This window comes from uncultured Streptococcus sp., assembly GCF_902463925.1.
In the GTDB taxonomy this organism is placed as follows: Bacteria; Bacillota; Bacilli; order Lactobacillales; family Streptococcaceae; genus Streptococcus.
The window spans coordinates 115,343-173,013 of record NZ_CABQHE010000001.1 but is presented as its reverse complement, the minus strand read 5'-3'; the positions used below and the strand labels follow the sequence as shown (position 1 = coordinate 173,013).

Below are 57,671 nucleotides of genomic sequence, written 5' to 3'. Positions count from 1 at the left end.
AGCATCCGCTTCCGCCTTATCCAATTGCTTACTGGTCTCACTCGCAGAAGTTGTATTTCCCAAGTCCATAGGTTGGTCTTGAACAGTAGTAACTCCTTCAGCAGTTGCTTGATTGACAGCCTGTGTCACAACATCATGAGGAACCGTAACCGTGATAGCCCCATCTGATTGACCAGTTGAGGCAAGGCTATCCGTCTGTTCAACAACTGGAGTGGTCTGAGCTTCTGGTAAGTTGGTCGCAAGATTTTCTGTCAACTGAACGGTTTTACCTTGCGAGGATGTTACCACTTCGTCAGCTTGTGCTACTTGGCCACCCCAAGCGACAACAGCCGTCACCATAGTTCCAAGAGCTACCGAACAGAGCGTACGGTACTTCTTACTTTTACGGAAGACGTGTTTTTCTGCTTTTTCCTGATTGACTAAAAAGTGATGATGACATTGTTTGGTCATAAAAAGTCCTTCTTTTCTTTTGATAAGTAGTAACATTCCGTCACTCTCTCCTCATCATAAAAAAGACGACTTGATTTTGGTATCACATCAAAGAAGGGCAAATCATAACCACCCGTCTAACGGGTGGTTTGATCAAGGGCTATAAGCTCATAATACCAGCCAGCGCCTAAAGACGCTGGCTTTCACTTTGTTCAAGCATTATTGCTTTTGGCTCGTCACAAGCCCCTCAAAGAGGCATTCACATTACTTACCGTTATCCCTAAAAGCATTTTCATATTCTTTTACGTTTAATTTGTCCAAAGCGATATCATGCTTCTCTTGTTCCTGAATATATTTCTTAATTGTGGCTTCATTAAGTCCTACCGTACTTACATAATAACCTTCTGCCCAAAAATGTCTGTTTCCAAATTTATATTTTAAATTGGCGTGTTTATCAAACATCATTAAGGCACTTTTACCTTTTAAATATCCCATAAAACTAGCTACACTCATTCGTGGTGGAATACTTACTAACATATGGACATGATCTGGCATTAAGTGGCCTTCTATTATTTCAACGCCTTTATATTGGCATAGTCTATGAAAAATCTCTCCCAGACTACTCCTATATTGATTATAGATTATTTTTCGTCTATACTTAGGTGTAAATACAATGTGGTAGAACACATCCATTTTGTATGTGATAAACTGTGAGCTTTTTGCGCCATAGTCTTAACTCCTTCCGCTTTACAATTGGCTTGAACGCCTATATTGTAACTCGTTTGGAGTTTTTTTGTTATGACGGTATAACCTTCGATGCGCACCCGCATAGCGGGTGGTTTATCTGTTTCGCACCTTCGGAGCGAAACGGATTTAAAGTCACATAATAAAAAAGCCACCCACAAAAAGTGGATGACTAAGTAAGATAGAATAAATTATCTAAAGTCCATGAATTTCCGTTTCTAAACTAGCAATGGTTTCAACTACTTCCTCGAAAGTTGGTACATTACCAAAAAACATTTCTTTCATCTGATTATAATCAACTTCTATTTCATTCAGTCTATAAGGGTCTGGAAGCAATCTAATTTTTTCAATAGTTGCTTCTTCATATTTCGCCCATTTTCGAGGATAAAATTTTTCCTTAAATGAAACAACTTTATCAAGAAGTGCTCTATTCTCAAATGCTCGTGACTTATAGATAGAGTGAGCCAAACAATAAATATCATAGTAATGTCTTGCATAGCGAATAGGCATGTTACTGTCAACAGGTCTATTTGCCTCATGGTGCAAAATAGTCGCCTTTTCCCAAAAAGTTCTCTCAGGTAAAACAGTTCTAACAGGAATACTTTCTCCAACAAATAGCATGGGATAAATTTTATATAGTTCAGGAGTAATCTCTACAATTTCTGATGGTGTCCAAGCTGCTAAGGCTCCTATCTCCAAGCGAATAACTTGCTTCACATAATCCGAGTGGAAATTTGTAGGATATGCAAACAGTACAGTTTGAGGATCATTTGGATCAATATCAATTTGAAACTCTTCTTCAATCAGACTAACAAAATCTGACCTCATCTGAGGTACTAAAATATTTCTAAGAAATTCTTCTGATTTTTGATTCGACTCCTTATTAAATTTGTCCTGTTTTGTATTAGAACGCTCCTGCCAAGGCTCATTTTTCCCATACCCAATAACCTGCCAGTCTAAAATTAAATCAATATCTTCTGAAAATCGTTTAATTAAGCCATAACACTTAGAAAGACTAGTTCCTCCTTTAAATGTGAAAGCATTCTGCCATTCGCTCATGGTAAATAAATAATTTAAAACAAAGCAAACCCAATAATCTTTTTCAACAATAACTTCATTGACACCTAACTGTGCAGAGGCATTTCGAATAATCGTTTGAAGTTCTACCTTGGAAACTTTTTTAAATTCTAGCATCTTTAGGATTCTCCTATTTTCTTCAATATTTGATAAATCCAAGCAGCAGTTGTCTTTCCTTCTTCTAGTATTTTTTCTTTTTCTTCATGGGATAATTTCCCTTTTAGATAACGAATCTGCTCTTCACTAATATTATTTTTACCCATTGCTTTAATTGCTTGGATGATCATTGCTGTCAATTGTGACATTCTTGAAATTGAACTATTGGTTGTTCTCTTGAAAACCAATGTTGTATTTCCAATTGTAAAGTTAACATACCTTCCATCAGAAATATAAGTCCATTGTGACGGCACTTGTGTTGACAGACCTAGCAGATTAAGAGCAGTATTCCCAGACGGCGCAATCGTCCAATTATACTTTCTAGCAATTGCAGTCGCAACCTCATTGATTGAAGGTGCCTCATATTCACCAATGAGTTCAATATATCTTGGTCTATAATAAACACCGTTTACTATTCGGTGAATCACTCCTTCATTAACCAACCGATTTAAACTCTTCCTAACAGTTTCATAATCAGCAATATCCAAAAAATCACTAGAAATAAAGACACTACCATCAGCCAAGTTTTCGATACTTGTTTGAATCTTATCTTTATAATTACTCATTCACTCACCTCTTGTCCCAAATATTATATAATATTTGGGACAAAAAGACAAGTATTCTCATATTGTCACCTCGTCGTATAGGCAAAGCTAATCGTACCATCGACTCCTGATAACTTACGGAAGGTATAGTTAGGATTGCCATTATAGTTGGTTTCTGAGATAAGGAAAGATCCATCTGGGTAAACTTTCTCGACAAAGGCGACATGACCGTATTCTGTTGGCGATCCATGACCTCCTCCCGCAAAGGAAATAATCGCTCCTGCTTTTGGTAGCTTACCTGTTTCTCCACCAAGACGTGCTGCTGTTGCCACCCAATCTTGACCATTCCCCATGGTACTGATAATTGGGATTTTTTCGCCGTCTCGTCCTTTGAGTTTCAAGCCCAATTGGTTGATACGAGCGGCCACTCCCCACGTGCATTGCCCATAGGCATAGCCCATACCATCACCTCCACATGGAATAGAGTTGTCATAAAGGTCTCCTCGAACCGCTTCCAGCGCTTTTGGATCACTCTGGGCGGTTCCACCATTTGGTTGGCTAAAGCCTTTCTCAATTTGGTAATACCACTCTGTAGCTCTGGTTTGACGTTCTAGGAGTTTATCACCACTATTTCCCTCCCAATAAATGAGAAAGACTTGGGCAAGGCTAGCTGGGCTTCCTGAATTTTTTAAAAAGTCTTTTAACCAGTTGGTATAGTAAGGATTGTCCCCATGGAGCATAAAATCCAATTGTAAGCCTAAGTCATACCACTTCTGGTTTTTTCGGTTGGCATACTCTAATAATAAAGTATGTCTGCGTGATCCATCTGCTGTATCTGTCCATTGCCCTAAGCCTAAGCCACGTCTTAAAATATTCGGGTACCTGCCATTATAGATAGCTGGACCATTAAGGGACAACCAGCCCTCATCGTCCCAAGAACTATCCGTTGCCCCAACAGGAGGCGATAAGTAATCGCCTTCTGCCCGTTTAGGATTGATTGAGGATTCTACTGACCAGTTTCCTAAAATAGCCGCAATGGCTTGATTAGTCGCCCCTTGACTCTTCAAATACTCATAGGTAGCTTTGGCTCTCGCAAATTCATCGCCTCCAAATTGACCAATGGTAGGTAGAATGGTCGTTTGGAGTTGAATGACTTTAGGAAAGTAAAAGGCCGGATTGACGTAAACTAGTTTCTCTGAATCATCGTCAACCTTTTGATAGGTCACTTTTAGACCAGCACCATCCTTGGTTTGACCAATCACTTCTCCTGCTTGGACTTTTTGGCCATCGCTCACTCGACCAGTATGGATATTAAACAAGGTCAATTGAGACTTGTTTAGTCCCTTACCTGACGTGATGATAATGTTCTCGCCATCTAGAGAAACCTTACCATCCATAGGAGCCACAATTACTTGATTCTCTTTGGCTTCTAGAATGATATGGTGATGAAGGGTTGGCTTGTCATCAATCACCTCATAACCATAACGAACTGTCATGATAAGAGCGTCATCTTCCGTCTGATTTTGGAAAGGATTGTCCAATTCTTGGAGGACAAGGTAGGTGCCTTCCTCACTTAATTCCTTTAAGTCTTCTCTATCGTCATCAGAGAGTTTGTAGGCAGGCTCCTTGGTCAACTCAAGCATGGATTTTAAAGAATCTCCACCGTTTAAGTCCTGCCAAAGTTGACTGAGATAGGCGTGATAGGTCTTATCACCATTTTCCATGAATTTTTCTAAAGCATAATCTTGATACTTGAGATTCATAAAGCCCATGACGTCATCAATCTTGGTGTAGTAGGTAATGCCAGTGGGGTTGGTTCGAGTGTTTTCCGCATCTTCCCACGTCATGTGCGTATAGGCTTTTGTCAGTTCACTCTCATCCTGTTGAATGAGAGTGGTTCCTGAAATTCCTATGACAAAACTCATCATCAAAAGCAAGAAAAACAAGAGGCCTGACACGACCCAAGTCATAGGATTAAGGGCAATCGATGAAAAGAAGGTCAGGCTATTCTTAATCGCTTGAATAACCCTTGTTATTCCTGACACACTGTGCCTTCTGGCTTGCTTGAGAAAGGTGCGATATCGCCTTTGGGGCTTTAAGTGCTTCTGACGGGTGAACCCTTTCCCCTTTTTAAAGTTCTGATACCGCTCCTTACTATGAGCGGCTTTCGTCTTAGTAAACCGAAGACCTGTCTGCCCACTTTTGACAAGGAGTTTTCCTGACTGATAAGTAAATCTCCCATAGCGTCTTCCTTTAATCACAGACTCTTTTAGGGTTCTAATTCCCTCCAAGTCATCATCTTGAGCGACTACATCAAGTGATTCTGAGGCGACATAGCGTAACCCTCGTTTGACCTTGGTCGAGGGTTTCTTAAACTGATGTGCTTTTTTTAGTTGTTTCACGTCACGCTTAGCTGATTTCACCTCTTTTTCTGCCTGAAGGCGTTCAAGAGATTTTTCTTTTTGAAACTGAAACCGTGACGTTTTTGATTCTGTTGGCTTTTTCTGATAGGTAAACTTAGAGGTAACAGCCTCCTCTTTTTCGGCCTTCTTGACTTCTGCCAAGTGTTTTCGAGCTACTACTAGGCGCTGTCTGGCTTGAGGAAGCCGATACTTCTTAATTTCCTTACTTTTTAGCCATCTGGGAGACACATAGGCAATCGCTTCCTTAAAGGTATCTGTCACTAGGTCTTTTTCTTCCTGATAGGTTTGCTTCAGAGTCTGACGTTGTTCCCTTGTTTCAGCTTTCTCAGCTCGGCGCATGATAAAGCGTCGCTTAGGAAGTGAGCGTTTTAACCCCTTCTTCTCCCTGCGGTAATGGATACGGCTAGCCTTTAAACTACTCTGAAAGTTTTTTCGAGCAGCTTTAACGGTTTTCTTCTCAGTTTTCATTCTTTTGCCTCATCTTTTCTGGATCGGTACTCATGATGTCAAAGAGTTTGGTGTGATGTGGGATTTTGTTCCTAAACGGAACAACGGTTGATCCTGCCTTAATCAGCCCAGCACCCTTTTCAGGATTGACCAAGTATTTCTCAAGCTCTTTAGATAAGCCCAAAAGATGAACCAATTCTTCTCGGTCACTCTTAGCCTGTTTTAACAAAATCATGAACTCGCTATTAGCGATAATACGTCTTCCATTGGCATCTAATAAAAGAGTTTCCACGTTCTGGGTAATGCCTGTTGGAATGGCCCCATACTTACGGACACGGCTCCATAATTTGAAGAAGAAATCAGAAGCGTACTTATCCAACAACAGAAGCTGCATTTCATCAAAGTAAACCCAGGTCTTCTTGCCACGTTTTTGGTTTTTAACCACACGATTCCAAATCTGGTCAAAGATGACCATGAGGGCAATTTGCTTTAATTCATCTCCTAATTTTTTGACATTGTAAATGAGGAAATGGCTGTCAGTTTTGATGTTGGTTCGGTGTGAGAAAATATCGAGTGACCCTTCCACATAAAGCTCCATATCAAGGGCTAAGTCTTTAGCTTCTTGTTCAGGTTGTTTAGAGAGAACAAAGACCCATTCCACGAGAGATGGCGTGGCAAAATGCTTATAGGTTAACCGTGTCACACGGTCAATTAGGGACTTTTCTCGACCGTCCATTTTCCGGTCTAAGAGTTTCCCAATCCAAGAAAGTAGAAATTCCGATTTGACCTTAATAGGGTCTTCATCCATATTGTCATCGGATAAGTCTAAAACGTTTAAGAAAGTGGTAGAGTCAGGCGCAATGTCAATACTTTCCCCACCAAAGGCTTGACCAATGATACTGTACTCATTTTCGGGATCAACGATGATGATTTCGGTATCAGTCTCTGCTTCTTTTAACTTGGTTGAGATGATTTCATGCTTTGTTGCCATCCCCTTACCGGCACCTGATGTCCCTAGAATCAATCCTGATGGAGTATTGAGTTTTCCTCGGTCAATGGTGATGATATTACTTGAAATCTGGTTTATCCCATAGAATTTTCCTCCCTTATCTTGTAGGTCAACAGAGGTCCATGGGGAGTTCACGGCAATGTTTGAGGTCAAAAGAGACCGTGACACACCATCAAGGTAGTTCTTGCCAAATGGCAATAAGCTATTAAAGGCAGCTTCTTGCATGTAGGAAAGATTGTCAATAACGAGGTCATTAGAACCTGCCACCTGTTTGATGATGTCAAGCGAGTGCTTCAACTGGTCTTCGTTATCCGCAAAGACCCCAATCAAAAAGAGGGTATCAAAGAGCTTGTCCCCTGTTTGGGTCATGGTTTTAATCAGCTCATCGGCTTCATCAATGTTGCTTTCTATAACCTGACTAACCTTTTCAAGATAAACACCAGATCGTGCCATCTTTTGTTGCTCCCCAATTTTTTGCGATTCCATTAAGGTCTTCTTGGTACGGAGCTTGGTCATGGCTTCCGACTTGACTGATCCTTTGGCATGAAGGCTAATCATCACTTCCAAATCCGACTGCATGAGTTCACGTAGGAACTTATCCCCCAATTCCATTCCATAATCACGGACATAAACAATCTGTAATAAGTGATCATCGATTTCGATATGATTTTTGTGTTTGAAGGATAGACTGCTTGGGGCAATAAAGTGCTTGGTCGTTTGTCCTGAACGCACCAGGTCTTGATAAGTAAAGTGCAAATGATTTTCCCCACGCAACATATCCGCAAAATGATTCACACGGTGTTCACCACTTAGTAAGCTAAAGCCGGCGTCTATTTCTGAAAACCCACTCTTGAAGTATTCGCCAATTTGAGAAAGAGAACGATAAGCCAATTTAGGATTCTGCTCTGACTTCCCAAAAGAAATGAGCTTAACCGCTGAAAAGTTATTTTCACCAGCTTCTAAGTTATTCTCCATGATACGATTGAGTTCTTCACGATAGGTATCGTAGCCATCCTCATGTAAGGGGTACAAGACACCCTTTCTAAATTTATCCAAGTTGACCCTCTGGTTAAAAATAGTGAGTTGGAAATTGGTTTTGTCATCCAAACTGTTAATCAAGTCTGAATAGGTTTCCATAATCGCTCCCTTATCTTCAAGTCCCACTGTTTGGTAATTGACATCTCCTAGAAGATAGGACTGGGAAAAATAACCTGGGGTGACTTGCATGAGACCATTAGGAAAAAGGCCTTGGTAAAGAAGCGTATTAACAGTTGTTGGAAGCACTTCTTCTTTTGGTTTACGTGTCTTCTTGTGTTTAGAAGAGGTCTTTGGTTTCATTGAGCGATTTGTTTTTTTCACGTTGTATTCCTTTCTGTCCAGTTAGTGTACGGTCTGGTATGGTCATTTCATAATGCCATCTATAATTAAGATACGTTTCAAAAGGTAAGTCATTAGGGCGATAGACCCCAAAAAGCATAAGAGGAATAGTAAAGGTAAAGATAAGTCCGTAGACAAACCAATCCCCAAATTGCCAATAAAAGAGGTTTAACCCTAAAATCAGGATGGTAATAGCAATGGCTGGCAAGACAAAGATAACTTGTCGTGTGGTAAAACCTAGCCAAGCCCTATGTTGAACTTTTGTGATGTCCTTAAAAACACGTGTATTCATAAGACTCCAATCTAAGATGAAGATGAAAAAAGATTGGGAGGAACGTCCTTCCCAATCCTCCTTACATGCCTAGGATACTTCTGGCAGTCCGTTGACTGCCCACCAAGGCAATGATCAATAAAATAGCCTGGACTAAACCACCAAAGGCAGTCGCTAGCGTCTCCATCACTCCCGCCCCATTTGAGAGAGCCAATTTCCCAGCTGATTCAAAGAGGGGAACAAGGGAGATGATTAAGAAAATCAAGACCCCTTGAAGGGCATAGACCATGATGTTTTTCAGGTAGCCAATCCCAATACTTCGCCAGTCATCACTGAGGAAGGTCGGAATCGTTAGGGGTGCAAATGGAATCATGAGGTAAAGTTGGATAAAACGAATGGTAATGAGGAGATTTACCACCATGACACTCACCAATCGCACCAACCATATCAAAATGGCAAAGAAGCCGACAATGAGTTTTCCAATAATTCCTGAGCCTTTTATCCCTGAAATGGTCTCATAAGACGTTCCCCCTTTGGAAACGACTCCTGCCACCCCTTCAATGATATGAGAAGCAACAGCTAAGATGGCTTCCACAATCACGGTGGTGTTGGTAATTACCACAGCCACCATAATATAAGAGACGATCATAGGGGCAATGGCTTCAAAAGTCATGGCTCCACCTGAGTTGGCGATTTTCTTAGCCATCTTAGAAAACTCAAGAATGAGAACGACTGCTAAAACAGCCACTCCCAAGGGCTGCATGATACCCTTTGTGATGGCTGACATATAAGACCACACCGTAGGGTTATAATCCGCAAGGGATTTAACCAAGTTAGCGGTCGATTCCAAGTCCACGTTAAAGCCTTCAAAAAGACTATCGCTTGAAATTTTCTCCGAGGCTAGAAAGACAAGAGCTGAAGGTAATGTGTTGATCATGTCATACCTAGCCCTCCTAAATGGTAATTTGGGTGATGAAGGCACCCGCGGCACCTACCATGACACCACCCACAATTTCTAAGATGGCATTGCGGACACCTGGTCCACCATCTTTGATATTGGTCGACAAGTTAATAATTCCCATCACAACAAGAAATGCTCCTGTCGCGATCATTCCTTTTTGTAAAAGTGCCATGGCTTGGGCAAACATGGAACTAGCGTCCACGCCATAAACAAAGCCTGTTAGTTTTTGATTCATATGATTCCTCATTTCTATTAGTATAGTGTGTTTTCTGTGTTTAAATCCCTAACCTTATGTTCTGATGGTTCAAACGGAGGCTCTTGTGTTTCTAGTGGGTCAATCTGATAATTCCACCAACGCTCATCTGTTTCCTTGTCCGCAAGGTATTTCCAGTTCTTATGTTTCAATGGGTAATACTTCTTCTCCTTAAAGACTGGAACACCTGCAATTCTCACCAAGCACTCATCTCGTTTCATGTTTCCCACTTCGTCAGGGGTCATGAGATCCCTTGCGATTTTTTGATGGGAGGTTGAGCCAGACCCTGTCTGGCCATACGACCGACTCATGTTTCTCACATCAATGGTTTGTTTGCCTAGGAGACCACTCATGAACTTGAAGGTCTCTTCATCGTTGCCACCAAGATAAAGCAAACTGTCACAGTTCCCAAGAATAGTTTTCCATGCGTCCTTCTCCTTATAGAGCCCTTGAAGTTGGGCGATATTTTGAAGAATAGGAACGAGGCTCATGTTCCGTGAACGAACTGTTGAGGTTTGTTCCGCAAAGTCTGGGATTTCGCCGACATTCGCAAACTCATCTAGGTAACTTCTGACATGGATAGGCAGTTGTCCCTTAAAGTCCACGTCAGCTTGTCTGGTTAAGGTTGAAAAGACCGTAGAGAAAAAGAGGGCTGAGAGAAACCTAAAGGTAGTGTCATTATCTGGAATAACGAGATAGACCATGGTTTTCTGCGTCCCCCATGTTTTCAAGTCCAAAGTGTCACGTTTGGTTAAATCAATGACGGATTGGATATTAAAGAGGGAAAACTTAGCTGTTGTGACGGCAATCACCGAATCTAAGGTCTTATCCTTGTAGTTTTGGAAGTCTGCCCAGTTACGCATGGTGAAGTTTTCTGTCCCATATGTCTTGGCATAGGTCTCAAACATCACTTCTAAGACACTCTTATCTTGATTTTCTTCTTTGGATAAGAGCTTGATGAGTTTTCCGATTTCTGAAAAGGATGGGTATCGGCCACGCTTACGGCGACTGTCTGCTTCTTCCTTTGTACTACCTGGAGGATTGTAAAAATCCACCAAGTAAGAGGAAATAGCACGGACTAAGGTCATGGAAGCTTCATCCCAAAAGGGATCACTGCGACTACCATTGCCTTTGGTATTATTGAAATACACCGTTAACATTCTATTCAAGTCGTTTTCCGTCTCCACATAGCGAAAAGGGTTAAAACCATCTGAGTTGATCATGTTTACAAGATCTAAGACCTTGACCTGATAGCCATTTTCTAAAAAGAGCTTCCCTGTCTTTTCAGCTAAGTGATCCTTAGGGTCAACGACAATATTGGAACAGTTAAGCTGAATCAGATTGGGTTTGACAAACCGAAAGGTCTTCCCTGCCCCTGACCCACCGATGACAACTAAGTTCTTGTTTCGGTCAAACTGTGGGACTTTCTTTTCTAACAGGGTTAGCCTAACATTTCGTGACAAAATGGTGTCATTAAAGGGATTTTTACTGACAAAGGCTTTACGCTCACGATTGTTTCCAAAGCGAGCAGAACCATACTCCGCCCCTTCTCGGTAAACCTTTTGACCAGTTGAAACATAAAGATAGACTAGGCCCATCGTCACAATCCCAAAGCAAAATCCTAAAACTGATCTACCAGTAAAATGACCATTCCACAAGGGTTTTAAGACCTGGTTCTGTCCTTCGCCTAAGAGATAGGCAAGGCGTTCCAAGGGCGGTTGATTAGGTAGACTATCGTAAAGCAAGACTAGCCGATGGCAGAAATAGCCAAAGGCAATCCCTAAAACACCAAAGATAAAAACTTTTTTCCCTGAGACCATTAGAGAATTACCTCCTTTGTTTTCACAGCAGAGGGTTCTGACATCACAATATGTTCCTTGGCTTGAGCGATTTCCTCATCAAGGGTTTTATCCATAGTTAGCCCTTGTAGTTTTTCTGGATTAGAAACGAGCTTTTGAAGTAACTCATCTAAGTGCTTGTCTAAGAGCGACTTATCCTTAGCATAGAAATGAAGGTAATCTCCTTGCCAACTAATGGCAATAGGAAGGTTCTCTGACTGCACCAATTCCTTAAATTTTTCGACATCAACGGGTTTATCCAAAATGTTTTTTGAGATATTCAGCGACTCAATGGCATAAGGACTTTGAAGGAGTTCTTCTAACTTTTGAACCCCAATCCTATAAGCCGAGTCTTGTGCTAGGGCGTGTCTAGCTGACCACTCTAAGAGTTTGAGAAGAACCTTTACCGTAAACATGGTACTCCGTTCTGCATATTGAATAGCTTGGCGTTCCTGTTGTTCAGATGACATCATTCCCTCCTTCATGTGATTCCCTATCAAAAAAATAGGGTGCTTTCATGATACGAAAGCACCCTTGATTTTGGTATCACAATAAAGATAGGAGAAAGGCGATACCGTTCCAAGACAGGTGAATAAGTGTGGACGTCAAGCAGTCTGTTTGCCATCGAACTATACCAAGTATGAGACCTAAACTCCCATAAATCACCCAAGTGAATAAACTAGAGGGGTGATGAGCTAAGGCAAAGAGAAAACTCGTTAACAACACTTGAACAACTGGTTGAGGCAAGACTCCCCACAACACCTCTCTATAAAAGACTTCTTCCACAACACTGGCATTAAGAAGAAAGAAAATAAAGGAGAGAACAGGAATCTGGTCTTGAACAGTTACTAACGTTTCTTGATTTGCCTCACTACCTGAAAACATGGCACTCATGATAAGAGCCAGACTTACCATGACAACAAGACTACCAAGTAACCAAATTCCTCTCTCCTTCAAGGATAGGTTTCTTTTCGGTATCTTAAACCTTTTCCAGCTCCACAATATCAGGGTTAGAAACGTCACTTGTAAAACTGTTAACCATGCCCCATTTAGCCAACCAACTAGGTACAAACTCACTAGGAGTATATTGACATGAATGGCTCCGTACATGACTACTAAACGTTTCATCTCTACCTCCTAAACAAATCTTCATAGTCAATCTCTAAAACACTCACTATTTTCTCTACCCATTTCACTTGTGGCATCAGGCGATGAGATTTGTAGTGACGAAAGGTTTGGTAGAGACGGTTAAACTCACTAGGGTAGACGTATTGTCCCTTAAACATCTGTCGAGCAAGGTCAGCCCATGTCATACCCTTTTCCAAAACAAGACTTTCTAAATTTTCCCAAAAGCGTTCGTTCATAGCTCCTCCTTATGTCGTCATGTCCTTAAAAAGATGTTCACGAAAGGAAATCACTTTTTGACTTCTCGGAAGAAAGGTTCTCGTTTCTTCTAAACTCATATCGGGATACACGTTATCCTCACAAACCACAATTGGGAGACGAAGATTCTGGTCAGGTTTCCGTAGAACTAACGTCACTAACTCACTAAATTTCATCTCTCTATGACCTTTAAATCGTTGTAGCGAGGGGGATAAGAGCGTAAAACAATCACTGCTTTTGGTAAACAAGCCCAATAAGTCTTCACGTGACAGGTTACTTACTTCTTTACTGGAGTAGGAAATACCATGTGAGTCACAAAAAGATAGGAGTTTCTGATTCCGACTGTTATTTCGACTTAAATAGATTTCTAACATCGCTTCCTCCTACACAGATAGCTCCTTCTCTAATGCTTGAGTTGGTGGAGTAAACACCTTACTCATGTCAATAGGTGACATGCCTTCACCGTAGCACTTCACTGTTATTAATGTGGTGACGACATCATTCTTATCATTCCAAGAATAGCCTTGCCCATACGCCCTAAAGGCGAGATTGTTCTCATCCGTTAGATAAGTATCAATACCATTTTTGATGTCTTGGGTTTCAATAAATTCAAAAATACGATGTAAGTTGGACTCATAAGCTAACGGATAATTCATTTCTTTGTGGTAGTCATCTTCAAAAGTGACATCAATGTCACAATCATAATTGGGTAAAGAAGCAATCATTTCCGAAAATCTCTCTACTTCTGCTTGATGTATGGCTTCTTCTAGCTCCGTGCAGTTCCTAATACTTTTACTATGTAATAATTTCATGTTTTTCTTCCTCTTCAATCTTTCTAAATTCTCTAGCAATGGCTTCAATAACAGTGACGGTCACGCTATTGCCTGCTTGTTTATACAGCTGACTTTTACTGGATACGTTCTCAGCTCTGTCATAAGCCCAATCAGGAAACCCCTGAAGTCTAAAACACTCTCTAGGTGTTAGGCGTCTGATTCTCAAACGATACAGTTTTCCCTCTAGGATTATTCCAGTCACTTCATACCACTTGTCCTTACGGTATTCCAAAGCCGCAACTACCACTCCCATATTGTCAGAGGTGGTCAAAGTATTTGAAATCCCCTTTCCCACTCGACCTCTACGTTTGGTAGACTCTGGATAAGCAAGGTTGACAGAATCTCCCACTATTGCCTTGGCATAGCCTAGTTTGGTCGCTTCCCTAATTTTCAAATGTGGCGCTTCTTCACGACAGAGAATCTTAGGAACTTTATCCCCTCCCTGCATGGTTGTCAACGTTGGAGAAAGCCCTGAAAGGTCATAGACTCGTCCAGTTTGGATGAAAGACGTTGGCAGAGTTCCTGCGACAACTACCCCATGTCGATCTTGACCAGTTAGGGTGAACATTGGGTCTTGATTGCCCTTAAATCGTCTCCCATGTTGGCGTTTTTCTAGCCTATCAGGGGTTAAAACTGGAATGGCAATTTTAGTTCCTTCACCTTTTCCTCTGGTTAAGGTTGGTGATAAGCCACTTGATAAATAGACCTCCCTATTCATCCCTTTTCCAGACGGATTCACATTACCTAGTCGCTCAAGATTAACTGGGCTGTTTTCTCCTCGGATAGGAAATAGGAATCGGGGACGGTATCTTCTAGAATGTCCGATAATAAAGACCCTTTCTCGGTTTTGCGGCACTTGGAAATCTTTACTGTTAAGCACCTGCCATTCAACATCATACCCCAACTCATCCAATGTGGTGAGGATTGTTTGAAATGTCTCTCCCTTGTCGTGACTGAGTAAGCCCTTGACATTTTCGAGGAATAAAAAACGTGGTTGGATCTGTTTGGCCACTCGAGCAATCTCGAAGAACAAAGTTCCCCTAGTATCCTCAAATCCCAATCGTCTGCCTGCGAGTGAAAATGCCTGGCAAGGGAATCCCCCACAGATGATGTCCACTTGCCCTCTAAGTTGTCTAAAGTCTTGGTCTGTAACTTGTCTAATATCATGAAATTCTATTTCTCCTTCGGTCTTATAGATGGCCTTGTAAGATTTCCTCGCAAACTTATCAATCTCACAAAAGCCAATACACTCATGGCCCTGACGGGTTAACCCCAGTCGAAAGCCTCCAATTCCTGCAAACAAATCTAAAAACTTCATGTCTCTCATTCCTTTCTGACAAAACTAAAAAGGACCTTACTTCTTGCGTAACGTCCTTGCTTAAACAATGATCTTCCATTTCTGGGGCAGTGATAAGTTCAAAAATGAACCAAATCATTCCTAATCCCCAAATACCTAATAATATTCACCAAAACATCTTACTCACCCCCTTTTAGTTCTTTTAAGCGTTGGACCTTGGTCCATTCGGATAGGACGCCATTAAAGACGTATTCCGCTATCGTTTCTGCCCTGTCCGCAAATCTCATATTCTCTAAAGCGTACTGATAACGATGGTCAAAATGGATCATGGCATAATCACTAGCAGCCTGTGAAAGACCAACTTGTCTCAACTGGTCATGAACCAAGCCCCAAATGTAATCTTTGTCGTACCTTGTGACTCGGTCTACTTTACGTTGAAAATTGTCATTGTCATTTTTCTTACTTGTTAGACTTTCTTTCTCCTCCTCGTCCTCAATGACTGACTCACTCCCTTTAGTTTCACTCATATCAGTCTCACTAACTTCAGTCTCACTAGTGGCTGAATTTAAGACTGGCCCCGGCTGATTTTGATACCCCCCTGGTATTTTTTGAACACTACCCCCGTCTGAATTTAAGACGGGGGTAGGTTCATGTTCTAGCTCCCCTAAGTAAATCTTATTGGCCAAGCGTCCTTTTTCACTGGAAGATTGTTGGACTTCATCAATCAAGCCATACTCTCGTAACGTTTTCTTGATAGCAAGTAACTTAGACTTGGAACAGCCAAGGATAGCCATTAGCTTGGAGTTGGAATAGACCAAATAGATAGCCCCATCTTCATCAATCCAACCTTTACTCAAAGACAATTCCAGACGGTCTTTTAGAACAGCATAAGCTACTTTAACTTCAAGTTTCATGTCCTTATATCGCTCACTCTCAAACAAAAGTTTTGGGAGCTTATAGTAACGCTCTGATGTTTGGTAGTGATTTGCGGTAATACGTTTCATGATTGACCCTCCATGACTAAAAGTCCAACATTTCCAAAGTCATCAAATTGAATTAAACCTACTTGTTCCATTTCATCAATTAGCTGAGTTGCTTTCTCAATATTTATTCCCATGATAGCCATGAGATGGCACATCACGATTTGCCGTGATGACTGTTCTTCCTTTTGCATGCTTTCCTCCTGAAAATAAAAAAGCGAGAACACTTATTAAAATGTTCTCGTTGAGTTTATTTATTACGGACGTATCTATTTTTTGTCTACGCAGTCGACATCCAAACAGACGTTCACATCAATGTACTTTTTTTGCACCTTTTTTATGTCAAAATCACTCTTTTCAATAAAGACAAAATGCTTGAAAAAGTGCTTAAAATAAAGGATTTTTACCCTTTGCTTCGTTGTAGCAACACTACGCACTCCACGTGATGCGTCTGCGGAAAAAGATCCACCGGCTGTACTTTCTTCAATTTATATCCCAACTCTTGATAGAGTTTGATATCACGCGCCATGGTTGCTGGGTTACATGAGACGTAAGTAATCTTTTCAGGTTGCATGGTAACACTGGCTTTGATGAAACTTTCTGTCAAGCCCTTGCGTGGCGGGTCCACAATGATAACGTCTGGTTTGATACCATCCTTGTTCCACTTGGCCATAGCATTTTCGGCTGAGTCAGCCACATAGTAGGCGTTAGTAATGCCGTTGCGTTCCGCATTTTTCTTAGCATCTTCGACAGCTGTTTCGATGACTTCAACGCCGTGGACTTCCTTGACCTGTTTGGCAAATGACAAACCGATTGTCCCGATACCTGAGTAGGCATCAATAACAATGCTGTCGCTGTTTAGGTCTGAGAAGTCAATGGCTGTTTGATAGAGTTTTTCAGCCATCTCAGTGTTAACCTGATAGAAAGACTGGGCAGAAATCTCATAGTCATTGCCCAACATACTGTCTGTGATGGTGTCTTGACCATAAAGGGTGCGGAACTCCTTTCCAAAGATGGCGTTAGTGTTCTTATCGTTAATGTTTTGAATGATAGAAACGACACTGGGGAAGGCTTCTGTAATTTTAGCAATGACTTGGTCAATACGGAAGACTTTTGGTCTGGTCGTTACAAAGACCAACATCATCTGACCTGAATAATGGCCTCGACGAACCACCAAATGACGAATCAACCCTGTCTGCTCCTTCTCATCATAAGGTTTAAGATCATAGCGACGGAGAAGGTCACGAACAAAGACAATGAGTTTATCAATTTCCTTATCTTGGATGAGGAAATCTTCAATTGGAATCAAGTCGTGCGAATTCTTGCGATAGAAACCAGTTTCAAGCTGACCTTTAACACGGCGAACGGGCACCTGCGCCTTATTGCGGTAGGCGTAAGGTGTCTCCATACCCAAGGTTTCAGCGACCTCTACGTCTGAGATACCTGCTGTCTTATAGAGGTTGTCCACAACTTGTTTACGCTTGAACTTGAGCTGCTCCTCGTAAGTCATATGCCCAAAATCAGCAATCCCTGAACGGAGATAGGTTGCATCAATGTCCTGATTACGGTTTGGTGAAAGGGTCACAAACTCCTCAACCTTACCAAAGCCGATATTTTTCTTGAGCTTAAGCACGCGCATCTTGATGACTTCACCTGGAAGGGTATTATCCACGAAAAAGACAAAGCCATCTACCTTGGCAACACCTGATCCTTCATGTGTCAAATCGACAATTTCAACTTCTACAATAGCGTTTTTATTTAACATAATTCAACTTTCTTTACTTTTATGGGGCTTAAACATACCTTCAAAAGCCTTTTACTATCCTCCATTATAGCATATATAAATCAAATTTATGGCTGGCCATAAATAATATAGATTTTTCAGAAAAGTCATACAGTGCTATCATAGCTTCATGACAAAAAATTAAACGACTTAGCAACTTGCTAGATGTCGTTTCTATCTAAAGGAGAATAATCATGCCAGATATTACCATTCATACAATCGAAACTGCACCAGAAGAAGTTAAAGACGTCCTTCAAACAGTCAAAGATGCCAATGGGGGATTCATTCCAAACTTGATTGGTCTCCTTGCTAATGCGCCAACTGCGCTTGAAACTTACCGTACTGTCGGTGAAATCAACCGTCGCAATTCATTGACACCAACTGAACGTGAGGTTGTTCAAATTACAGCTGCTGTTACTAACGGATGTGCCTTCTGTGTGGCAGGTCACACAGCCTTTTCAATCAAGCAAATCCAAATGACACCTCAACTTTTGGAAGCCCTTCGTAACCGTACACCAATCGAAGACGATCCAAAACTTGATATCCTTGCTAAATTCACTATTGCCGTGATTAATACCAAAGGTGCTGTTGGTGACGAAGCCTACAATGACTTCTTGGAAGCTGGCTACACTGCTCAAAATGCTCTTGACGTTATCTTGGGTGTCAGTCTTGCTAGCTTGTGTAACTACGCTAACAATCTCGCACAAACACCGATTAACCCTGAACTTCAAGAATTCGCTTAATTCAAAATCAAACGATAAACTAGAGGAGGACCTAAGCCTATGTCACATTTTTCAAAAGAATTCCTTACTTGGTTGGATACCAACGCTGACCATATTGACCAAGAGTCTGGACCCATTGCGGACCAACTTCTTGAAAAAATTGCTGAAAACAACGTCTTTAAAATCGGCGTACCTGCTGAGTTTGATGGCCTAGATGGTGGTCCTACTCAAGTCGTTGATGTGCTTGATGAATTGGCACAACACTCTTTGACAGCTTCCTTTATTTCTTGGGGACACCGTACTTTCATCGAGTATATCCTTGCGAGTGACAATGCTTACCCTCGTGAAACATGGTTGAAAGAATTGTATACCGGTGAGCGTGCTGGTGGCACTGGCTTGTCAAATGCAGTCAAATTCTTGTCAGATATTGAAGAATTGAATGTTACCATCAGTCAAGAAGGTGATGACTACTATCTTAATGGTCGTTTGCCTTGGGTGACTAACCTACGTTCTGATAAATTCGCTGCTCTCTTTGCTGCTGACTTTAAAGACGGTAGCCAACCTTGGATTATCACTATTCCATCTGAAGCTGAGGGACTTAGCCGTTCTGAAGATTTGGAATTTGTTTCCCTTCAAGGTGCTAACACTGCCTCTCTTACTTTCAATCACGTTAAGTTAGATCCTAATTGGGTCCTTTCAAAAGAAGGTACGGACTATATTGCCAAAACACGTCCGAACTTCCTTGGTTTCCAATTTGGTCTTGCCTTTGGTTTGGCCAAACGTTCTCTTAATGAGGTTGAAGCTAATCTAAACAGTAACCGTAGCGTTCTCCGTGAAGAATTTGAAGCTACACGTGAAAATCTTCTTGCTATCCAAGACCAACTCTTTGCGGGTCTTAATGATGCCGATTATTTCATTGAAAAACCACGTGAACTTTTCCAATTGCGTATCGATATTGTCGACGTCGTAGCTAACAGCCTGCTCCTCGAACTTCAGGCTAGTGGTGGTCGCGGCTATTTGAAAGAATCAGAGTCAAGCTTTATCCGTCGTTGGAATGAAGGCGTCTTCCTTCCAATTGTATCTCCGAGTGCGGTGCAGCTTCGTCACATTCTTGCAGCCAGCTAGAAAGGCCGGTGAACCAATGAAGGTATTTTTTAAGAAAATTCCCTTGGCCCTATCTAGTCTAGTTCTTGCCCTCTTTAGTTTATCCAATCAAATAAGTCACTATGCCCTGATTGCCCAGGGCATTTGGTCTCTGGCCAGTATCGGTTTTATACTTATACTAGGACGCTTGATTCTTGGCTTTGAACAAGTAAGGGAAGATTTGCGCAACCCAGTCGTTGCTTCGGCCTTTGCTAGCTTCTTTATGGCTGCCTTTCTCTTTGCCAGCCGCCTTCCACTAGCTCAAACAGGCTTAAGTATGGCTTGGGTTGGACTCCTTGGACTTTATATTGCCTATATTATTTTTTTCAGTCTGCGTTTTATGCGCCCACTATCTTTGAACCAAGTCTTTCCAAGCTGGTTCGTGGTCTATGTTGGCCCTGCTATCAGTCTTGTGACAGTACCGGCTAGTGTTCCTACTAGCATCAAGGAACTTATTCTAGGAGTAACGGGATTAGCGACCCTGGCCCTCTTTCCACTTGTTTTATGGAGAATGAAACAGATAGCCATCCCTCACCTATATCAGCCTATACTTGCCATTTTAGCAGCACCTCTGGCCCTTCTCATTACCAGCTCAATCAAGAGTAATCAAAGACCTGCAACTATTATTTTACTTGCCCTACTTTTATTCTCACAAGCATTCTTTTTCTATGCTCTTAATCTCTTTGTAAAACTGGTTAGAAAAGGCTTTATGCCACTTTTTGCTGCCTTTAGTTTCCCATTAGTCAATAGTACCAATGCTTTTAAAGCAGCTACCACAAGTCTTGGGCTAGTGAATCCGATGACCCATTTAATTTATTTAGCCGAGCTCTTACCAGTTCTTGCCATTATGATATATTTGCTCTATCATTTTCTGAAGCTTATATACAAGGCGTATTATAGAAGCTCTTAACACCAAAAAACAAGCAGGTTCACGCTGAACTTGCTTGTTTTTGCTTATCTAAATCCTATAATTGTTATACTACTCTACAATGATTTGTAAAGTTGACTTGCATTTTCAACAGTGAAACCATATTCTATAAAGATACGGTCACCAGGTGCTGATGCCCCCCAAGTATCGATAGTAAGTGTTTTACCTGCAAGACCAACGTATTTGCCCCAACCAAAGCTTGTTCCAGCTTCGATAGCCATACGTTTTGTCACTACTGCTGGAAGAACTTCTTCTTTATATGCAGCATCTTGTTCATCAAAGAGATTTTGTGATGGCATTGAAACAACACGGACATGCACGCCTTCAGCTTCGAGAGCCGCTTGAGTATCAAGAGCCAATTTCACTTCAGAACCAGTCGCAATGATGATACCGTCAAGATCACCTTTAGCTTCTGAGATGATGTAAGCCCCTTTATTGACACCAGCTTCAGTATTTTCAGCTGTACCGTCAAGGACTGGCAAGTTTTGACGTGTCAAAACTAGCATTGTTGGACGTTCAGTCTCAGCCAAGGCACGTTTCCAAGCAGCATTAGTTTCATTACCATCTGCAGGACGTATAACGTTAAGATTAGGCATTGAACGCACACTTGCCAATTGTTCGATTGGTTCGTGAGTAGGTCCATCTTCACCAACTGCTACTGAGTCGTGCGTCATAACATAAGTTACTGGTAAGTTTTGAAGTGCTGCCATACGTACTGCTGGAAGAAAGTAGTTTGAGAAGACAAAGAAAGTACCACCATAAACACGAGTACCACCATGAAGAGCAATACCATTCATCGCTGCAGCCATAGCAAACTCACGTACACCGAACCAAATATTACGTCCAGCATAGTTATCTGCTTGGAAATCAGACTCAGCCTTAACCATAGTATTGTTAGAAGCTGAAAGGTCTGCCGAACCTCCCCAGAATGAAGTAACTTGTTCAGAAATCTGTTGGATAGCTTGTTGGCTTGACACACGGCTAGCTACTGCTGAACCCAATTCATGAGCATTCAAGTCAACGTGTACAGGTTCATTCGCAAAGGCAGCCTTGTATTCCGCAGCCAATTCTGGGTAAGCAGCTTCATATTCAGCAAATTTAGTTTGCCAAGCATTTTCAGCAGCTTCACCACGGAATTTAATACCAACTTCGAAACGACGAGCGACTTCATCTGGAACTGTAAAGGCTGGAGCATCATAGCCGTAAACACCTTTTGCGTGGTCAATACCGTCCTGACCGAGTGGAGCACCGTGGACAGCTGATGTTCCTTGTCCTTCAGCTCCATAACCAATGATTGTTTTAACTTCGATAATAGATGGTTTGTCTGCCTCAGTCTTAGCTTCTTCGATAGCTTTAGCAATAGCTTCCAAGTCATTACCATCTTTGACAAGAATGTGTTGCCAACCATAAGCTTCAAACTTAGCCTTAACATCTTCTGTGAAAGCCATTGAAGTTGGTCCATCAAGTGAGATATCATTTGAATCATAAAGAAGTACCAACTTACCAAGTTTAAGGTGACCAGCAAGGCTAGCAGCTTCTTGAGAAACACCTTCCATCAAACAACCATCGCCATGGAGAGCATAAGTATAATGGTCAACAATATCAAAACCAGGTTTGTTAAATTTAGCAGCCAAGTGTGCTTCAGCCATTGCCATACCTACAGCATTAGCAATCCCTTGACCAAGAGGACCTGTTGTTGCTTCAATACCATCTGTATGATTAACTTCAGGGTGACCTGGGGTCTTAGATCCCCATTGACGGAAGTTTTTCAAATCGTCCATTGTCACATCATAGCCAGAAAGGTGCAATAGACTATAAAGTAAGGCAGAACCGTGACCAGCAGAAAGAACAAAACGGTCACGGTTTGTCCAGTTACGGCTTGTCTTTGGATTAACATTCATCACATGGTTCCAAAGTACATAAGCCATTGGCGCTGCACCCATAGGTAGACCTGGGTGCCCAGAATTCGCGGCTTGAATTGCCTCGATCGAAAGCGAACGAATAGTGCTGACCGCCATTTGGTCAATTGCATCAAAAGTCATAAATTAATCCCTTCTTCTTTTGAATTTGATATTAATTTAAGAGTTAGATTGACGTAACAATCTAACTCTTAGCATTATTTTTTAAAAGCTTCCCAATCTTTCATAAATGCTTCTAAGCCCGAGTTCGTCAGTGGATGTTTTGTCATATTTTCAAACAAGCCATCAGGAATCGTAGCAATATGAGAACCTAATCGAGCAACATTTTCCACATGTGATAAACTTCGAATGCTTGCAGCGATAATTTCGGTTTCAAAACTATAGTCATCAATAATTTTTCTCAAATCGTCAATCAATTGATAAGCATCTGTTCCAATTTCTTCCAATCTGCCAATAAATGGACTAATAAAGGTAGCTCCGGCTTTCATAGCCATAAGTCCTTGAGATACTGAGAAAATTAGTGTCACATTTGTTTTTATACCTTCTTTAGATAAAATATTAACTGCTTTCAATCCTTCTACTGTCATTGGGATTTTTACAATTACATTATCAGCCCATTTCGCAATATTGCGAGCTTCTGAAACCATCTCGTCAGTTGTCAAACCTGTGACTTCAGCACTCACTGGTCCAGAAACAATACTACAAATCTCCTTAATAACAGTTTCAAAATCTCGTCCTTCACGTGAAATAATACTTGGGTTAGTGGTTACACCATCTACAACACCCAGTTTATTAATTTCTCTAATAGCTTCCACATTTGCTGTATCTAGAAAAAATTTCATTATATTCCTCTCTAAATTTCTTAAGCTTTTTTGACTTCTTTTTTATTTAAAACATGACTGACTAATAGGACTGTTGCAACAAAAAGTAAGATAAAGACAATGGTTACAACAGAACCACCTTTTCCTACAGCACCAAGAACAATACCTGGAACTAGGTAGTCCGTATCAGCAAATGTTGATGCTGACATTTTTAATGAACCTAACAACGGAAGAACCGCAAGAGGTAACCAGCTAAGCAATAAACTATTAAAAGCTGATCCTAAAATTGCTCCCCTGCGTCCCCCAGTAGCATTTCCATAAATACCTGCAGCGGCTCCACAGAAGAAATGCCCCACAACTCCGGGAATGATAATTGTAGTTTTCAAGGCAATCATACCAAACATTGATAAAATACCTACTATAAAACTTGTAAAGAAGCCGATCAATACTGCATTTGGAGCGTATGAAAAAATAATTGGTACGTCCAAAGCTGGTTTCGAATTTGGCACAAGTTTTTGAGCAATACCTTGGAAGGCAGGGACAATTTCAGCCAATACCATACGTACACCTTGTAGGATTACTACGAAACCAGCTGTGAAAGTTCCTGCTTGAATCAATGAGAATACAATTGCACTTGTACCGTTACTCAAATGTTTTTCAACATAGTCGAATCCAGTCGCGATAGACAACACAAGATAAACAACAGTCATAACAAGCATAATTGATACGGTTGAATCTCGAAGAAAACCGAATGACTTAGGAATATTTAAATCCTCAGTTGAATGTTTAGAATTACCAAACCATTTACCAATCACACCAGCTGAAGCGTAACCAATGTTTCCTGTGTGACCCATAGCAACTTTATTATTGCCCGTAATCTTTTTCATAAAAGGTTGAGTAATTGCTGGTGTTACTGTCAAAAGTGTCCCAACAAAAATACCACCAAATAAAATGACCAATAAATCTGACTCTACTTTAGCACTAATCAAGATGACTGCTGTAATACATGAAATATACATCATTGCCTGACCAGTCAAGAAAAGATATTTAAATCTTGTAAATCGAGCTAGTAATACATTAACAATCATACCTACTAGCATAATAAGTGCTGTCTGACTACCATACTCTTTTAGTGCTACAGCAACAACTGCTTCATTACTAGGGACAACACCTTGAGTATTTAAGGCTGTCTGAAACATTTCTGAGAATGGTGCTAGAGCATCTAAGAGAATACCTGCCCCTCCAATCAATACTAAGAAACCAACTACTGTTTTAATCGTACCAGAGATAATATCCGTCAGTTTCTTCTTCTGTAAGACCAATCCTATAAGTGCAATTAGGGAAACTAGTATTGCAGGTTGAGTAGCAATAGATACAAATAAATTTAGTAAACCTTTCATAAACTATTCTCCTTATCTTTTAATTTCTTGAAATGCCATTTTCATCCAAGATACGATTGACATTTTCCTTAATTTCTTCTGCGTCAATAATTGAATTAAGGGCTACAATTTTTTCTTCAGGTAAATTTACTAAAGCTGGAACCAAAGTCTTTTCTGCAAAGAAATAATCTGCCATATCACCACTAACACTTCCTGAATCTGTATGATCTACTGTAAATTGTGATGTGTCTAAACCTGCTTCTTCTAGTGCTGATTCAATGTTCATTTGAACCATAAAGCTTGTTCCTAAACCACTTTGACATACTGCATAAATCTTCATAATTATTCTCCTTTTAGCACTTGACTAACTGTGTCAACTGTTGTTGATTCAAGCAACGCCTTCAAATTTTCTTTTTTAGATAAAATTTTTGTTAAACTCATTAGAGCATTTAGATGTGTCGTATTATCACTCGCAGCTAAGCAAATGAATACTGAGATGGGGTGTTCCGGATCATCGAGCAAATTTATCGGCTCTGACAGCTTTAATAATGACATTCCTTTCTCTCTCACTCCGTCTTCAGGACGCGAATGAGGTAAAGCCAGATGATCACCAATATGAATAAATGGTCCATTCTCTTTGACATTTTGAATCATGGCTGTTATATAACTCTCTTCAATTTTTCCTTTACGAAGCAAAGGATAAGCAACTAGTCGAATAGCATCCTCCCAATTTTCAACTTTATCTTCAAATTGTACATCTTCTTCTAATAATAATCCTTGTAACATAGTATTTCCTTTCTACAACTCATTCAATTTATTAATCAAATTATTTTGAGATTCCTTTTCCAATAATGTTATAAATTCGGGATTCATCAAATTCTTAATCAGATTATTAAGTCTAGATTTTATCTCTGAACTAACATTTTCCTCAAAGATAATTACAATAATAATTGATACATCTCCAATCTGGGTAGACCAATTACTGATAGGGATTTTAGGTCTTATTAGAAAAATATGATTTCCATAACCACTAGCAACAAAGTGTGGCATAATGACCTTTTCAGAAATCTGAATACTACCAATCTGTTCGCGGTTCACAAACCTCTGAATAATAACTTCTTGTTCAGCTTTATCAAGTGAGATTTTCTTTGCCAAAAAATCATAAACTTCTGTTTGATTTTGAAATTCTTTGTTTGCATATACCTTAAACAACTTATTCTTCATAACGAATCTCCTGAATCGCTTGCTCAATAGTCTTAACATCTTCCGGCGTCATCAATGCACTTACTAAAACCGTTTTAATTTCTGTCTTAATAGGAAGATTAACACTAGTGATTAATAATTGAATATCATTACGTGACTCCAACACTTCATCAACTGTTTTGGTCGAGACAACTTCCAATACATTTATAGAATCAAATGTTTTCTCGATTTTCATTTTCAGAAGTTCCGATATCCCAATTCCAGAAGAACACATAATAACAGCCTGGATTTTAGATTTATGTAATTCAAGGTAGCGAATAAAATATAAGGTCAAAAATCCAATCTCATCTTCACTAACAAATGAAAATCCAAATTTCTTAGCCATCTTCTCAGAAACCATTTGTGTTTTCTCATAAATTTCTGGATATCGTATTTGAATTTCCTCTAACAAATTATTCTTAATACGAATCTTACTGTCAAATCTCCTTAACATCGGACTAATATGGGAAGCTAGATTCGTAAAAATTGGAGTACCAATAACACGGTTATCAGAAGCTATTCCCATTTCCTTCAAATAAAATAATGTTACAGATTCAACCCTTTCAGAAAATTGAATGACATTTTCTATTTTCTTTTGTTGAAATCGAGAAGCATGTAAATACTGATATAAATAAGAGATTTCTATCTGATTAATTGACATATTTAAATAATTCTGAATATCCTCAATAATTCTTCTACTTACATCCACAAGATCTTTATCCGTTAACTCGCTAAAAGCTACAATTGATTGATTATTTCTTGCCATCCCCTTCCTTACACGATCCATCATGATATATATATGAGAAAAAATATTGATGTTATACGGATAAGGAAGTTCAGCTTCAAGTTCAGCCTCAATCTTCTTTATCTCATTTAAAACAAAACGTGCAAGTGAAATATCAATCACCTCGGAGGAAATAATATTTGGTAAATTATCAATATCAATAATACTGAAAGCTGGTACCAATTCCGCAATAGCTCGTCGAATATCAAACTCTGCACCAAATATCGCCATAAAGCCAGATTGAACTGAAACTTTTAAATTATATGGACTAATTTGCTTTTGTATTTCCAACTTATCTTTAAGAATGACTGCCTCACTCACAAAAAGTTCTTGACTTAAATCATAAATACTTAAAGACCTAGGCGAAATAAGAAGTAACCTCTCTAAAATTTTGAGTAATCGTCTTTGTCGCTCATCTTTATCAAGACTAATTATTGAGGATTCTTCTAAAAGTAAAGTATGATTTAGTTTATAGCCACTTCCTTTCTTATTCATTATTAATACATCAGGATAATAGTTCTGATTAACCTCTTTTACAAGCCTATAAATCGTTTTTTCTGATAGATTTAAATTTCCAGCAATTTCTTTTGCTGAAATAAAACCTGAATAATTCTTTAAAAGAGAAATCAATTTTTCAACTTTTGAGTTCTGCTTAATCATATTGTTACCCCTTTACACTTAATATTGTAATCGTTTTCTTTTAAGTGTGAACTTATTCTTATGTCCGTTAATACTGGACATTTTTAATCCTATTCAAAAGCGTTCTTGATTTAAACACTCTTCATTATTTTTCTTTGTCTATCTGGTAAATAAAAAAAGCCAAAATTTCAATAGGAATGAATCCACTATTGAAACTCTACGGCTTTTTATCTAAATCCTAGTTCTTTTAATTTATCCTGGTAACTGTCAAAATCAATTTCGATTCCTTGACCTCCATATAAATCATAGCTGTCAATCCAATCACCATCTGAAGGAATGGTTTGAGAATTGATACCATTTTTAAAACTACCAGCATTTGAAAGACCCAAATCCAACATGTCCGTCATGCTCATATTGGTTGAAGTCAGTGAATATACTTTTCCTAAAGCCTCAGAACCCTTAAAAAGACTAATAGGATTTTTAACTTGCTTCATAATAGCTTGCATCACTTGTTGTTGCCGCTTGGTACGCCCATAATCCCCTTCATCGTCCTTACGGAAACGAGCGTAATTAAGAAGAGTTCGTCCATCCATCTGTTGCTTACCGACTTTAATGGTTTGATTCGGCACATTCCCATCCTTGTCCATCCTCAAATCATCTGGAACTTGGACCGAAGACACTTTTTTACCATCAACAGTGGAGAATTTAGTATTGATTTTCACGCCATCTGGAAACAGGGTATCAACACCTGCCGCAAAGGTCTCAAAGTCAACCATGGCATAGTACTTGATATCAATGTCAAAATTTCGTTTGAGCGTCTGTCGCATAAGCTCTGCCCCTTGATGATTGTTTTGCTCACCAATATTGAAGGCAGTATTGAGTTTCAGATCCTGAGAATAGTCTGTCTCTGAAGCGCCCTTAATATTAACCAAGGTGTCTCGCATAAAGCTTACCATCTTGATTTTGCCTTCCTTATTGCCCACATTGACAACTATAATGGAGTCTGTTCTAGCGTCGGTAGATTCTTGGCTGACTCGTTGGTCAGAACCCAAAATAAGGATATTCACCCCATCCTTAGTGTCTTTACCGTTAAAGGTTTCGACTAAGGCCGGTTGATAGGCTTTACCATTGTTACCCGCAGCAGAAAGGTCTGTTCCCTTGTAAAATTGATAGGCCATGGCTATCACTAGGAACACAATTCCAAGACTCAAGCATCTGAGCACCAGTTTAACAACCTTCTTGAGCCTTCTCTTTTTCTTTGGCCGCTTCTTCTGGGCTACTTGCGACTTGGACTTTGGAGCCGACGCTGTTGAAGGGGACACTTGTCTTTGAACCTTTTTACGTTTAGGTTTACTTTGAGCAACTTCCTCCCGATAGATTGGCAGGCCTTCCTCAGTTAGCTGATTGGCAGCCTCATAATCACGATCTTGATAGTAGTCAGAACGATTGTCATAAGGCTGACTCCATGCTTCTTGATAGTCAGCAGTTTGACCTTGATACCTCTCGTAGGAACGCTCCGCTTCATAAGCATCCAACTTTCCTTGTAGATAATTGAATTCCGAAGCCTGCCGTCCATTAAGGTGGGCAAGATTTTTTAAAAGATAGCTGTAACGTAACCGTTCATGATACGTAAACGGCTCATCGTTAGATTTGGTCATAAGATTTCCCTTTAAATTTCATAGACTTGGTAAGCACCCAAGATTTTATATCCAATTCCAACTGCAGTTAGCTCTTCAAGAGCGAACTGAGCCAACTTTTCCTTTGTATAATCACAATCAATAATAAAGAAATACTCGCCAAGTACCGTTTTCAACGGACGGCTTTCAATCTTGGTCAAGTCAATGCCTCGCCAGGCAAAGGTCGATAGGGCCTTGTAAAGTGCTCCTGGCATATTATCAGGCAGGGTCAAGGCCAGCGTTAATTTACAATCAATCTGATTGAGCGGAATCTCAGGAACGGTGTTCCCCAGCACCCAAAAGCGGGTATAATTCTTTTCAATCTCCTGGATATCCTTAGCCAATATTTGAAGACCGTATTCCTTAGCAGCTGCATGTGGAGCAATTGCTGCATAAGGCTGATCTGGATTATCAGCGACAAAACGAGCCGCAAAGGCTGTACTTGCTGTTGTCTCAATCTTGGCATATGGAAAATGCTGTTTAATATACTTTTTCCCTTGTGCAATGGCCTGTGGGTGTGAGAAGATTTTCTCAATTTTCTCATGATGTTTAGTCGCCATCAACTGCTGCTTGATGGGCTGAACAATCTCTGCCACAGCACGAATATCGGCCTGATGGAAGAGATAGTCTAAACTCTCATGAACAGAGCCCTCAATGGAATTTTCCACCGGAATGACCGCGTAATCCACACGTCCCTCTTCATAAGACTTGATAACCTCAGTAATGGTACCTAATGAAACCAATTCTGCCTCAGGAAAAGCCTTTAAGGCTGCATTATGCGTAAATGACCCACTTGGGCCCAAATAACCTACATACATTTGATAAACCTTGCTACTTCTTCTGGCGTTCGGTTATCAACTGTGACAACCAAATCTGCTAAATCTTGATAGAGTGCCATTCGACCATCATAAATAGCCTTAAAATCCTCTTTTGAATGATTGAGAAAGAGTGGGCGTTGATTTTTAGTATCCTTTTGAATGCGATCATAGACCACATCGAAAGAAGCATGGAGCCAAACATTATACTTACGATTCTTGGCCAAGAGCTGACGATTGCGCTCCGTCACAACGACACCACCTCCAGTAGAGATGATGACATCATCTCCCTCTTGGAGAAGTTCTTCCAAAGTCTCAGACTCAATCTGACGAAAGGCTGCTTCACCTTCTTTTGCAAAAAAATCAGCAATGGACATGCCGATTTTCTCCTCGATGACCTGATCCATATCAACGAAACAGCCATCCAGGTATGGGGCGACGGAACTCTTACCAACTCCCATAAAGCCCAATAAAACCTTAGCCATTGAGCAATCCTTCCAAGTCACTAAAGAAGCTTGGATAACTTGTATTGATAGCTTCTGAACGTTGCAAGTCAACCTCACCATATTGAACCAAGAGAGCAGCAATAGCTGTCATCATACCAATACGGTGGTCACCAAAGGTATTGACCTCTGCTCCATGAAGAGCGGTCTTACCTGTGATAATCATACCATCCTCAGTTGGTACAATATCAGCCCCCATAGCATTCAAGGCATCTGCTACCACCTGAATACGGTCGGTTTCTTTGACCTTGAGTTCTTCAGCATCACGAATCACTGTCTTACCTTGGGCTTGTGTCGCCAAGAGTGTAATAATAGGAAGTTCATCAATCAAACGTGGAATGATATCTCCACCAATTTCAGTTCCTTTAAGTTCTGAAGTTTCAACCGTAATAGTCGCAGATTTAGCAACTTGGTCAATATCTGAAAGGGTAATCTTACCACCCATGTCTTTGATCACATCAATGATACCCGTACGCGTCTCATTGATTCCGACATTTTCCAAGACAATCTTAGAGTTAGGCACCACGAGTCCCGCTACCAACCAAAAGGCAGCTGAAGAAATGTCACCTGGAACCACGACTTCTTGAGCAGTAAAGCTTTGGCCACCAGAAATACGAATTTCCTTACCTTCTACTTGAAGCTGACCACCAAACTGCTGAATCATATCTTCCGTATGATTACGTGTTTTTTCCTTTTCAATGATGACAGATTCACCATCAGCTTGAAGCGCTGCAAAAATAAGGGCAGATTTTACCTGAGCAGAGGCCACAGGCAATTGGTAATGAATAGGTTTAAGGGACTTGCTGCCGTGCATTTTCAATGGTGGCAAATCACGATCTGTTTGACCAGAAACCTCTACACCCATCTGACGCAATGGAATGGTCACACGGTCCATCGGACGTTTTGAAAGGGAATCATCTCCAAACATCTCTACATCGAAATCTTGACCTGCAAGCACACCTGAAATCAAGCGAATCGATGTCCCAGAGTTACCCATGTCCAATTTGTTTTGAGGAGCCTTGAGACCATCAAAACCAACACCGTGAATGCGAACCACATCACCATCATCCTCGATGGTCACACCCAGATCACGAAAGACCTGCATGGTTGAGAGGACATCCTCACCTCGTAAAATATCACGAACTGTTGTCACACCTTTGGCAAGACTTCCGAACATAATCGAACGGTGACTGATTGACTTGTCACCAGGGATACGCAAGCTGCCATGAAGACCTTGGGCCTTGGTTTCTAGTTTCATAGGTTACTCCTGAAAATTTTATAGTTACTTTCATTATACCATAATTGAAAGCCCAACCATAGACTGAATTGTCAAAACATTCACTCTCTAGTATTGGAATACTTTTCTTTCAGAAAGACAACTGCTTCTTGAACACGATTACGAATCAAGTTAGCAGATTCCTCCAAAAGACGATTTTCCTCAGCCGACAAGGACAAGTGAACGGGAGCAGCCACCCCTTGACGTCCTAAAATAACTGGATAGCCAAGATAGGTTTGATAGGTTTCTTGATAGCTTGATACCGCCACTTCTTCTTGAGCATTCGAAAGGATAATAGACACCAAACGAAGAGCAGCACTGGCAATGCCGTAAGAAGTATAGCCCTTACCATAAAAGACTTTGTGGCCACCCTTCATGGATGCCATAAACAGATTTTGACGCTCTTCTTCACTGGTCAATTCTGTAATATCTTGACCTTTGACCTTAACCTGACTCCAGGCTGTAAATTGGGAATTCCCATGTTCACCAAGATTGTAGCCGGATACTGATTTGGGATTGACTGATAAATCATCTCCTACCGCCGCCTTCATTCTAGCGGTATCAAGTAAAGTCCCTGTCCCAATCACACGTTCTCTTGGCCAGCCTGTGAATTCCTGATAGAGGGCTGATACGGCATCTACAGGATTCGAGATAACCAAAAGTATTCCTTGAAAATCCAATTTTTTAAGTTTCTGAGAAACCTGATAAACGGCTTCTCGAGTAAATGGAAATTCAGCAAAGCGGTCCTCACCAGCATTATGCTGTAACTGAATATTTCCAAGAGATGAAATAATCACATCAGCATCTTCAAGTGCTGCATAATCATTGACAACAATGTTTGCATAGCTAGGTAGATTTGCCATAGCATCCTTAAAATCCTGAGCATCTGCCTCGGCCTTCTTCTCATTAATGTCAATAAAAACATAGCTATCAGCCAAGCCTTGAGCAATTGCCCCATGAGCGACCGCAGCTCCAACATTTCCCATACCAATAATTCCAATCTTACGACTCATCATTTTTCTCCTTAATATTTCTAGTTTTTTCCTTAGACAATCTCTTTTGAAAGCAGAAAAAGGCCTGTCAAATGACACACCCTCCCTAATTAACTATTCAATTCTTGCAAAGGTTTGAAGATGATACGTTCAATATCATTCAAATAAACAGACAAACCTTGTTGTGCAGCCAAGTATTCTTTCAAAAGTGCATTAGCTTCTACCTTTTGACCCAATTCTTGAACAGCTGCTTGTTCTTCTGCTGTTGGCATTGTTCCAGCTTGCATTTTAGCATAGAAATCCTCTTGGAAATCAGTAAACTCTTTGAAAAGAGCACTAGCCTCAGCATCAGCTGCAATCGCTTCTTTTTTCTCTACCAAAGTTTTGTACTCAGGAAGGGCACGAATGCCACGTTCCAACTCATTTGCTAAATCATAAATATTTGTCATTTTATTCTCCTAGGCGATCACCACATGATAGTCGGTATTGGCTTCAATAACAGTCTTAGCATGTGTGCGATCTTTTTCATTTTTAAAAGTAATTTGGAGGATACCGTGAATATCCTCACGATTTTCCTCATTAATACGAAGGTTAACCAAAGACGTTCCTCGTAGCAATTCCATAATGCTAAGGATAACGTCTTCTCGGTCAGGAACATCCACGAAAATATCGAAGGCACTTTCCACGCCACCTTTTTTGTGGATCTCCATCTCTTTACGTTTCTTACGACCGTTGTCAAAGAACTCCCAAATGGCATTCTCATCTTCAGCCTTAATCAAGTCGGCCACATGGTCCAAACGTTTTTTGAAATCTTCAATACGATCCAAAACAGCTGGCCCATTGGTCATGAGAATGGAAGCCCACATGCCAGGTTCACTTTCTGCAATACGGGTCATATCTCGGAAGCCCCCAGCCGCAAAGTGATTGGTCATCTTGTGAGCCTGAGCATAATCAGCTGCTTGCTCCATAAGACCAGAAGCCAAAAGATGTGGAAAATGGCTGATTTGACTGGTTACACGGTCATGTTCAGCCGCATCAATCTCCACAAATCGTGACTTAAGCCCTGACAAGATGTCCTTAAGCTCAAGGATAGTTGTCTCTCTTGTCAGACTTGTTGGTGTGAAAATATAATAGGCATTTTCGAAAAGTGTCACATCAGCTGCAATAGCTCCTGATTTATGGGAACCAGCCATAGGGTGAGAACCTACAAACTGAACATTTTTACCTGTTAGGTAACGTTCAGCCACCTCAACGATTTCTAATTTAGTAGACCCTGCATCAGTGATGATGACGTTATCTTTGAGCTCCAAGTTAGCCAACTCCTTCAGGTAGGCCACTGTTTGCTTAATTGGCACTGCAAGGATAATAACATCCGCAAGGGGAGCAAATTCTTTGAAATCACTTGTTGCACGGTCAACAATCCCACGCTCAAGCGCAATATTTCGGGAATAGTCAGAACGATTATATCCAAGAATCTCATAATCAGGGTGGTCCCTTTTAATCCCTAAGGCCAAGGAGCCACCAATCAAGCCCAATCCTGCGATATAAATAGTTTTCTTACTCATTACTACTCCCATCTATTGTCTGATGTTGCTTAAAAGTTTTTCACATAATCACGGTGACGTGCTACCGCTTCTTTCAATTCTTCCATGTTGTCAGAAGAGAATTTGTCCAAGATTTCATTGGCGACGACTGTAGCAACTACGGATTCCATAACGACACCCGCTGCAGGCAAGGCCGTTGGATCTGAACGCTCAACTGTTGCCTTGTATGGTTCATGTGTTTCGATATCTACTGACATCAATGGCTTGTAAAGTGTTGGAATAGGTTTCATAACGCCACGGACCACAATCGGTTGCCCGTTGGTCATACCACCTTCAAAACCACCAAGGTTGTTAGTGCGACGAGTATAGCCATCCTCTTCATTCCAGAGAATCTCGTCCATCACTTGAGAGCCCTTGAGGTAGCCATCCTTGAAACCAAGACCAAATTCTACACCCTTGAAGGCATTGATGGAAACCACTGCTTGAGCAATCTTAGCATCAAGTTTGGTATCCCATTGGACATAAGAACCAAGGCCAACAGGGACACCGCCAACAACAGTTTCAACGACACCACCGATTGTGTCCCCTTCTTTTTTGATTTGGTCAATGTAATCTTTAATTTCTTGTTCACGCTCTTGATTAACGACTGAAATTTCTGATTGTTGGGCCAATTCCTTGATTTGAGCAACTGTCAAATTCTCAGGTACGTCAATTTCCTTACCACCAAAGACAACGACATGGTTAGCAATTTCAATATCAAGCTCAGACAAGATTCGTTTAGCGACAGCACCTACTGCCACACGCATCGTTGTTTCACGCGCACTGGAACGCTCCAACGAATTACGCAAATCATCAAAACGGTATTTCATACCACCAACCAAGTCAGCATGCCCTGGACGCGGATGAGTGATTTTACGTTTGGTTTTCAAACGATCCTCAATATCTTCAACAGCCATAATATCCAACCATTTTTGATGGTCCTTATTGATAACATGAAGGGTGATTGGAGCCCCTGTTGTTTTCCCATGACGAACACCAGAGGTGATTTCAACCTTATCAGACTCAATTTTCATACGACCACCACGACCATAACCACCTTGGCGGCGTTTCAAATCACCATTGATATCTTCAGCCGTCAAGGGAAGACCAGCTGGAACACCTTCGATAATTGCTGTTAAACGTGGGCCGTGAGACTCACCTGCTGTTAAATATCTCATTTATTTCTCCAAGTACTCTTTCATTTCAACTAAAGGAATTTGATTGATAGCTGCCTTACCAATCTCTGGAACGATAACTGTCTTAATGCTATTACCACGGGCTTTTTTGTCATGTGTGAGGGCTGTATAAAGCTCCTCAACACGCCATGGCTCATAGTCCACTGGCAAGCCAAATTTAACACACATCTCAGCGATTTGACGTGTGATTCCCTTAGGCATCAGACCTTTTTCCTCAGCAACACGTGAAATCTGAACCATTCCAATAGCTACCGCTTCACCGTGCATGACTTTACCGTAACCAGCTGTTTGTTCAACGGCATGCCCAATCGTATGACCAAAGTTTAGATACATACGGACGCCACCTTCGAACTCGTCTTCAACCACAATTTTACGCTTAACATTACATGAACGATAAATGATGGTTTCTGAGTTTTCTAGGATACTGTGAACTGAACCATCAATGCTTTCAAGCAAGTGCCAAAGCTCAGGATCATCAATCAAACCGTATTTGACAACCTCACCCATACCTTCAATCAATTCACGTTTACCAAGTGTCTCAAGGACATTAGGGTCAATCAAGACACCATCAGGCTGAGCAAAAGTTCCCACAATATTTTTTGCAAATGGTGTGTTCACACCCGTCTTACCACCAATAGATGAATCCACTTGGGCAGTGAGACTGGTTGGAACCTGAACGAAGTGGATGCCACGCATATAAGTTGAAGCGACAAATCCTGCCAAATCACCAACAACGCCACCACCAAGAGCAAGAATCCCATCACTACGAGTCATGCCATTCTTAATCAAAAACTCATAAGCCTTATTAACCGTTTTAAGATTTTTACTTGCTTCACCTTCTAGGAAATCAAAAACGACTACCTCAAAACCTTCGTGCTCCAAGCTAAGCTTAACCTTTTCTGCATATAGAGCTCCCACATGATTGTCCGTGATAAGTGCAATCTTTTGTGGTTTCCAAAGTGACTTCACCCATTGACCCACAGTCTTAAGGGCTCCTTTTTCAATAATAATGTCATAAGGATTATGTGTTAAATTTACCTCTAGTTTCATAGTCGTCCCCTCCTAGCTATTGTAAATATTCTCTAATTCCTGCCAAATGTCGTCTGTTGGCATATCCTTGCCTGTCCACAATTTAAAAGCACCTGCTGCTTGATGAAGCAACATACCAAGTCCATTCACAGCCTCGATTCCCTGTTTCCTCGCCAAGGCCAAGAAAGGTGTTTCAAAAGGCTGATAAATGATATCAGCAACCAAGAGTTCCTTAGGAAATTTTGTATCTGTAGGAATAGGCAAGGATTCGCCATTCATCCCAACACTCGTCGCATTCACTAATAAATCAGCCTGGCCTAGTTCCTCTTGAAAATACTTAAGATCATTTAAAGCATGAAACTCCAAGTGGCAACTTGCCTGTTCAAGTAAGGACTTAAAGCTCTCTTTTGCCTTATCCAATGACTGAGGGCGAACATAGACACTGACTTTTTTTGCACCATCAAGAACTGCCTGCGTCACAATAGATTTAGCCGCACCACCAGCCCCCAAAATCATAATATGAGTTTCCTTAGGATTAAAATTCTTTAAACTAGCAAAGAAGCCAAAACCGTCCGTATTATGACCAATCAAATGGCCATCACGATTAACAACTGTATTGACAGCACCAATCAGTTGAGCTTCAGGACTAATTTCATCCAAAAAAGGAATAACTGCCTCCTTATATGGCATCGACAAGTTGATACCAAACATGTTGTAACGTCTAATATTTTCAACTGTCTCGGCTAGGTCTGACTCTGGAATTTCCCAGGCCACATAAACACCATTAACTTGTGTCTTTTCGAAGGCCGAATTATGAATGAATGGTGAAATAGAATGCTTGATAGGATTGGCGACAACAGCTGCTAGGCGTGTGTATCCGTCAATCTGCATCCAAAATCTCCCTAATTCTACGCATATCTGCTAGACTAATTTGTCCTGGCGCACTGGCATTATCAAGACTAGCAAAGGTCCATGATGATCCCATCAAGTCGCCCGCAAGACGTGACATACGACCAAGTTTACCCATTGACATAGTTGCAAACTCTTGTTCTGGATTATAGGCCTTGAAACCACGTGTGAAATTCATCAAGTCAATAACATCCTGCTCATGCTTAGGCATAACGGCTACTTTAACAACTCTTGGCGTCAAGTTGGTCATCTCAGATAAAAGTTCCATAAGGTTTTCAGGTGTCTCCTCAAAATTATGATAAGACAAAACCAAGTTTGAAAATTCAAGCATCTGGTCAAAGACTTCCTTACGTGTGAAATACTCAAAATCAATATAATCTGGCGAATAGATAGCAGCTACATCCTTAATCAGTGTAACATATTCCGCATCAGTTAACTCAATCTTACCACCTTCACGTGTCGTACGAATGGTAAAAACAATTTCAAAGCCTGCGAATTTCTCAAAAATAGCTGGAGCAACTGTTAAGATACTATGCTTATCTAAAAAATCTGCACGCCATTCTATAATGTCTGCCCCATCAAAACGAGACAGTTCAAGCGCTTGTGCCTCCTCTAAACTAGTCGGCATAATCGGAACTACAATTTTCATTTATTTACCTTTATTGTGTATACTTTCAAATAATTTGATGTTGGATCATTAGGATTGACGGTAAAATCCGCTGGTAATTGTTGCAAGTTAACAAAGTCCGCTGAAACATCTCCCAAACCCTTACGCAGTTGTTTTTTAAACTGTTGCACGGTCATATTAGCAGCATTGGTACTTGCGATGATTGTCCCATGCTCTGATAAAATATCAAGACTCTGTGCAATTAACTTGTGGTAATCCTTATTTGCTGAGAAAGTGCGTTTCTTATTTCGAGCAAAGCTTGGCGGATCGATGACGATAAGGTCATAAGATAAGCCTTTTTTCTTTGCATATTTGAAGTAATCAAAGACATCCATCACGACCAAGCGATGATTGTCCATACTGAATCCATTAGCTTCAAAATGAGCCGTGGATAACTCACGTGAACGTTTTGCCAAATCCACCGATGTCGTTTCAACCGCTCCCCCCATAGCTGCAGCAACTGAAAAAGCGGCCGTATAAGAGAACATATTCAGAACTGATTTACCCAAAGCTAGGCCATTAACTAAACCATCACGCACTTCATGCTGATCAAGGAAGATCCCCGTCATTAGCCCATCATTGAGGAAAACTTCATATGTTACCCCATTTTCTAAAATGGTGAAGGTATCACCCGACTCTTTCCCAAAAAGATGATTTGATTCGAAATCAAGACCCTTGAAGCGGATTTTTTCATAACCTCCCAAGACCTCAGGAAAGACCGTTTGGAAGGCCTCTACAATAACATCCTTCAAGGAATAAACAAAGGCATTGTACCAAGAAAAGAGGGCATAGTCTCCATATAAATCAATGGTAAGACCACCAAAATCATCACCATCTTGGTTGAAGAGACGAAAAGCCGTCGTCAAATCATTATCATAATAGGATTGACGTTTGGCCTTAGCCTTCTCAAAAAGCCCCTGAAAATAGGTAACTGTCAATTTTTGCTTTCTAGGAGACAAAAACCAACCTATCCCCTTATTTTGACTCGACAAATAGCCCGTTCCTAAAAATTCTTTGGATTGGCTATAAAGATAAATCAACTGATTATTTTTAGCTATATTTGGAAAATCTTCGGCTAAAAGAAGCTGTTTTCCTTGTTTGATTTTTTTCTCCGCAAAGGGACTTACCGTCAATATACTCATGTTACCATTATACCAAAAAAATGCTATAATTTCTGTTTCGTAACTAGATTTTGTCAATTGTATGTCAAGGAATATGACACTCTATTGCAGTAAATTTTTGAGAGTCATTTTGTTATTTGGTATAATGGTTAAGATAATATAGAATCAAAGGAAGTATTACTTTGAAAAAAATAAATGAAGCCTTTTGGAAAGGAGTTTCATCAAGACTCGGATTCGTCCTCTTGTTACTCTTCTTTTACTGGCTAAAAACCATATTCGCTTATTACGTCAACATTAATCTTGAGTTGGAAAGCAGATATCAGGTTATGCTTTCGCTGATTAACCCTATTCCACTGGGATTAATGCTGCTAGGTTTAGGACTTTACTTCAAGAAAAGACGTTTCTTTTATAGCACAACAATTGCTATTTATGTCATCCTTAACCTCCTGCTTATTGCTAATGTCATTTACTTCGGAGAGTTTACAGACTTCATCACTGTAAATACCATCCTGGCAAGTTCTAGTTCAGCAGCGGGACTGGGAGATTCAGCTAAGAACCTTCTTGAACCAAGTTATATCTTTTATCTGATTGATATTCCTTTCTTCATTTATGCTGGTTTCAGGAAAAAACTAAAAACGGATAGTAAGCCATTCAACAAACGAGCTAGTTTTGCAGTTACTGCTTTATCAACGCTCCTACTCTCAGTTAACCTCTTCTTAGCAGAAGTTAACCGTGGAGAGTTGCTGACACGTGGTTTCTCCAACAACTATATTGTTCGTGCTATGGGGATTCCCTTCTTCACAGCCTATTCTGGTAACTTAACTTATCAGGCCTCACAGGCTCGTTCATCAGCAACAGCTGAGGATATGAAAAAGGTTGAAGCTTACGTTAAAGAGCACTATGCAGCACCTGATCCTAAGTATTACGGAATTGCTAAAGCAAGAAACGTCATCGTTATTCACTTGGAAAGCTTCCAACAGTTCCTCATTGATTACAAGCTCAAAGTAGACGGTCAAGACTATGAGGTTACACCATTCCTCAATTCCATTTACCACTCAAACGAGACGCTAGCCTTTTCAAATTTCTTCCATCAAGTTAAATCAGGGAAAACTTCTGATGCTGAAACCTTGATGGAAACGTCTCTCTTTGGACTAAGCACAGGCTCATACATGGTAAACTACGGTGGTACCAATACAGCCTATGCTGCACCATCTATCCTAGCTCAAACAAGTGACTATACGTCAGCTGTTTTCCACGGAAACACTGGATCCTTCTGGAATCGTAATAACACCTATAAACAATGGGGGTATAATTACTTCTTTGACTCATCAGCCTTCACTGAAAAAACTGATGAAAACTCCTTCCAGTATGGTCTAAATGACAAGTACATGTTCTCAGATTCCATCAAATATCTGGAACAAATGCAACAACCTTTCTACGTTAAATACCTTACAGTATCTAACCACTACCCATACACTTCACTCTCAGGCGATGAAAAGGAACAAGGTTTCCCACTCGCTGAAACAAAAGACGAAACAGTCAACGGATATTTTGCAACAGCTAACTATCTTGACTCAGCAATCAAAGACTTCTTTGATTACCTTAAGGAAACCGGTCTTTACGACAACTCAATTATTGTCATGTACGGTGATCACTATGGTATCTCTGATACACGAAGCAGCAATCTTGCTGAACTTCTCGGCAAGAACCCTGAAACTTGGTCAAACTATGATAAAGCCATGCTTCAACGTGTTCCTTACATGATTCATATTCCAGGATATACTGGTGGTGGTATCTCTAACACCTTTGGTGGAGAGGTTGATGCCCTTCCAACTCTCCTTCATATTCTTGGTGTTGACACTAGCTCTTATATCCAGATGGGACAAGACCTCCTATCTCCTGATAATAAGCAAACCGTCGCATTTAGAACCTCAGGTCAATATGTTACTCCTCAATACACCAGCTATTCTGGACGACTTTATAACACTCAAACAGGGGAAGAAATTACCAACCCTGATGAAACGACTAAAAAGGATAACGAAGCCATTCGTAAGGCAGTAGCCACTCAGCTTTCGATGAGTGATGCTGTTCAAACTGGTGACCTCCTTCGTTTCTATACACCAAATGGTTTGAAACCTGTTGATTCTAGCGCGATTTCCTACACGAAACAGATGAATCAACTGAAACAGATCAACAAAAAGCTGAAAGATAAATCAACTAGCCTCTACAAGCAAAAAGGCAATAAATCAACAGCTGATCTATTCAAAACCCCATCTTACAAGGAGCTACATCCTGCAGAATCCGAATCCAGCTCTAGCTCAAGTTCGAGTGAATCAGAGCCAAGCAGCTCTTCAACAGTACAAGAATAACCCCTAAAGACAGTCCTATATGGACTGTTTTTTTAGATTAAACAAGTCTCAATACCACTTGACTGCAAAATTGTAACTCTCATAGCACTCGCCTCAAACATATTTCTTGCTAGTTTGCTATAAGCGTGATTAAATAGGATTTGTAAGAAAACTTATAAAGGAGAACAGATATGAATCCAATGGAATTATTTAACCAAGTAAAAGAAATGATTGAAAAGAAAGATTTCGAAGCTGCTAAAAAGTTTGTCGATGAAAACAAAGATGATTTGGGAGAGTACTTCGACCAAGCTAAATCTCTTTTGTCAGGCAACGAAATGGTCAGTGGAGCTTTAGACAAGATTAAAGGTCTATTCTAAAACGAAATCCCCGCAGTCAATAGGATTGCGGGGACTTTTTTATGTTTAGAAGTCCTATTTAGGTACAGTGCCTATCATAGGCTAAAATTCTATAGCAAAAGCACCCCAAAAGTTCGAAACTAAATATATACTTTTGTGGTGCAATTCATAATATAACAAGAGACAAATCGGTAGTGTAAAGTCATAATTGATTAATTATCGATTTTATTAAAAACTTAAACAATACTTAATTCATAACTATCTTTACAGTGATATTAGGAAACATTTCTATAAATTCTGTAACCGTTAAAATCACTGTAAAAAGTATTGAGCTTTTTGAGTTCTTTGTCAACTGTAGTAAGCGACGAAAAGTTACTATTTAGAGAGAAACTAACAGTAGGAACAATTTGATAAATCTAATCAATAATTTTAACACTTAGAAAAGCAAAAAGAGATTCCCTACGGAACCTCTTTTCATTCTATATGACTATAGAATTATTTTTTCAAGTTGTAGAATGATTTCAAACCACGGTATTCTGCAACTTCACCAAGTTGGTCTTCGATACGAAGCAACTGGTTGTATTTAGCGATACGGTCAGTACGTGACAATGAACCTGTCTTGATTTGACCAGCGTTAGTTGCAACTGCGATATCAGCGATTGTTGAATCTTCAGTTTCACCTGAACGGTGTGATACTACTGCTGTGTATCCAGCTTCTTTCGCCATTTCGATAGCGTCGAAAGTTTCAGTCAAAGTACCAATTTGGTTAACTTTGATAAGGATTGAGTTAGCAGCGTGTTCTGCAATACCTTTTTCAAGGTAAGCTGTGTTAGTTACGAAGAAGTCGTCACCAACCAATTGAACTTTACCACCAAGACGTTCAGTAAGAGCTTTCCAACCGTCCCAGTCGTTTTCGTCCATACCATCTTCGATAGTGATGATTGGGTATTTGTTAACCAATTCTTCAAGGTAGTCGATTTGTTCTGCAGCAGTACGAACAGCAGCGCCTTCACCTTCAAATTTAGTGTAGTCGTAAACTTTACGTTCTGCATCGTAGAATTCAGATGATGCACAGTCAAATCCGATAAATACGTCTTTACCTGGTACATATCCAGCAGCTTCGATAGCTTTGATGATAGTTTCAACACCATCTTCAGTTCCGTCGAAACGAGGTGCAAAACCACCTTCGTCACCTACGGCAGTTTCAAGTCCACGTTCTTTAAGGATTTTCTTAAGTGCGTGGAAGATTTCAGCACCCCAACGAAGAGCTTCTTTGAATGTTGGTGCACCAGCAGGTACGATCATGAATTCTTGGAAAGCGATTGGAGCGTCTGAGTGAGAACCACCGTTGATGATGTTCATCATTGGAGTTGGAAGAACTTTAGTGTTGAATCCGCCAAGGTAGCTGTAAAGTGGAACTTCAAGGTAGTCAGCAGCCGCGCGTGCTACAGCGATAGACACACCAAGAATAGCGTTGGCACCAAGTTTACCTTTGTTTGGAGTACCGTCAAGAGCGATCATTGCGCGGTCAATACCTTGTTGATCACGTACGTCGAATCCGATGATGTGTTCAGCAATAACGTTGTTTACGTTATCAACTGCTTTTTGAGTACCAAGACCACCGTAACGAGCTTTGTCACCATCACGAAGTTCTACCGCTTCGTGTTCACCAGTTGAAGCTCCTGAAGGAACCATACCGCGACCGAATGCACCAGATTCAGTGTAAACTTCTACTTCAAGTGTTGGGTTACCGCGTGAGTCAAGGACTTCGCGTGCGTAAACATCAGTAATAATTGACATTACAATACTCTCCTTATGAGTTAAAATTTTTTACTCCTTTATATTACCATAATATCAAGGCTTAAGCAAATTAAAACCAGAATTTTCTAGCGATTTTCTATTTTTTAATGTTTTCAATTGTTTTTGAAAATCTCAGAAAACGACTCAAATGAAAAGGAATTCAAAATATTGTATAATACTAGTAGAAAACTTACAGGAGATGCCTATGACTTCACTTGAAAACAAAGTGCTCCAATTCGCCAGTGGCGAAAACCGACTGAATCCCGATGAACTTCGTCAATATTTTGGCACCTACGCAGAACGTGTAGTCCTAGCTGTTCTATTGGAAAATGCTGAAAAGAAAACTGTCATTGACCATTTCCCACAGATTTTAAAAGACTTGCAAGCCATTTACCCGAATCTTAGTCTCAAGCTATCGCCAAAATTAGCTGACCAGATACAATTTACCTATATCAAAACGGCTCAAGCACTCAACATTTCAGCTACTATCGTGGACGAGGCCAAGGCTCATTCACCATACGGTCTTATTGTACATAGTAATCAAGCAGAAAACCTTGATAAAGTATTATTTTCAGAGCTCTATCCTGATATCCTTGCTCCTAAGGAGACTGAACCAGTCCTTGAAAAAAAGGGATTTTTTGCCAAACTATTTGGAAAATAAAAGCTGACTCTGCGTCAGCTTTTTCTTATATCACAATGTTTTACTGAGCTTGATGAGATTCCCAATATTGAGTCCTGTTCGATAGAGATTCTCCTTAGCAGCAACTAAAACTTGGTCTAAGTCTGCTACTTGTCCAATAATGGGAAAGGCAGCTGAAATGCCTGCTACTGGAAAATCAGGCAAGTCATCCTTCAGACTACCGCAGATAGCAATGACGGGAATAGCTGATGGTGTCCGCCTAGCCACCCCGACCGGTGCCTTACCAGACAAGGACTGGCTATCCATACGTCCTTCTCCTACTATAACCAAATCAGCAGACTTCACACGTTGGTCAAAATCAACACAATCAAGTACAAAGTCAATCCCTGATTTAATTTCTGCATCTGCAAAGGCCACTAGGCCTGCAGCCATGCCTCCCCCTGCTCCTGAACCAGCCAGTTTTAAAACTTCAGGAGCAAAGTTAGTGTAGAATTGTGACATATCTTGGTCAACTTTTTTAAATTGTGAAGAAGCCAGGCCCTTTTGTCCACCAAAAATATAGGTCGCTCCATGTTGACCACACAAGGGGTTATCTACGTCAGTAATCAGACGAATGGTTACACCAGACAAATCAACCTTATTTTTAGAGGATACCTTTTTAATGATACCAAGATTAGCACCTATTGGCTCAAGTTCCTGTCCCTCAGAATCATAAAAACGATAACCCAATCCATATGCCATACCAATACCACCATCATTGGTAGCAGATCCACCTACGCCTATAATAAACTCTCGGATGCCAGATTGAACCAAATCAACAATTAGTTCACCTACGCCTTGTGTCGTTAGAGCTAGAGGATTTCGTTTATCCTTAGGAATATGCTCCAAGCCACAAATCGCAGCCATTTCAAAAATGGCAGTCTGGCCATTGCTAGCAAAAGAAACACTTCCGTCACTTGTATAGGCATGAGGAATCTTGATACTTTTCTTCTCAAGATTTAGATTTTCAGCAAGAGCATCTAAGGTGCCTTCGCCACCATCACCTATTGGCATGAGGTCAAAATCAGCGTCGGGTAAGGCATTTTCAAAGCCTGATTTAAGAGCTAAGGCGACCTCTTTTGCAGACAAACTTTCCTTAAACGAATCAGGTGCAATCAAAATTCGCATGATGTCCTCCTTCTATTTTCCTTTTAGGTAAAGGGATAAAGCCTGAACTAACTCATCCGTCATATGCCGAGGACCTCGAACAGTTTTAATACCTAAATTCTTTAGTCTATCACTATCAAAGTCAGTGTCATTAAAAGTGTATAAGGGTTTAATCCGCATCAACTCCTTAATACTCTCCTCTTCACGATAACCTTGATTAGGGATATTCGCTTCTAAAACCTGACAGAGATAACGGATGGCCTTGGTAGGTGCCGTGATATAGATAGCCACGAAATCTCCCTTTTGCATACTAGCTTTCTGGGTCCAAAGAATCTCCTCATTTGCGGAAAACTCCTCCCCAATATCGTAGTATTTCAAATTTACTGGGATAATCCAATAATGAGGCTCCGAAGCCTTTCTAAGATGTTTTGGGGCCACTAGGGAGCGACTTTCACTAAGAAGCTCAAAAATGGTCTGGTCCGGCAAGGTCTCATCTAAAACAAGACTGACCCAGGTCTTCTTGGACATATGGTAGCTAGGAAAAACGCCATCCATTTTCAAGAGCTTATCCATTTGCTTCGGATTAACCTTGAGGTTAACCACATCATATGTTGATTCTGCCTTTTCTCCACCAAGCCCTAGTTTTTCTCCTTTAAGAGAAAAAAACAAGGCATACCATTTACCATCAACCCGAAAGGAAAGATAGTCTGGATATTTCTCAAAAGGATGATCAGCTTGGTCTGAAAATTCCTTAACTATAAAATTAGCCAGACGATTAGCTTGCGGAGATGTAAACAATTGATCATCATAACAAAACTTAGCTACTTGCGATAGGAGATCTCCATAAGCTTCTCTGACTTGACCAACGTAAGTTCCGGTAGCCTGAGGACTCCTAAAGATATCATAAGGCTCATCAAGATCACTATCGACAACCTGTCCTGTCAACTTACCTTCTAAATCAATGAATAGTCGAGCCTCAAGTCCTTCAGCTATCAGTGGTTTTCTGAGCTCGTAGCCTTTCTCACTAGTTATAAAACCAAAAGGTTCTAGGCTATCAGGTTTTAGGACTTTCTGTTTAAAATAAGCATCCTCAAAGGCCATTCATTCTCCCTTTTTCTAAAAAAGAGAAGTTGAGACAAACTGAGGTCCCAACTCCTTTTTATTTTGTTGACTGGCGTAAAGTTAGACCATGATTAAGAATAACGTCCTTATCTTCAAGTTCTTCCTTATGCATAATTTTAGTCAACATACGCATGCTAACTGCCCCTAAATCATAGAGAGGATGGTTTATACTAGAAAGGTTTGGACGTGTGTAGCTTGTAATCGGTGAATCATTGCTTGTGATGATTTCGAAATCTTCTGGAACTGATTTGCCTGCAGCAAAGAGGCCATTTAAGAGACCTGCAGCCAATTCATCTTCCCCAACATAGGCAGCAGTGGCACCAGAGTTCAAGACACGTTGTGCTAAATCAAAGCCGTCTTTATAGCTATATTTAGCTTCAAAGACAAGTCCTTCGTTGTAGCTCAAATTATTCTTTTCAAGTCCAGACTTATACCCAGCCAAACGTAGTTTGCCATTAATATCATCGATTAGTGGTCCTGATACAAAAGCAACCTTTTCATTATTTTTAGCAAGTTGCGTTACACAATCCTCAACGGCAGCTTTATAGTCGATGTTAACACTTGGTAATTGGTGTTCGAGATCAACTGTTCCTGCTAGAACAATCGGTGTACGGGTACGAGAGAATTCTGCACGGATTTTTTCTGTCAGATGGTGTCCCATAAAAATAATACCATCAACTTGTTTAGCAAATAGAGAATTAATGACTGTAACTTCATGATCGTCATTCTCATCACTGGAAGCAAGAACAATATTATACTTGTACATGGTTGCAATGTCATCAATACCTTTAGCTAGAGTAGCAAAATAGCTATTTGTAATATTTGGAATGACAACTCCTACAGTAGTTGTTTTTTTACTCGCCAAGCCACGCGCAACTGCATTTGGACGGTAATCCAAACGATCAATAACTTCGAGAACTTTTTTTCGGGTGTTTTCTTTTACGTTTTTGTTACCATTTACAACACGAGAAACAGTTGCCATCGATACTCCGGCTTCACGCGCAACATCGTAAATTGTGATTGTTTCATCAGTATTCATAAGAAACACTTCCTTTCTAAACTTAATGCACACTCTTTCATAATAATTGTAGCAAAATTTGAAAACACTTTCAATTGTTTTGACTGATTTTTTACAAAAAAATGAAAGGGATCCTCTTTTGATAGCTAAGGTAAAGAAAGCTATTTCAAATATTGGGCTATCATTTCGCGCTTCCATGATTATTCATCGCTTACAACCTATAAGATTAAAAAAACTCAACGAAAGCAAATGATTTAATGAAAAGCCAAAAACAGCTTGCATTTTCCTTATAAAAGTGACAGAATGAGTGTAAGAAATACAAAGGAGTTTTTTCTATGTCTAAACTTGATCGCATTCGTCATTTTTTGAATGAAAATAAATCAGGGCTAGCTATTGTTTCAGATCCTGTAACTGTCAATTATCTTACTGGTTTTGATTGTGACCCACATGAACGCCAAATGTTCCTCTTCGTCTACGAAAATCGTGAGCCTGCCCTCTTTGTTCCTGCTCTTGAGGTTGCACGTGCCTCTGCTGTACTCGACTTCCCAGTCTTTGGATATGTGGACTCTGAAAATCCATGGCAAAAAATCAAAACTGGTCTAGCAAGTACAGATAGCCCTATTATTTATGCAGAGTTTGACAATCTCAATGTGACTAAGTTCCAAGGATTGCAAACGGTCTTTGAAGGTCGCTTTGAAAACTTGACACCATTCATTCAAAAAATGCGCGTTATCAAGTCAGCTGATGAAATTCAAAAAATGATTGTTGCTGGTGATTATGCTGATAAAGCTGTTAATATCGGTTTCGACAATATCTCTCTCGACGTTACTGAAACAGATATCATTGCTCAAATCGAATTTGGCATGAAGAAAATCGGCATCAATCAAATGTCCTTTGAAACGATGGTTCTCACAGGCAACAATGCAGCAAACCCACATGGTATTCCAGGAACTAACCGCATTGAAAATGACAGCCTCCTCCTCTTCGACTTGGGTGTTGTTAGTCAAGGCTATGTTTCAGATATGACACGTACCGTAGCTGTTGGTCAACCTGACCAATTCAAGAAAGATATCTACAATATCTGTTTGGAAGCTCAACTCACTGCCCTTGATTTTATCAAACCAGGTGTAACTGCCAGCGAAGTCGATGCTGCAGCACGTAATGTTATTGAAAAAGCTGGTTACGGTGAATACTTCAACCACCGTCTGGGACATGGACTTGGTATGGATGTCCACGAGTTCCCTTCAATCATGGAAGGAAATGACTTGGTAATCGAAGAAGGAATGTGTTTCTCTGTTGAACCAGGTATTTACATTCCTGAAAAAGTTGGTGTTCGTATTGAGGACTGTGGTTATGTGACAAAAGATGGCTTTGAAGTCTTCACACACACACCAAAAGAATTGCTCTATTTTGATGTCTAATTAATAAACATGGGTCTTCAACTTAATTGAAGGCCTTTTTGTTTGTAGCCAAATAGAAAACACCAAAAAAGCTGACTCATAGAGAGTCAGCTTTTACTATTTTTCCTCATGCTCTTGTCTAAGATAGTCAAGTCCTTCTTCAATCCATCCTGGCATTGCTTCTGCCAAAGGTTTAAAGCCATAGTTCAAACGACTGTCTGAGAAACGATGACGATGAGGGATTTTATTTTTTTCCTCTTCAAGGGTTCTCAAAGAAAGACTGGCCTTTTGTGTAAATTCATCAAAATCAACAACTTGAACCAAGACCTCCTGGTCTACCTTGAGGGTATTGTAGATGTTGTCGATATAACCTGTCTTAATCTCTGAGATGTGAATCAAGCCTGTGGTACCATTTTCCAATGAAACAAAGGCACCGTAAGGCTTGATGCCTGTGATAACACCCCTAAGCTTGTCTCCAATTTTCATCTTAGTCTGCTACCTCAACTGTTTCAATCACAACATCTTCAAGTGGCTTATCTTGAGCTCCAACTTCAACATTGGCAATCTCATCAAGCACCTTGTAAGAGTCTTCATCCACCAATTGACCAAAGACTGTGTGACGACGGTCTAGGTGAGGTGTTCCACCATTTTCAGCATAAGCTTCTGCGATTGGTGCTGGCCAACCACCACGTTCGAGTTCCTTTTTAGCATAAGGAATTTCAGGCGTTTGAACAATGAAGAACTGGCTACCATTAGTATCTGGTCCAGCATTGGCCATAGAAAGCGCACCACGGAGGTTATAGAGCTCTTCAGAAAATTCATCCTGGAAGCTACCACCGAAGCTTGACTCACCACCCATACCAGTACCAGTTGGGTCACCACCTTGAATCATAAAGTCCTTGATAATACGGTGGAAAATCACACCGTCATAGTAGCCACTCTTGGCCAAATTGACAAAGTTAGTAACTGTTAACGGTGCATGATCAGGGAAAAGCTTGATGACCAAATCACCATGGTTTGTTTTAATTGTTACGACTGGACCTTCTACTGTATCCAAGTCAAGTTGTGGGAAATGAAGTTCTTTTTCTACCAATCCGAGTTCCTCCAAGGCATTGAAAATGCCATCTTCTTCTACTGTTCCTGTAACGTAATCTGCTTTTTCTTTCAGTTCCGGTGTGGCATTACCCATGGCAATCTTAAGTCCAACATAATCAAAGATTTCCATATCGTTTGGACCATCCCCAAACATCATAGCATTGACCGGTTTAAGGTTTTCGTGCTCCAAGACATGCTCGACACCAGATGCCTTTGAGATACCATTTGCTACGATGTCAGATGAGTGTTCATGCCAAGGTACCATACGGACATGGGCTGCGAGTTCTTCTGGTAACTCAAGCTCACCATCATTTTTTGCAAAAGTCCACATATGGTAAACATCGTTCGATAAGTGGAAGTCTGGCTCCACATCACAAATACCATAGACAGGCACCATAGCATCATCAATCAATTCTGAACGTTCTGAGACAACTGGCTTATCCTTACCAGCAAAACCCCAAGCAATCCCGATCTCTTTACACCAAGCAACAAAAGCTTCTGTAACCTCACGAGCTAGGGGCTGGTTATAAATTTCTTCCCCTTTTCGGTTAATCACATAAGTTCCATTGATGGTTACAAAATAATCGGGCTCTAGGTCTCGAATATCCTCAACGACACCATAGTAGCCACGTCCTGTGGCAACCCCCGTCAAAATTCCTTTTTCTTTAAGTCCTTTGAAAACAGCCTTGATAGATTCAGGAATGTAACCTGTCTTTTTGACACGAAGCGTATCGTCAATATCGAAAAAAACAATCTTGGTCTTCTTGGCCTTGTATTTTGTTTTTGCATCTACTGGCATCGCTAATCTCCTTTACAGTATCACGACCAGAGTTAGGTATACCTACTATCCTAACTAAAGACCGTATGATACTCCTATTATATCATTTCTTAAAGCTAAAAAGCAAAAAATCATCTAAGACCAGGTCAGTCTTAGATGATAGGTATTTTAACGGTTAACACTCTTGATAATACGTTTGATATCACGTTCTTGTTCACGACGTTTGATAGATTCACGTTTATCGTAATCGTGTTTCCCTTTGGCAATACCAAGCAATACCTTGGCAAAACCGTTTTTTAGGTATACCTTAAGAGGAACCAAGGTCATCCCTGTTCCCTTAAGGTCATTTTGAAGTTTGGTGATTTGCTTTTTCTTAAGCAATAATTTTCTCGTACGGTCTGGATCCTGATTCCAAATATTCCCCTGCTCAAAAGGAGCAATATGAACATTAATTAACCAGGCCTCACCATTCTTGATTTGGGCATAGCCATCTTTTAGTTGGATGCGTGCCGCACGAACGGATTTGATCTCCGTTCCTGTCAGTACGATACCTGCTTCGATAGTATCAACGATACTATAGTCATGTCTAGCCTTTTTATTCTGAGCAACAACATTGCCTTCACCCTTTGGCATAGCAGTCCCTCCATTCTCATCCTATTTTCGTTTTTTAGCAACGTCCTTGTAGAAAGGTTTGTTTCCTTTTTTCTTACGACGGCCACTCTCACGTCCCTTATTATCATTATGAGGACGGTTTTGATTTTTACGCTTATCTGGTTTCTTAGATGACTTACGCTTTTCATCATAAGACCCTTTATAACCACTACTATCTTGACGGTTACGCTTATCTCCACGTTTACCACGACCTTCGAAATCACCGTTTTGACGATCACGGCGTGGTCCTCTGTTACGGAAGGACTTAGCCTTCTCTTCACGTTCCTGACGAGCCTTGTGGTCTACTTTTTCAGTGACATCATACTCGCTTGGAAGGTATTGGAAGTCAATGTCTCCGGTTTCCTTATCCGCACGTGTTAACTTGACACGGATAGGCTGACCAACTCGGAAAGTCTTACCAGTTTTCTCACCTTGAAGTGTCATGGTACGTTCATTGTAATTGTAAAATTCTGGAAGGGTCGTGATGTGAACCAAACCTTCGATAGTGTTTGGCAATTCCACAAACATACCGAATTTAACCACACTTCCGACAATACCATCGAATTCTTGACCAACAAACTCTTCCATGTATTCTGCTTTTTTCATAGCTTCAACGACACGTTCAGCATCAATGGCACGACGTTCAAGAGTTGAAGATGATGTCGCTAACTCAGGAATAACCTCTTCAAAATGTTCACGCGTTTCTTGAGACATATTGTTGGTGTACTCACGAATCATTCGGTGAACCAAGAGGTCTGGGTAACGACGGATTGGACTAGTAAAGTGGGTATAGTACTGAGCCGCAAGTCCATAGTGTCCGTGATTGTGTTCTGAATAGCGGGCTTGTTGCATTGAACGAAGCAGCATCATGTTCATGACCTCTGCTCCAGGTTTGCCCTGAACTTTGGCCATAAACTCTTGCAAGTCTAGCTGATCCATCTTATTGGCAGTTCCTTTGATTTGAACACCAAAGATAGAAGCATAATCCATGAAGCGTTGCAATTTCTCAGCTTTTGGCTCTTCGTGGATACGGTAGATAAATGGCAACTTAGCCTTAGCGAAGTGCTCTGCCACACATTCATTGGCAGCCAACATGAAAGATTCAATCATTCGCTCGGCTGTTCCACGTTCACGCACTACGATATCCACTGGCATTCCCTTCTCATTAACCAAGATACGAGCTTCAGACGTATCAAAGTTAAGAGCACCACGACGCTCACGCATGTCTTCTAAAATCTTATGCAGTTCTGCCATAGCTGTTACAGAATCCATGATTGGCTTAAACTGCTCAATCTTTTCTGGATTTCCAGCCAACATCTCATTGACATCACTGTAGGTCATACGGAAGGTTGTATTAATCACAGATTGACAAATCTTATGATTAACCACCTTACCTTTTGGAGTAATCTCCATAATGGCTGACTGCGTCAAGCGATCAACATTGGGATTTAGTGAACAAATACCATTCGAAAGACGCTCAGGCAACATTGGTACCACGCGGTCTGTCACATAAACAGAAGTCCCACGTGCTACAGCCTCACGGTTAAGAGCAGAACCTTCTGTGACATAATAGGACACATCGGCAATATGAACACCAAGCTCAAAGTTACCATTTGGCAAACGTTTGATATGGACTGCATCATCTAAGTCCTTAGCATCAGCTCCATCAATGGTAAAAGTTACTTCTTGACGAAGGTCAACACGACCAACGAGGTCTTCCTGACTCGGTGCATCTGGGACAGCTTCTGCTTCCGCCATGACATCCTCTGGGAATTCTGAAACAATATCCATTGATTCCAAGACTTCCAAGACATCAATACCAGCATCCCCCTGATGACCAATAATGTCACGAACACTTCCTACGAAATAATCATAGTGACGGTTAGGGTATTTTTCAATATCAACCTTGATAATTTCAGTACCATCTAGGGCAACTGGTTCTTTCTTGATATAAATTGGCTGCTGAATTTTTTGATTTTTCGACTTAATGTAACCCGCATAAGGTTCTTTCTCGTCACTAAGGATAAATTTCCCTACAACAGTCTTAAGCGAACGTTCTACAATTTCAACAACTCGTGCTTCTGCTGCTGTCCCACGCAAACGATCTGATGGCTTCTTGATAACAACGGCAACAGTATCACCGTCAATGGCATGGCCAACATCATTACGACCAATGAACATATCATCTTCACTATCATCGACATGCAAGAAACCAAAACCGTTCTTATTGGCACGGAAGACACCTTCAACAGTCACCTGATTAGGATTTTCTTTCTTAGGACGCAAGGATACAGAGCCATCTCGGTTAAAACGCAACTGCCCCTTACTTTCCATGGCTGATATGGCCTTGATGAGCTGAGGGAACTTTTCTCCCCCAGCATGATTAAGAGTCTGGGCAATGTCGTTTACACTGGATTTCCCATGCTCCTTCAAATAATTTATAATAGATTCTTTCATGATTTCCTTTTCTTTTATTTATTGACTATAACGCAAAAAATGAGCCAACCTCAGTCAGCTCATTACTTACTTGAGAGAATGGAAAGGACGATTGCATCTACAATCCATAGAAAAACCATGATTCCTGTGAAGCGTTGCATAAAGGCTTCAAAACCACGTGGTTTACTACGTTCAAATAGTGCTTCTGACCCACCACCATCAAAGACATTGCTACTTGGATTTTTTTGTGGCTGCATGAATACCGCAATCACAATAATAGCTGACATCACCAAGAGCAGCGTTAATAATAAGTCGTACATAGTTATTCCTCCGAAAAAGTCCTTTTTATTCTACCATAGAACCCTTTAAGATTCAACATGTAAGGTTACTTTTCTATCCTTGGGGCAGAATTTGGGTACCTGAATTTTCTCAGGATGATTCTGTTTATTTTTACTTGTGAGATAGTTGATGCTCCCACATTCACTACACTTTAAATTGATTTTAACTCTCACCTATATTCTTGACTCCTAGCAATTTTCTAAAGATGATTAAGGACCAGACAAAATTTCCAAAGACGATCATTGCAGTCACAAAGAAGACCCAGCGATAACCTAGCCCTGTTGCAACTGCTGAACCAACAAAAGGACCTAAAACCTGTCCAATATATGAAAAGCTTTGATTAAAGCTAAATATTCTTGAGATTCCTTCTTTGGGTGTCATCTTGGTCAATAAAGAATTGACACTAGGCATCAGGGCACCCACTCCAAAGCCATAGGCAAAACGTAAGATACCCAGTTGCAAGGCTGAACCAGCAAAACCACAGAGGAAATACAAGAGAAAACTATAAAATAGCCCCATTAAAAGCAAGCGATGATTTCCAATACGGTCTCCCAATTTTCCCAGGAAAGGGGTACTTAAGAGACTAGAGAAGCCCATAGCAGAAACTATTAACCCTGAGTAAAAAAGGATATTGTCCCTCTGACCTAAATAACGAATGTAAAGGGCCAACATGGGCGCAATCGATTGGGCAGAAATCTGGATAATCATACTGGTCACAAACAGGCCAATTAACATAGATTTGCTGGGAATTTTTGCAAAAACCTGAGAAAGAGTCATCATCTCTCCCTTTTCGACAGGCTGGAAATCCTCTCGCAAACCAAAGATAGTTAAAAGACAGCAGATAAATAGAATGAGTCCAACCAACAAAAAGGTGCCCCTCATACCAAACGCCTCAGATAAGGTCCCACCTAACAAAGGGCCAATCAGAACACCTGCCGTTAGACCCGTAGATAAGGTCCCCAGGGCATAGCCAGAACGGTTCTGAGGAACTTGACTAGCAATTAAAGCTGTGGCATTTGGGACATAGCCCGCAAACAAACCATTCAGCGTTCTTAAGAAAAGCAGCCAGAAAACATTGGGGACTAAGGCAAGACCTCCCATTGTAAAAGTCATCACCATGCTAGCCCTAATCATCATAGGCTTTCGACCATAACGGTCAGCCAAGCGTCCCCAAATAGGGGAAACCAAGGCAGAGGCTAAGGCAGGGATGGCAACAGACAAGCCAGCATACCATTCGACCATATCTCCTTTGATACCCAGTTCCTCAATGTAGAGGGCCATGAAAGGCATAACAATGGAGAAACTAGCTCCAGTAAAAAAGGTTCCTATCCATGCAATTTTAAAGTTACGTTGCCAATCAGTACTTTTAAGCTCTTTTTGGCACAAATAATCATCTTCTTTCTAAAATTCACTATCCATTATATCACAATGGCTGGCTATGAGGAGCTCGTTAAATCATTTATTGCGCTCTTCACTTTCTCCTTCAAATCATCGAGACTACCGTTATTATCAAGAACCAAGCTGGCATAAGGCATTTTCTCAGCTAAAGACATCTGGCTATCAATACGCAGCTTAGCTTCCTCAACACTTAAGTGATTACGTTTCATCAAGCGTTGGCACTGGACCTCCGGTGACACTGCCACCAACCAAATCTGATCAAACCAGTCCTGATACCCATTTTCAATAAGCAAGGGAATATCCATGAAAAAAACATCTTCTTCCTTGGCCAAACGATCCCTTTGAGTTGCTAGTTCCTCTCGAATAATTGTTCCTTGAATCTCAGCAGACCGCTGTCTCATCTCCTCATTGGAAAAAATCAGTTGCCCTAGTTTAGGACGATTCAATTCTCCATTAGGAAGGAGAATCCCCTCTCCCAACCAATCAAGTAAGGCACGGTACAGACGGCCCCCTTGGGCCTGCATGTCGTGTACAAGCTGATCAGCATCAATGACCTTGTAACCTGCCTCTTTAATCATTTCAGCAACAGTAGATTTTCCTGAAGCAATACCACCTGTTAACCCAATAATCATCGTTTCTGACAATAAGGACACAAATGTGTTCCTCTCCCTCCTAACTTGATTTTCTCAATTGTGCTTGCGCAGCGTGGACAAGGTTGTCCCGTCTTTCCGTAAACCTGCAAATAGTTCTGCATGGTCCCATCCTCACCAAGGGCATTACGATAAGTCCTTATGGTTGAGCCACCTTTTTCAATGCCTAGCTGTAAAATAGCAATCGTTTGATCATGGACCCGTTTCATAGCTGCCTTGCTGAGTTTCTTTGCTGGCGTCTCAGGATGAACCTTGGCTGCCCAAAGCACCTCATCAACGTAGATATTTCCTAGACCGGCCACTAATTTCTGCTCCAAGAGGAGACTTTTAATGGGCTTGGCAGAGGTCATCAAGGCTCTCTCAAACGGTGCATATTTAAAGGTCTTCTTGGTGGGCTCAGGACCAAGCTTTTTCCTTGTAAAATAGGCCTCCTCTTGATTTTTAGCCAATAAATCAAAGGTCCCAAACTTGCGGACATCCTGATAAACAAGGGTCGACCCATCATCTAAGGTAAAGAAAAGATGGAAATGCTTATTAGCAGGAACCTGATTTGTAAACAAGAGGTATTTTCCTTCCATGCGCAAGTGGGAAATCATAATCAATTGTCCAAAGTCAAAAATCAAGTACTTACCCCTACGTCGCATGGCTTGAATAGTTTGGCCAGCTAAGTCATTCAGAAAATTATCGTAGGAAGTCTTGATCATTTTCGGAACCTTAACTTCAACAGACACAATGGTCCGACCTACTACCAATCTTTCTAACCCTCGTCTAACAGTTTCTACCTCAGGTAACTCAGGCATCTGCTCCTCCTTCTAACAAGAAAGCCGAGCAAATGCCCAGCTTTTTAATATTCTTTTTCATTGTAACCAAAATCGGCCAAATCAAGTTTTTTATCTCGCCAATTTTTCTTAACCTTAACCCAGGTTTCAAGGAAGACCTTATCCCCTAGCATAACTTCAATATCTTTACGGGCAAGGGTACCAATTTTCTTGAGCATAGCACCCTTTTTACCGATGACAATACCTTTTTGGCTATCACGCTCAACCATGATGGTCGCACGAATGTGAACTTTATCAGTCTCTTCATCACGTTTCATAGAATCAATGACAACAGCAACTGAGTGCGGAATTTCTTCACGCGTTAACTGTAGGACTTTTTCACGAATCATCTCAGAGACCAAGAAACGCTCTGGATGGTCTGTGATTTGATCCGATGGGAAATACTGGAAACCGTCCTCAAGATTATCACTCAAAATATCTACAAGGTGGGAAACATTATTTCCTTGGAGAGCTGAGATTGGAATAATCTCCTTGAAATCCATTTGTTTACGGAAATCATCAATCT

General features: G+C 40.6%; 58 protein-coding genes and 1 pseudogene (2 of these 59 running past the window's edge). 7 read left to right on the top strand and 52 right to left on the bottom strand.

Features of this window, described 5'->3' with window-relative positions:
- The 19 genes and pseudogenes from RDY04_RS00730 to rlmD form a co-directional block, all read right to left on the bottom strand.
- A protein-coding gene (locus RDY04_RS00730) for an SspB-related isopeptide-forming adhesin (protein WP_303952757.1) crosses the window boundary here: on the bottom strand, positions 1-450 show its 5' portion. It extends 4,455 nt beyond the left edge of the window; 450 of the gene's 4,905 nt are visible here — the first part of the coding sequence; the start codon lies at positions 448-450; the stop codon falls past the left edge of the window.
- Between the two features lie 243 nt (positions 451-693).
- Positions 694-1,157 (bottom strand): annotated as a pseudogene (tnpA, locus tag RDY04_RS00725) (IS200/IS605 family transposase).
- A gap of 211 nt (positions 1,158-1,368) precedes the next feature.
- Positions 1,369-2,367 (bottom strand): nucleotidyl transferase AbiEii/AbiGii toxin family protein, encoded by a 999-nt coding sequence (locus tag RDY04_RS00720; RefSeq protein ID WP_003093536.1) that lies wholly within the window; start codon positions 2,365-2,367, stop codon positions 1,369-1,371.
- A gap of 2 nt (positions 2,368-2,369) precedes the next feature.
- Positions 2,370-2,972, bottom strand: a complete 603-nt coding sequence (locus RDY04_RS00715) for a DUF6088 family protein (RefSeq protein WP_003094863.1) — start codon at positions 2,970-2,972, stop codon at positions 2,370-2,372.
- A 65-nt stretch (positions 2,973-3,037) separates the two neighbouring features.
- A complete protein-coding gene (locus tag RDY04_RS00710) occupies positions 3,038-5,842 on the bottom strand; it encodes a phage tail tip lysozyme (RefSeq protein ID WP_303952752.1) in 2,805 nt (934 codons plus the stop codon).
- A complete protein-coding gene (locus RDY04_RS00705; protein ID WP_303952750.1) occupies positions 5,832-8,189 on the bottom strand; it encodes a VirB4-like conjugal transfer ATPase, CD1110 family in 2,358 nt (785 codons plus the stop codon). Before RDY04_RS00705 ends, RDY04_RS00710 begins: the two co-directional genes overlap by 11 nt.
- Positions 8,146-8,499 carry a PrgI family protein gene (locus RDY04_RS00700; RefSeq protein ID WP_001097593.1) on the bottom strand — a complete coding sequence of 118 codons (354 nt, stop codon included), beginning with the start codon at positions 8,497-8,499 and terminating at the stop codon, positions 8,146-8,148. Before RDY04_RS00700 ends, RDY04_RS00705 begins: the two co-directional genes overlap by 44 nt.
- 61 nt (positions 8,500-8,560) lie before the next feature.
- The gene (locus RDY04_RS00695) at positions 8,561-9,415 is read right to left on the bottom strand and encodes a type IV secretion system protein (RefSeq protein WP_003093197.1); all 855 of its coding nucleotides are present in this window, start codon (positions 9,413-9,415) and stop codon (positions 8,561-8,563) included.
- Between the two features lie 16 nt (positions 9,416-9,431).
- Positions 9,432-9,674, bottom strand: a complete 243-nt coding sequence (locus RDY04_RS00690; protein WP_003094402.1) for a hypothetical protein — start codon at positions 9,672-9,674, stop codon at positions 9,432-9,434.
- A 17-nt stretch (positions 9,675-9,691) separates the two neighbouring features.
- On the bottom strand, positions 9,692-11,512 hold the full coding sequence (locus RDY04_RS00685; protein ID WP_303952737.1) for a VirD4-like conjugal transfer protein, CD1115 family: 1,821 nt from the start codon (positions 11,510-11,512) through the stop codon (positions 9,692-9,694).
- The gene (locus RDY04_RS00680) at positions 11,512-12,000 is read right to left on the bottom strand and encodes a hypothetical protein (protein WP_303952735.1); all 489 of its coding nucleotides are present in this window, start codon (positions 11,998-12,000) and stop codon (positions 11,512-11,514) included. The genes RDY04_RS00685 and RDY04_RS00680 overlap by 1 nt, the downstream gene beginning before the upstream one ends.
- A gap of 76 nt (positions 12,001-12,076) precedes the next feature.
- Entirely contained in the window at positions 12,077-12,658 is a 582-nt protein-coding gene (locus tag RDY04_RS00675) for a CPBP family intramembrane glutamic endopeptidase (RefSeq protein ID WP_303952732.1), read from the bottom strand.
- A 2-nt stretch (positions 12,659-12,660) separates the two neighbouring features.
- On the bottom strand, positions 12,661-12,894 hold the full coding sequence (locus tag RDY04_RS00670) for a transcriptional regulator (protein ID WP_003094685.1): 234 nt from the start codon (positions 12,892-12,894) through the stop codon (positions 12,661-12,663).
- Positions 12,895-12,903: 9 nt separating this feature from the next.
- Complete coding sequence (locus RDY04_RS00665; protein WP_039976458.1) at positions 12,904-13,287, bottom strand: arsenate reductase; 384 nt, start codon at positions 13,285-13,287, stop codon at positions 12,904-12,906.
- Positions 13,288-13,296: 9 nt separating this feature from the next.
- Complete coding sequence (locus tag RDY04_RS00660) at positions 13,297-13,725, bottom strand: hypothetical protein (RefSeq protein ID WP_039976455.1); 429 nt, start codon at positions 13,723-13,725, stop codon at positions 13,297-13,299.
- On the bottom strand, positions 13,709-15,064 hold the full coding sequence (gene dcm, locus RDY04_RS00655; RefSeq protein WP_039976454.1) for a DNA (cytosine-5-)-methyltransferase: 1,356 nt from the start codon (positions 15,062-15,064) through the stop codon (positions 13,709-13,711). The genes RDY04_RS00660 and dcm overlap by 17 nt, the downstream gene beginning before the upstream one ends.
- A gap of 158 nt (positions 15,065-15,222) precedes the next feature.
- Entirely contained in the window at positions 15,223-16,047 is an 825-nt protein-coding gene (locus RDY04_RS00650; RefSeq protein ID WP_003093381.1) for a replication initiator protein A, read from the bottom strand.
- The gene (locus RDY04_RS00645) at positions 16,044-16,217 is read right to left on the bottom strand and encodes a hypothetical protein (protein ID WP_003093328.1); all 174 of its coding nucleotides are present in this window, start codon (positions 16,215-16,217) and stop codon (positions 16,044-16,046) included. Before RDY04_RS00645 ends, RDY04_RS00650 begins: the two co-directional genes overlap by 4 nt.
- A gap of 209 nt (positions 16,218-16,426) precedes the next feature.
- A complete protein-coding gene (rlmD, locus tag RDY04_RS00640; protein ID WP_303952719.1) occupies positions 16,427-17,788 on the bottom strand; it encodes a 23S rRNA (uracil(1939)-C(5))-methyltransferase RlmD in 1,362 nt (453 codons plus the stop codon).
- Positions 17,789-18,000: 212 nt separating this feature from the next.
- Between rlmD and RDY04_RS00635 the strand changes: the two genes are divergently transcribed.
- Genes RDY04_RS00635 through RDY04_RS00625 form a run of 3 tightly spaced genes read left to right on the top strand, consistent with a single transcriptional unit; the run spans position 18,001 to position 20,581 of the window.
- Positions 18,001-18,549, top strand: a complete 549-nt coding sequence (locus RDY04_RS00635; protein ID WP_303952716.1) for a carboxymuconolactone decarboxylase family protein — start codon at positions 18,001-18,003, stop codon at positions 18,547-18,549.
- Positions 18,550-18,588: 39 nt separating this feature from the next.
- Positions 18,589-19,653, top strand: a complete 1,065-nt coding sequence (locus tag RDY04_RS00630; RefSeq protein ID WP_303952713.1) for an acyl-CoA dehydrogenase family protein — start codon at positions 18,589-18,591, stop codon at positions 19,651-19,653.
- Between the two features lie 16 nt (positions 19,654-19,669).
- Positions 19,670-20,581: an ethanolamine utilization protein EutJ gene (locus tag RDY04_RS00625; protein ID WP_303952710.1), complete on the top strand. Its 912-nt coding sequence runs from the start codon at positions 19,670-19,672 to the stop codon at positions 20,579-20,581.
- A gap of 74 nt (positions 20,582-20,655) precedes the next feature.
- On the opposite strand, the gene tkt is transcribed toward RDY04_RS00625, so the two are convergent.
- The 19 genes from tkt to RDY04_RS00530 form a co-directional block, all read right to left on the bottom strand.
- On the bottom strand, positions 20,656-22,641 hold the full coding sequence (tkt, locus tag RDY04_RS00620) for a transketolase (protein ID WP_303952709.1): 1,986 nt from the start codon (positions 22,639-22,641) through the stop codon (positions 20,656-20,658).
- Positions 22,642-22,715: 74 nt separating this feature from the next.
- The gene (gene fsa / locus RDY04_RS00615; protein ID WP_303952706.1) at positions 22,716-23,360 is read right to left on the bottom strand and encodes a fructose-6-phosphate aldolase; all 645 of its coding nucleotides are present in this window, start codon (positions 23,358-23,360) and stop codon (positions 22,716-22,718) included.
- Positions 23,361-23,380: 20 nt separating this feature from the next.
- Positions 23,381-24,739: a PTS ascorbate transporter subunit IIC gene (locus RDY04_RS00610; protein ID WP_154864697.1), complete on the bottom strand. Its 1,359-nt coding sequence runs from the start codon at positions 24,737-24,739 to the stop codon at positions 23,381-23,383.
- Positions 24,740-24,758: 19 nt separating this feature from the next.
- Positions 24,759-25,058: a PTS sugar transporter subunit IIB gene (locus RDY04_RS00605; RefSeq protein WP_303952703.1), complete on the bottom strand. Its 300-nt coding sequence runs from the start codon at positions 25,056-25,058 to the stop codon at positions 24,759-24,761.
- Between the two features lie 2 nt (positions 25,059-25,060).
- On the bottom strand, positions 25,061-25,504 hold the full coding sequence (locus tag RDY04_RS00600) for a PTS sugar transporter subunit IIA (protein ID WP_303952701.1): 444 nt from the start codon (positions 25,502-25,504) through the stop codon (positions 25,061-25,063).
- A 12-nt stretch (positions 25,505-25,516) separates the two neighbouring features.
- Positions 25,517-25,942: a PTS sugar transporter subunit IIA gene (locus tag RDY04_RS00595; protein ID WP_014633384.1), complete on the bottom strand. Its 426-nt coding sequence runs from the start codon at positions 25,940-25,942 to the stop codon at positions 25,517-25,519.
- Entirely contained in the window at positions 25,932-27,404 is a 1,473-nt protein-coding gene (locus tag RDY04_RS00590) for a PRD domain-containing protein (RefSeq protein ID WP_303952699.1), read from the bottom strand. Before RDY04_RS00590 ends, RDY04_RS00595 begins: the two co-directional genes overlap by 11 nt.
- A gap of 206 nt (positions 27,405-27,610) precedes the next feature.
- Positions 27,611-29,041, bottom strand: coding sequence for an LCP family protein (locus tag RDY04_RS00585; protein WP_303952697.1), 1,431 nt, complete (start codon positions 29,039-29,041; stop codon positions 27,611-27,613).
- Between the two features lie 11 nt (positions 29,042-29,052).
- The gene (pheA, locus tag RDY04_RS00580; RefSeq protein ID WP_303952695.1) at positions 29,053-29,877 is read right to left on the bottom strand and encodes a prephenate dehydratase; all 825 of its coding nucleotides are present in this window, start codon (positions 29,875-29,877) and stop codon (positions 29,053-29,055) included.
- On the bottom strand, positions 29,868-30,359 hold the full coding sequence (locus RDY04_RS00575) for a shikimate kinase (protein WP_303952692.1): 492 nt from the start codon (positions 30,357-30,359) through the stop codon (positions 29,868-29,870). Before RDY04_RS00575 ends, pheA begins: the two co-directional genes overlap by 10 nt.
- Positions 30,352-31,635, bottom strand: a complete 1,284-nt coding sequence (gene aroA / locus RDY04_RS00570) for a 3-phosphoshikimate 1-carboxyvinyltransferase (RefSeq protein ID WP_303952690.1) — start codon at positions 31,633-31,635, stop codon at positions 30,352-30,354. The genes RDY04_RS00575 and aroA overlap by 8 nt, the downstream gene beginning before the upstream one ends.
- Before the next feature lie 80 nt (positions 31,636-31,715).
- Positions 31,716-32,666, bottom strand: a complete 951-nt coding sequence (locus RDY04_RS00565) for an L-lactate dehydrogenase (protein ID WP_303952688.1) — start codon at positions 32,664-32,666, stop codon at positions 31,716-31,718.
- A gap of 89 nt (positions 32,667-32,755) precedes the next feature.
- Positions 32,756-33,094, bottom strand: a complete 339-nt coding sequence (locus RDY04_RS00560) for a YlbF/YmcA family competence regulator (protein ID WP_002890462.1) — start codon at positions 33,092-33,094, stop codon at positions 32,756-32,758.
- Between the two features lie 9 nt (positions 33,095-33,103).
- Positions 33,104-34,210, bottom strand: a complete 1,107-nt coding sequence (locus RDY04_RS00555; RefSeq protein ID WP_303952686.1) for a prephenate dehydrogenase — start codon at positions 34,208-34,210, stop codon at positions 33,104-33,106.
- A gap of 29 nt (positions 34,211-34,239) precedes the next feature.
- Positions 34,240-35,406 (bottom strand): chorismate synthase, encoded by a 1,167-nt coding sequence (aroC, locus tag RDY04_RS00550; protein ID WP_154864709.1) that lies wholly within the window; start codon positions 35,404-35,406, stop codon positions 34,240-34,242.
- Positions 35,407-36,474: a 3-dehydroquinate synthase gene (gene aroB, locus RDY04_RS00545; protein WP_303952683.1), complete on the bottom strand. Its 1,068-nt coding sequence runs from the start codon at positions 36,472-36,474 to the stop codon at positions 35,407-35,409. It abuts the gene before it with no gap.
- Between the two features lie 12 nt (positions 36,475-36,486).
- Positions 36,487-37,344 (bottom strand): shikimate dehydrogenase, encoded by an 858-nt coding sequence (locus RDY04_RS00540; RefSeq protein WP_303952681.1) that lies wholly within the window; start codon positions 37,342-37,344, stop codon positions 36,487-36,489.
- Positions 37,334-38,011, bottom strand: a complete 678-nt coding sequence (gene aroD / locus RDY04_RS00535) for a type I 3-dehydroquinate dehydratase (RefSeq protein WP_303952679.1) — start codon at positions 38,009-38,011, stop codon at positions 37,334-37,336. Before aroD ends, RDY04_RS00540 begins: the two co-directional genes overlap by 11 nt.
- Positions 38,008-39,171: a class I SAM-dependent rRNA methyltransferase gene (locus RDY04_RS00530; protein ID WP_303952677.1), complete on the bottom strand. Its 1,164-nt coding sequence runs from the start codon at positions 39,169-39,171 to the stop codon at positions 38,008-38,010. Before RDY04_RS00530 ends, aroD begins: the two co-directional genes overlap by 4 nt.
- Before the next feature lie 161 nt (positions 39,172-39,332).
- On the opposite strand from RDY04_RS00530, the gene RDY04_RS00525 reads away from it, so the two are divergent.
- Together RDY04_RS00525 and RDY04_RS00520 are read left to right on the top strand one after the other, a co-directional pair.
- Positions 39,333-41,519 carry an LTA synthase family protein gene (locus tag RDY04_RS00525; protein WP_303952675.1) on the top strand — a complete coding sequence of 729 codons (2,187 nt, stop codon included), beginning with the start codon at positions 39,333-39,335 and terminating at the stop codon, positions 41,517-41,519.
- Between the two features lie 170 nt (positions 41,520-41,689).
- The gene (locus tag RDY04_RS00520) at positions 41,690-41,875 is read left to right on the top strand and encodes a hypothetical protein (RefSeq protein WP_303952673.1); all 186 of its coding nucleotides are present in this window, start codon (positions 41,690-41,692) and stop codon (positions 41,873-41,875) included.
- Between the two features lie 474 nt (positions 41,876-42,349).
- On the opposite strand, the gene eno is transcribed toward RDY04_RS00520, so the two are convergent.
- Positions 42,350-43,654 (bottom strand): surface-displayed alpha-enolase, encoded by a 1,305-nt coding sequence (gene eno, locus RDY04_RS00515; RefSeq protein WP_002886048.1) that lies wholly within the window; start codon positions 43,652-43,654, stop codon positions 42,350-42,352.
- 205 nt (positions 43,655-43,859) lie between these two features.
- On the opposite strand from eno, the gene RDY04_RS00510 reads away from it, so the two are divergent.
- Positions 43,860-44,315, top strand: coding sequence for a YueI family protein (locus RDY04_RS00510; RefSeq protein ID WP_303952669.1), 456 nt, complete (start codon positions 43,860-43,862; stop codon positions 44,313-44,315).
- 30 nt (positions 44,316-44,345) lie between these two features.
- Here the strand turns inward: RDY04_RS00510 and RDY04_RS00505 are convergent, their stop codons facing one another.
- Genes RDY04_RS00505 through ccpA form a run of 3 tightly spaced genes read right to left on the bottom strand, consistent with a single transcriptional unit; the run spans position 44,346 to position 47,601 of the window.
- Positions 44,346-45,461 carry a glycerate kinase gene (locus RDY04_RS00505; protein ID WP_303952667.1) on the bottom strand — a complete coding sequence of 372 codons (1,116 nt, stop codon included), beginning with the start codon at positions 45,459-45,461 and terminating at the stop codon, positions 44,346-44,348.
- A gap of 12 nt (positions 45,462-45,473) precedes the next feature.
- Positions 45,474-46,541 carry an MmcQ/YjbR family DNA-binding protein gene (locus RDY04_RS00500; RefSeq protein ID WP_303952666.1) on the bottom strand — a complete coding sequence of 356 codons (1,068 nt, stop codon included), beginning with the start codon at positions 46,539-46,541 and terminating at the stop codon, positions 45,474-45,476.
- A gap of 58 nt (positions 46,542-46,599) precedes the next feature.
- On the bottom strand, positions 46,600-47,601 hold the full coding sequence (gene ccpA, locus RDY04_RS00495) for a catabolite control protein A (protein ID WP_303952664.1): 1,002 nt from the start codon (positions 47,599-47,601) through the stop codon (positions 46,600-46,602).
- Positions 47,602-47,915: 314 nt separating this feature from the next.
- On the opposite strand from ccpA, the gene RDY04_RS00490 reads away from it, so the two are divergent.
- The gene (locus tag RDY04_RS00490; RefSeq protein ID WP_303952661.1) at positions 47,916-49,001 is read left to right on the top strand and encodes a Xaa-Pro peptidase family protein; all 1,086 of its coding nucleotides are present in this window, start codon (positions 47,916-47,918) and stop codon (positions 48,999-49,001) included.
- 96 nt (positions 49,002-49,097) lie between these two features.
- On the opposite strand, the gene RDY04_RS00485 is transcribed toward RDY04_RS00490, so the two are convergent.
- The 10 genes from RDY04_RS00485 to era form a co-directional block, all read right to left on the bottom strand.
- Entirely contained in the window at positions 49,098-49,466 is a 369-nt protein-coding gene (locus RDY04_RS00485; RefSeq protein ID WP_002886108.1) for a S1 RNA-binding domain-containing protein, read from the bottom strand.
- Position 49,467: 1 nt separating this feature from the next.
- Entirely contained in the window at positions 49,468-50,874 is a 1,407-nt protein-coding gene (locus RDY04_RS00480; protein WP_303952659.1) for a Cof-type HAD-IIB family hydrolase, read from the bottom strand.
- A 147-nt stretch (positions 50,875-51,021) separates the two neighbouring features.
- Complete coding sequence (gene smpB, locus RDY04_RS00475; RefSeq protein ID WP_002885905.1) at positions 51,022-51,486, bottom strand: SsrA-binding protein SmpB; 465 nt, start codon at positions 51,484-51,486, stop codon at positions 51,022-51,024.
- Positions 51,487-51,507: 21 nt separating this feature from the next.
- Positions 51,508-53,961 carry a ribonuclease R gene (gene rnr, locus RDY04_RS00470; protein ID WP_303952657.1) on the bottom strand — a complete coding sequence of 818 codons (2,454 nt, stop codon included), beginning with the start codon at positions 53,959-53,961 and terminating at the stop codon, positions 51,508-51,510.
- Between the two features lie 62 nt (positions 53,962-54,023).
- Positions 54,024-54,260 (bottom strand): preprotein translocase subunit SecG, encoded by a 237-nt coding sequence (secG, locus tag RDY04_RS00465; protein WP_002886135.1) that lies wholly within the window; start codon positions 54,258-54,260, stop codon positions 54,024-54,026.
- A gap of 45 nt (positions 54,261-54,305) precedes the next feature.
- Complete coding sequence (rpmG, locus tag RDY04_RS00460; RefSeq protein WP_002890443.1) at positions 54,306-54,452, bottom strand: 50S ribosomal protein L33; 147 nt, start codon at positions 54,450-54,452, stop codon at positions 54,306-54,308.
- On the bottom strand, positions 54,442-55,665 hold the full coding sequence (locus RDY04_RS00455) for a multidrug efflux MFS transporter (RefSeq protein ID WP_303952653.1): 1,224 nt from the start codon (positions 55,663-55,665) through the stop codon (positions 54,442-54,444). Before RDY04_RS00455 ends, rpmG begins: the two co-directional genes overlap by 11 nt.
- A gap of 50 nt (positions 55,666-55,715) precedes the next feature.
- Positions 55,716-56,309: a dephospho-CoA kinase gene (gene coaE / locus RDY04_RS00450; protein ID WP_303953213.1), complete on the bottom strand. Its 594-nt coding sequence runs from the start codon at positions 56,307-56,309 to the stop codon at positions 55,716-55,718.
- Positions 56,306-57,127: a DNA-formamidopyrimidine glycosylase gene (gene mutM / locus RDY04_RS00445; RefSeq protein WP_303952651.1), complete on the bottom strand. Its 822-nt coding sequence runs from the start codon at positions 57,125-57,127 to the stop codon at positions 56,306-56,308. The genes coaE and mutM overlap by 4 nt, the downstream gene beginning before the upstream one ends.
- 44 nt (positions 57,128-57,171) lie before the next feature.
- Positions 57,172-57,671, bottom strand: the 3' portion of a protein-coding gene (gene era / locus RDY04_RS00440; protein ID WP_303952649.1) for a GTPase Era. Its footprint extends 400 nt past the window's final position; only the last 500 of its 900 coding nucleotides appear in the window; its start codon lies off the right edge, out of view — the gene reads right to left on this strand; it ends in the stop codon at positions 57,172-57,174.

Excerpts from the sequence above, each read along its gene's own strand:
- RDY04_RS00505 (WP_303952667.1), bottom strand. The coding sequence starts at position 45,461 with ATGCGAATTTTGATTGCACCTGATTCGTTTAAGGAAAGTTTGTCTGCA.
- RDY04_RS00560 (WP_002890462.1), bottom strand. The coding sequence starts at position 33,094 with ATGACAAATATTTATGATTTAGCAAATGAGTTGGAACGTGGCATTCGT.
- RDY04_RS00585 (WP_303952697.1), bottom strand. The coding sequence starts at position 29,041 with ATGACCAAATCTAACGATGAGCCGTTTACGTATCATGAACGGTTACGT.
- pheA (WP_303952695.1), bottom strand. The coding sequence starts at position 29,877 with ATGTATGTAGGTTATTTGGGCCCAAGTGGGTCATTTACGCATAATGCA.
- aroB (WP_303952683.1), bottom strand. The coding sequence starts at position 36,474 with ATGAAACTAGAGGTAAATTTAACACATAATCCTTATGACATTATTATT.
- RDY04_RS00555 (WP_303952686.1), bottom strand. The coding sequence starts at position 34,210 with ATGAGTAAGAAAACTATTTATATCGCAGGATTGGGCTTGATTGGTGGC.
- RDY04_RS00660 (WP_039976455.1), bottom strand. The coding sequence starts at position 13,725 with ATGAAATTATTACATAGTAAAAGTATTAGGAACTGCACGGAGCTAGAA.
- RDY04_RS00695 (WP_003093197.1), bottom strand. The coding sequence starts at position 9,415 with ATGATCAACACATTACCTTCAGCTCTTGTCTTTCTAGCCTCGGAGAAA.
- mutM (WP_303952651.1), bottom strand. The coding sequence starts at position 57,127 with ATGCCTGAGTTACCTGAGGTAGAAACTGTTAGACGAGGGTTAGAAAGA.
- RDY04_RS00635 (WP_303952716.1), top strand. The coding sequence starts at position 18,001 with ATGCCAGATATTACCATTCATACAATCGAAACTGCACCAGAAGAAGTT.
- RDY04_RS00575 (WP_303952692.1), bottom strand. The coding sequence starts at position 30,359 with ATGGCTAAGGTTTTATTGGGCTTTATGGGAGTTGGTAAGAGTTCCGTC.
- RDY04_RS00520 (WP_303952673.1), top strand. The coding sequence starts at position 41,690 with ATGAATCCAATGGAATTATTTAACCAAGTAAAAGAAATGATTGAAAAG.
- RDY04_RS00565 (WP_303952688.1), bottom strand. The coding sequence starts at position 32,666 with ATGAGTCGTAAGATTGGAATTATTGGTATGGGAAATGTTGGAGCTGCG.
- smpB (WP_002885905.1), bottom strand. The coding sequence starts at position 51,486 with ATGCCAAAGGGTGAAGGCAATGTTGTTGCTCAGAATAAAAAGGCTAGA.
- RDY04_RS00530 (WP_303952677.1), bottom strand. The coding sequence starts at position 39,171 with ATGAGTATATTGACGGTAAGTCCCTTTGCGGAGAAAAAAATCAAACAA.
- RDY04_RS00645 (WP_003093328.1), bottom strand. The coding sequence starts at position 16,217 with ATGCAAAAGGAAGAACAGTCATCACGGCAAATCGTGATGTGCCATCTC.
- aroA (WP_303952690.1), bottom strand. The coding sequence starts at position 31,635 with ATGAAACTAGAAACCAAGGCCCAAGGTCTTCATGGCAGCTTGCGTATC.
- RDY04_RS00630 (WP_303952713.1), top strand. The coding sequence starts at position 18,589 with ATGTCACATTTTTCAAAAGAATTCCTTACTTGGTTGGATACCAACGCT.
- RDY04_RS00675 (WP_303952732.1), bottom strand. The coding sequence starts at position 12,658 with ATGAAACGTTTAGTAGTCATGTACGGAGCCATTCATGTCAATATACTC.
- RDY04_RS00485 (WP_002886108.1), bottom strand. The coding sequence starts at position 49,466 with ATGAAAATTGGAGACAAGCTTAGGGGTGTTATCACAGGCATCAAGCCT.
- RDY04_RS00610 (WP_154864697.1), bottom strand. The coding sequence starts at position 24,739 with ATGAAAGGTTTACTAAATTTATTTGTATCTATTGCTACTCAACCTGCA.
- ccpA (WP_303952664.1), bottom strand. The coding sequence starts at position 47,601 with ATGAATACTGATGAAACAATCACAATTTACGATGTTGCGCGTGAAGCC.
- secG (WP_002886135.1), bottom strand. The coding sequence starts at position 54,260 with ATGTACGACTTATTATTAACGCTGCTCTTGGTGATGTCAGCTATTATT.
- RDY04_RS00685 (WP_303952737.1), bottom strand. The coding sequence starts at position 11,512 with ATGGTCTCAGGGAAAAAAGTTTTTATCTTTGGTGTTTTAGGGATTGCC.
- RDY04_RS00500 (WP_303952666.1), bottom strand. The coding sequence starts at position 46,541 with ATGGCCTTTGAGGATGCTTATTTTAAACAGAAAGTCCTAAAACCTGAT.
- RDY04_RS00595 (WP_014633384.1), bottom strand. The coding sequence starts at position 25,942 with ATGAAGAATAAGTTGTTTAAGGTATATGCAAACAAAGAATTTCAAAAT.
- coaE (WP_303953213.1), bottom strand. The coding sequence starts at position 56,309 with ATGATTATTGGGTTAACAGGTGGTATTGCTTCAGGAAAATCTACTGTT.
- fsa (WP_303952706.1), bottom strand. The coding sequence starts at position 23,360 with ATGAAATTTTTTCTAGATACAGCAAATGTGGAAGCTATTAGAGAAATT.
- RDY04_RS00540 (WP_303952681.1), bottom strand. The coding sequence starts at position 37,344 with ATGCAGATTGACGGATACACACGCCTAGCAGCTGTTGTCGCCAATCCT.
- RDY04_RS00700 (WP_001097593.1), bottom strand. The coding sequence starts at position 8,499 with ATGAATACACGTGTTTTTAAGGACATCACAAAAGTTCAACATAGGGCT.
- tkt (WP_303952709.1), bottom strand. The coding sequence starts at position 22,641 with ATGACTTTTGATGCAATTGACCAAATGGCGGTCAGCACTATTCGTTCG.
- RDY04_RS00625 (WP_303952710.1), top strand. The coding sequence starts at position 19,670 with ATGAAGGTATTTTTTAAGAAAATTCCCTTGGCCCTATCTAGTCTAGTT.
- RDY04_RS00720 (WP_003093536.1), bottom strand. The coding sequence starts at position 2,367 with ATGCTAGAATTTAAAAAAGTTTCCAAGGTAGAACTTCAAACGATTATT.
- eno (WP_002886048.1), bottom strand. The coding sequence starts at position 43,654 with ATGTCAATTATTACTGATGTTTACGCACGCGAAGTCCTTGACTCACGC.
- aroC (WP_154864709.1), bottom strand. The coding sequence starts at position 35,406 with ATGAGATATTTAACAGCAGGTGAGTCTCACGGCCCACGTTTAACAGCA.
- rlmD (WP_303952719.1), bottom strand. The coding sequence starts at position 17,788 with ATGTTAAATAAAAACGCTATTGTAGAAGTTGAAATTGTCGATTTGACA.
- dcm (WP_039976454.1), bottom strand. The coding sequence starts at position 15,064 with ATGAAGTTTTTAGATTTGTTTGCAGGAATTGGAGGCTTTCGACTGGGG.
- RDY04_RS00670 (WP_003094685.1), bottom strand. The coding sequence starts at position 12,894 with ATGAACGAACGCTTTTGGGAAAATTTAGAAAGTCTTGTTTTGGAAAAG.
- RDY04_RS00650 (WP_003093381.1), bottom strand. The coding sequence starts at position 16,047 with ATGAAACGTATTACCGCAAATCACTACCAAACATCAGAGCGTTACTAT.
- rnr (WP_303952657.1), bottom strand. The coding sequence starts at position 53,961 with ATGAAAGAATCTATTATAAATTATTTGAAGGAGCATGGGAAATCCAGT.
- RDY04_RS00600 (WP_303952701.1), bottom strand. The coding sequence starts at position 25,504 with ATGTTACAAGGATTATTATTAGAAGAAGATGTACAATTTGAAGATAAA.
- RDY04_RS00690 (WP_003094402.1), bottom strand. The coding sequence starts at position 9,674 with ATGAATCAAAAACTAACAGGCTTTGTTTATGGCGTGGACGCTAGTTCC.
- RDY04_RS00590 (WP_303952699.1), bottom strand. The coding sequence starts at position 27,404 with ATGATTAAGCAGAACTCAAAAGTTGAAAAATTGATTTCTCTTTTAAAG.
- RDY04_RS00710 (WP_303952752.1), bottom strand. The coding sequence starts at position 5,842 with ATGAAAACTGAGAAGAAAACCGTTAAAGCTGCTCGAAAAAACTTTCAG.
- RDY04_RS00680 (WP_303952735.1), bottom strand. The coding sequence starts at position 12,000 with ATGTCATCTGAACAACAGGAACGCCAAGCTATTCAATATGCAGAACGG.
- RDY04_RS00490 (WP_303952661.1), top strand. The coding sequence starts at position 47,916 with ATGTCTAAACTTGATCGCATTCGTCATTTTTTGAATGAAAATAAATCA.
- RDY04_RS00510 (WP_303952669.1), top strand. The coding sequence starts at position 43,860 with ATGACTTCACTTGAAAACAAAGTGCTCCAATTCGCCAGTGGCGAAAAC.
- RDY04_RS00605 (WP_303952703.1), bottom strand. The coding sequence starts at position 25,058 with ATGAAGATTTATGCAGTATGTCAAAGTGGTTTAGGAACAAGCTTTATG.
- RDY04_RS00665 (WP_039976458.1), bottom strand. The coding sequence starts at position 13,287 with ATGTTAGAAATCTATTTAAGTCGAAATAACAGTCGGAATCAGAAACTC.
- RDY04_RS00715 (WP_003094863.1), bottom strand. The coding sequence starts at position 2,972 with ATGAGTAATTATAAAGATAAGATTCAAACAAGTATCGAAAACTTGGCT.
- aroD (WP_303952679.1), bottom strand. The coding sequence starts at position 38,011 with ATGAAAATTGTAGTTCCGATTATGCCGACTAGTTTAGAGGAGGCACAA.
- RDY04_RS00480 (WP_303952659.1), bottom strand. The coding sequence starts at position 50,874 with ATGCCAGTAGATGCAAAAACAAAATACAAGGCCAAGAAGACCAAGATT.